Raw genomic sequence first — 57,671 nt, forward strand, 5'->3', positions numbered from 1 at the left:
GGGGGGAGGGGGGAGGGCGGGGAGTGGGGGCGGGACGCGGCGCGGGGCGGGGGTTGGGGCGGGGCGGGGTGGAGGTCAGGCAGCGAGGAGTCAGGCCACGCGAGTTCTGGTGCGCGGGATCCATTCGTAGACTCCCGCTGCGGCGTTGTGGTGCAGGGAGAGGTCGATGGCATCGAGGATTGCCTGTCGCGGCGCGGGGCGTCCGAGTTGCTTGGCGCTGATGGCCAGGCGCACCACTCCCCCGCGTCGGGCGGTGCGACCGGCGCCGAGTACGAGTGCTTTGAACCACCAGGGTTCGGCCTTGGAGCCTTCGCCTATTCCCCAGACCCGGGCGCGGATGGTGCCGTTGCGGTGGAGGTCGTGAATACCGTTGAGCGAGGCGATCATTCGGAATCCTGCATCCGGGAGCGCCTCGATGGCTCCGGGTGAGGCGATCCAGCGCGGAGCGGCGAACACTCGGGTACGCAGGCCGGTCTGTTCCATGACGCGGTCGGCGGCCATCAAGCGCAGTCGAGCTTCGTGACGCGGCAGTGCGGAGAATTCGGAGCGTCGACGCTTCGTCGCGGCCTGGTCGTAGCCGTGCAGAACGATGGCGTCGCCTCCGTCGCGTCGCGTCCGCAGCCATTCCTGTGTGGGCACGTCGGCTGCGAGACGGTATTTGTCTTTCAGCCGGGGAGCGACGAGGAGGGACAACGGGACACCCCGTCCGTCGAGTTCTCGCGCGAACTCGGCGGCATGCTCGTAGGTGTCGTTCTTGATTCCGCTCACCGACACGATCAGGCGTCCAGACATGACTCGAGCCTCGCACACCAGCGTGAACGAGGCTCGACGTCGATGCAGACAGAAGCTAAACGGCGATCGTTTCCTTCGGCAGGATCTTGTCGATCGCGGCGAGCACCTCGGGTGCGTCCGGCTCGGTGCGCGGGCGGAACCGGTTGGTGACGACGCCATCTGGGGAGATCAGGAACTTCTCGAAGTTCCACTGAACGTCTCCGGCGGTGCCGTCGGCGTCCTCGGCCTTGGTCAGTTCGGCGTAGAGCGGGTGCCGGTTGTCACCGTTGACGTCGACCTTCTCGGTCATCGCGAACGTGACGCCGTACGTGGTGGAGCAGAAAGTTTCGATTTCTTCGGCGGTGCCGGGCTCTTGGCCACCGAACTGGTTACACGGCACCCCGACGACCGACAGGCCACTGGCGGAGTACTCGTTGGCGAGCTTCTCCAGCTTTTCGTACTGCGGGGTCAGTCCGCACTTGGATGCGACATTGACCACGAGGACGGCCCGTCCGGCGTACTCGTCGAGCGAGGTGGGCGCACCACCCAGCGTGTTGATGCCGATGTTCTGAACTTCAGTCATCATCCGAACTTACCTGTGAGTACCGACAGAATGGAACCGACGCACAAAAGCAAGTACGACCCCGCTGGTGGCAGGGCCGTACTTGCGTTCTTCCGAACCGGGCGACGGGGGGATGCGCGTCGCCCGGCAGGTTCTTATGCCTTGGCGGCGTTCTTCTCGATGATGACCTGCTTGTCGGCAGGCCGGTCGTCCTCGGGGAGGTGGTCGTCGACCATGGTCTCCTCGTCGAACGGCAGGTTGCCGTCGAGCACCGTGTTGACCCGATCCTTATCGATCGTCTTGGTCCAGGTGCCGACCAGCAAGGTGGCAACGGCGTTACCCGAGAAGTTGGTGACGGCGCGGGCTTCGGACATGAAGCGGTCGATTCCGACGATGAGCTGAACACCGTCGAGCAGTTCCGGGCGGTGGCTCGACAGGCCGCCGGCGAGAGTCGCCAGGCCTGCTCCGGACACTCCGGCTGCGCCCTTGGAGGCGATGATCATGAACAGCAGCAGCGAGAACTGCTCCCCGATGGAGAGCGGCATGTTCATGGCGTCGGCGATGAAGATCGAGGCCATGGTCAGGTAGATCGCAGTGCCGTCGAGGTTGAACGAGTAACCGGTGGGGACGACGATGCCGACGGTGGTGCGCTCGACTCCGACGTGCTCCATCTTGGCGATCAGACGCGGCAGGGCCGATTCGGAGGACGACGTGGCAACGATGAGCAGGTACTCCCGGGCCAGGTACTTGACCAGCTTGAAGATCGAGAAGCCGGAGACGAACTTGAGAATCAGGCCGAGGAAGAAGAAGACGAAGATGAAGCAGGTGATGTAGAAGGCCAGCATCAGAGTGCCGAGCTGAATGACTGCGTCGAAGCCGGTCTTGCCGACGACACCGGCGATGGCACCGAAGGCACCGATCGGGGCGAGCCACAGGATCATCGTGAGGATGCGGAAGACGAGCTTCTGTACTGCGCCGATGCCCTTGAGGATGCCTTCACCCTGCTTGCCCATGGCCTGCAGGGCGAAACCGACGAGGATGGCGACGAACAGCGTCTGCAGAACAGAACCGGCCGTCAGCGACGAAAGCAGCGACGTCGGAATGATCCCGGCGATGAAGTCCATCGTCCCGCCGGCCTCGTGGGCGGTGTCGGCGAGCTTGAGTCCGGCGTCGTTCGGCGTGATGTTCAGTCCGTCACCGGGCTTGATGAGGTTGCCGACAACCATGCCGATACCGAGGGCGATGGTCGACATGCCGATGAAGTAAGCGAGCGCCAGGCCGCCGACTCGACCGACGCTGGCTGCGGCGCGTACCGATCCGATGCCGAGGACGATGGTGCAGAAGATGACCGGGCTGATCATCATCTTGATCAGGCTGACGAAGAGCGTGCCGAGGATCGACAGGTCGGACGCGAAATCCTTGGCCACCAGCCCGACGATGATGCCGGCGATGACGGCGATGATCACCGCGATGTAGAGCCAGTGCGTTCTGTCGCGCTTCTTCTTCGGCTCGGACGACGGATTGTCGTTCCGCTCAGCGTCGGTGCTGATAGTCATGGACGTTCCTTAGTGTTCCGGTGGTGCGTGAATGTGGCTGGTGGCTTCGTGATCGCCGGAGTGGAGTGAGGTGGGTCACCCCTGCTGAGAGATGATGTTGCTGCACCCAGTGACTGGAGTCACCTATACGTTCATTCTGTTCACATCGATGTTTCTTGTCTGAAAGGAATGTGTTGTCCTCGAAGCGGCCGCTGAGCGTGGCGGGCCAGGTATTGGTCCTGCAACTGGTCGTCATGGCCGTCGTCGTTCTCGCCGGCGGTATCCTGACGATCCTCAACGAGAGGTCCAACAGCGACGACGCCACCCGACGTGAGGTGACGGCTATCGCGGTGAGTATCGCCAACGAACCGTCGACGCCGCTGGCCATCGAATCCGACGACCCGACGTCTCGTCTGCAGCCGGAAACGGAGAAGATCAGGCAGGTCACCGGGGTCGATTTCATCGTCGTCATGGCTCCCGATCGCACCCGCTTCACGCACACCACCGTCGACCTGATCGGTAAACCGTTCAGCGGCAACATCGATCGCGCACTGCTCGGCGAGACGTTCACCGAGACGTACGTGGGCTCTCTCGGCCCGTCGATCAGAGCAGTCACACCCGTCACCGATACCGACGGCGAGATCGTCGGTCTCGTGTCCGCTGGAGTCACCCGACAGAAGATCAGCGATCAGTTCCTGCAAGGCCTGCCGTTGATCCTCGCAGTCGTGCTCGCGGCCTTCGTCGTGGCCGCGGCCGGTTCGACGCTGCTCAGCCGCCGGCTACGGCGTCAGACTTTGGGAATGGCTCCGGCCGAATTGCGGACGATGTACGAGCATCACGACGCCGTTCTGCATTCCATCGGCGAGGGTCTGTTGGTGTTCGGACGCAGCGACGAGGCGGAGTTGGTCAACGACGAGGCCCGACGCCTTCTCGACCTACCGGACGGGCCGGTGTCGCTGACGTCGTTGCCGGAGTCGATGCAACAGATGGACACCGGGATCGTCCGCGGTGAGCTGCACCTGACGAAAGATCGTGTACTCGTCGTCAACCAGGATCCGGTCATGTGGGAGGGCAAACGCCTGGGTAACGTCCTGACGATTCGCGATCAGACCGAGTTGCGTTCGTTGATGGGCGAATTGGATTCGGTGCGCAGTTTCGCGGAGTCACTGCGCTCGCAGGCGCACGAGGCGGCGAATCGATTGCACACGGTCATCACGATGGTCGAGCTCGGTCGGCCCGAAGAAGCCGTCGAATTCGCGACGGCCGATCTCGAACTCTCCCAGACGCTCATCGACCGGTTGATGAACGCGGTCGGCGAGCCTGCGCTCGCGGCGCTGTTGCTCGGCAAGGTCAGCCAGGCTGCCGAACAGGGCGTCGAGCTGACGATCACCGACGACACGGCGATGGAACACGAAGGGGTTCTGACTGCTCGCGAATTGGTGACGCTGGTAGGCAATCTGATAGACAATGCGATCGATGCCTCGAAAGAATCCGACCAGCCGTGGGTCGAAGTGACGGTCCGCGACGCCGACGGTGAACTCGTCGTCCGGGTGGCCGACAGTGGCCCCGGCATGCCACCGGAAACCTTGAAAGCTGCTCTCCGGCGCGGATATTCGACCAAATCCGGATCTCGCGGACTCGGCCTCGCGTTGGTGACGCAGGTGATCACGCGGCACGGTGGCACGTTGACCTCGGAAGTGACGTACGGGTCGGTGTTGGTTGCGACCATTCCGGGGGCGACGTCGTGATCCGCGTACTGATCGTCGACGACGAACCGCTCATCGCCGAGGCCCACAAGACGTACGTCGAGCGGACGCCCGGTTTCGACGTTGCCGGCGTCGCGCACACCGGCGCTGCGGCCATGCGATTCGCCAGCACCGAACCAGTCGATCTGGTGTTGCTGGACATCGGCCTGCCCGACGCCAGTGGCATCGACGTCGCCGCGGCGCTCGGCGGTCTGCGTCCGAGCCCCGACGTCATTGCCATCACCTCCGAACGTGATCTGTCGGTGGTGCGTTCGGCAGTGGCGCACGGCATCGTGCTGTATCTGCTCAAACCGTTCACGTTCGCCGCATTTCGCGACAAGCTCGAGCGCTATCGCGAATTCCACGATGCATTACCCGCCGGCGAGAACGCGTCCAGTCAGCGAGACATCGACCGTGCGATGGCGCATCTACGCACGGCCGACGAACGCGTCTCCACCCCCAAAGGCATTGCCCCGCAGACGATGGACGGCATCACCGCCAGCGTCAAGCAATCCGTCGACGGCCTCAACGCCTCCGAGGCGGCGAAGGTTGTCGGCGTATCCCGGGTGACGGCCTGGCGCTACCTCGAACGACTGGCCGACGACGGCCTGGTCACCCGGCACACCGAATACGGCAAAGCCGGGCGACCACAGGTCCGCTATGTGTGGCGTTAGAGCGACTGGCGCCGCATGTGAGTGGAAACTCGTAGCAGGCTACGAGGCAGGAGTGGAGCCTGCGGAACGACCCGAAAGTCAGCCACTCACATGGGCACCGGTCTTCTCGACGATCCAGGCGTACTCGAAGGCCGCTTCTTTCCATTTCTCGTAGCGTCCGCTGACTCCGCCGTGTCCGGCGCTCATTTCGGTCTTGAGGAGCAGGTCCGAGTCCCCCGTCTTCGTGGCACGCAGGGCCGCAACCCATTTGGCCGGTTCGACGTACAGGACGCGGGTGTCGTTGATGGACGTGATCGCGAGGATCGACGGGTAGTCCTTGGCCTCGACGTTCTCGTAGGGGCTGTACGACTTCATGTATTCGTACACTTCCTTGTCCGCCAACGGGTTTCCCCACTCGTCCCATTCGATCACCGTCAGCGGCAGCGACGGGTCGAGGATGGAGGTGAGTGGGTCGACGAACGGAACGTTGGCCAGGATGCCGTTGAACAGCTCGGGTGCGAGGTTGGCCACCGCACCCATCAGCAGACCACCTGCGCTTCCGCCGTCGGCGACCAGATGCTTCGGTGAGGTACGGCCGGTGTCGATCAGATGCTGTGCGGCAGCGATGAAGTCGGTGAAGGTGTTCTTCTTCTGCAGCGTCTTGCCCTGGTCGTACCAGTGCCTACCCATCTCACCGCCGCCGCGCACGTGTGCGACGACGAAGACGATGCCGCGGTCGAGCAGAGACAACCGCGCCACCGAGAACGACGGGTCCATCGATGCCTCGTACGATCCGTAGCCGTACAGCAGCGTGGGAGCAGGCCCCTCGGGGACGTCCTTGCGAGCGATGACCGACAGCGGAATCTGTGTTCCGTCCGGCGCGGTCGCCCACTCTCGGTGCTGCACATAGTCACCGGCATCGAACTCACCGAGAACCGGCTGCGATTTGCGGAGCAGCAGTTCGCCACTGGCGATGTCGAGGTCGTACACCTGACCGGGCGTGATGAAGGAGGTGTAGACCATCCGCAGCAGCGGCTGATCCCACTCCGGGTTCGAGCCCGCACCGACGGAGTAGAGCTCCTCGTCGAATTCGAGCTCGCGATACTCACCGTATCCCTCGTCGGTCAGCGGCCAGATCGCCATGCGGGTCAACGCTTCTCGGCGGTAGGTGAAGATCAGGTGGCTGGCGAAGGCGTCGATGTCCTCGACTCGGACGTCGCTCTGATGCGGAACCAGAATGCGCTGATCGAGTGGATCGCTGACCGGGGCCTCGGCGAGCAGGAAGTTCTCGGCCTTCTCCCCCTCGGTGCCCCAGCCGTTGACCGAGCCGTTGTGGGTGATCAGGAAGCGATCCTCACCGGCCACGACGGCGTGCTCGATGCTGTACTCGATGCCGTCCGTGCGCGGCAGCACGACGCGGAATTCGCCCTCGGGATCGGTGGATTCGAGGACGAGGCACTCGGAGGTGATCTTCGAGCCGACCCAGATCATCAGGTACTTCTCGCTACGGGTGGAACCGAATCCGACCCAGTAGCTCTCGTCGGGCTCGTGGAAGACCTTGACGTCCTCGGCCTTACCGAGCGTGTGCCGCCAGACGGTGTCGGGACGCCAGGACTCGTCGACCGTCAGGTAGAACACGTGGGTAGCGTCGGCGGTCCAGGTGGCTCCCGGCGCGACGTTCTCGATGGTGTCGGCGAGCAGTTCACCGGTGTCGAGGTTCTTGAAACGCAGCGTGTACCGCTCGTCGCCCTCGGTGTCGGTGGAGTACGCCAGCAACGTGCCGTCGAGGCTGATCGAGAATGCACCGAGCGAGAAGAAGTCGTGACCCTCGGCTTCGACGTTGGCGTCGAGCAGGATCTGCTCCCCCGGCACGTCCACATCGGACGACAGTGTCGGCGGTGTCCAGTCGTCGGGAGAGTCGACGGGGCAACGGCATTGGAGGCCGTACGACTTTCCCTCGACGGTGCGCGAGTAGTACCACCACTGGCCCATGCGCGTCGGCACGGACAGGTCGGTCTCCTGGGTGCGCGATTTGATCTCGTCGAAGATCTTGCCGCGGAGTGCTCCCAGTCCGGCCGTCTGCTGCTCGGTGTAGGCGTTCTCGGCTTCGAGGTAGGCGATCACCTCGGGGTCTTCCTTGGCGCGCAACCACTCGTAGTTGTCGATGAACGTGTCGCCGTGATGGGTGCGCCCCTGCGGCACCTTCTTGGCAATGGGAGGGGTGATCGTCATGGCGTGACCCAATCGTCGAAGTTCAGGCCCGAGATGCGCTCGTAGGCCTCGATGTAGCGGCTGCGCGTTGCGGCGACGACGTCGTCGGGCAACGGTGGCGGTGGGGTGTCGGACGCTCGGTCCCAGCCGGATTCGCCGGTCAGCCAGTCGCGAACGAACTGCTTGTCGAAACTGGGCTGAACGCGACCTTCTTCGTACGAATCGGCAGGCCAGTAGCGTGAGGAATCGGGGGTGAGCACCTCGTCGGCGAGAACGAGGTTGCCGTCGGCATCGGTCCCGAACTCGAACTTGGTGTCCGCGAGAATGATTCCGCGTTCCAGAGCGAAGTTGGCTGCACGCGAATAGATCTCGATGGTGTCTTCGCGGAGCTTGAAGGCCAGCTCGGCACCGACCAGTTCGACGGCCTGGTCGAAGGTGATGTTCTCGTCGTGCTCACCCAGTTCGGCCTTGGCGGCAGGAGTGAAGATGACCTCGTCGAGTTTGCTCGATTCGATCAGGCCGGGCGGCAGTTCGACGCCGCACACGGCACCGGTCGCGTTGTAATCCGCCAACCCGGATCCGGTGAGATAGCCGCGAGCAACGCACTCGATCGGCACCATGTTCAGCTTCTTCACCACCAGGGCGCGGCCGAGCAGTTCGGCGGGGATGCGTTCGTCGAGCGGATCACCGGCCAGGTGGTTGACGCCGCCGAGCTCCTCGAAGAAGAACACGCTCATCGCCGTCAACACCCGTCCCTTGTCCGGGATCGGGGTGTCGAGGATGTGGTCGTAGGCCGAGATTCGATCGCTCGCGACGAGCAGCAGATGCGCGTCGTCGATCGTGTACAGATCGCGGACCTTGCCGCCGGCCAGATGCTCGTAGCTACTCAGTGATGGTCGCACGAGGCTCAACACTATCTGGGCCGGTGCCGCCACGTCGGCGGGCAGGGATCACAATGACTAGCAATGGCAACGACCGAATCGACCCCGGACATCGGATTCCGCTCCGAACGCGGTCCCATCCTGATCGCGCTGATGCTCAGCTCGTCGCTGGTTGCGCTGGACGCGACGATCATCGCCACTGCGGTGCTCACCATCGTCGGCGACCTCGGCGGGTTCGCGCAGTTCCCGTGGTTGTTCTCGATCTACCTGCTGGCACAGGCTGTCTCGGTGCCGCTCTACGGCAAATTGTCCGATCTGTTCGGGCGCAAGAAGATCATGGTGTTCGGCATCGCGGTGTTCTGCCTGGGCTCGATTCTGTGCGGCCTGGCGTGGAGCATGCCTGCTCTGATTGCTTTCCGCGCGATTCAGGGACTCGGTGCGGGTGCCGTCCAGCCGATGTCCATCACGATCGCAGGCGACATCTACACGCTGCCCGAGCGCGCCAAGGTGCAGGGCTACCTGGCCAGCGTGTGGGCGATTTCCTCGGTGCTCGGCCCCGCCCTCGGTGGCGTCTTCTCCGAGTACCTGTCGTGGCGGTGGATCTTTTTCATCAACATTCCGCTGTGCGCGGTGGCGGCGTTCATGTTGCTGCGCAAGTTCGAGGAAGGCGCAGTCGAACGCGCCAAGCCGAAGATCGATTACCTCGGTGCCGCTCTGCTCACGGTCGGCGCGACGATGGTGCTCCTCGGCCTGCTCGAAGGCGGCCAGTCCTGGGCGTGGGGTTCGCCGATCAGCATCGCGATCTTCGTTGTGGGCTTCCTGCTGCTGGCGGTGTTCGCATGGGTCGAGTCCCGCGCCGAGGAGCCGATCCTGCCGCTGTGGGTGTTCACCCGGCGGGTGCTGGTGGTCAGCAGCTTCATCTCGTTGCTCGTCGGAGCGTTGATCCTGGGACTGACGTCCTACGTCCCGACCTTCGTACAAGGCGTGTTCGGCACCGGAGCCATCATCGCCGGCTTCTCGCTGTCCACGCTGACCCTCGGCTGGCCGATCGCGGCATCCCAGTCCGGGCGGGTGTACCTGCGCTTCGGCTTCCGCACGACGGCAGTGGTCGGCGGTTCGATCGGGATCGTGGGTACGGCACTGACGACTCTGCTCGACGCCGATTCGCAGATCTGGCACGTCGCGGCGATGTGCTTCGTCATCGGCCTCGGCATGGGGTTGATCGCGAGCCCCACATTGATCGCCGCACAGTCGAGCGTCGAGTGGGCCGAACGCGGCGTCGTCACCTCCACCAACATGTTCGCCCGTTCACTCGGTAGCGCCGTCGGCGTCGCGGTGTTCGGTGCCATCGTCAACGCCCGTGTGTCCGGAGATCCAGAACCCGAACAACTGTCCGACGCCATCCATCTGGTCTTCATCGGAGTGCTGGTCGCCGCCGTCCTGATGACTGTCGCTGCGGTGTTCATGCCCAAGCGCACGGCCCGATAACTCGCCCACTGCGCAGGGTTCCGCCGCGTACCGCGACCGGAACCCTGCGTCACGGCATCAACGCACCGAACGCGGAAACCAGTGCACCGGTGAGGTCACCGAGACGTTCACGGCTGTACCGGGAGCGAATCGGTCGCAGGCCCGAGCGACGACACGCAGCCGGAGCCCGGTATCGCGGTGTCGCACAGTGACCGAGCATTCGGGGCCGGTGAAAACCTCGTGTTCGACGAGAAATTCGCCATCCTCGCGCTCCGAGACCACCAACTGTTCGGGCCGGAGCAAGACCTGCCCCATACCCGTTGCCCTGGTGGTGGATTCGAGACGACCGAGAACGGTGTCGACCCAACCGTCGCGCGCGGCAGCGTCGACGTAATAGGCGTCGCCGACGAAGCTCGCCACAGCCGGCGTGGTGGGCCGCTCGTACAGTGCACGCGGCGTATCGACCTGCGCACAGCGCCCGCCCAGCAGGACCGCAACCCGATCCGCGGTGCCCAGAGCCTCGGCCCGATCGTGGGTGACGAGAATCGACGCGGTCTTGCTGGTGAGCAACAACTCTCGCACGTCCTGCCGAATCGAGGTCCGCAGACCTGCATCGAGAGCAGCGAACGGCTCGTCCATCAACACCACCGACGGAGCCGGGGCCAACGCGCGCGCCAACGCGATCCGCTGCTGCTGCCCGCCCGAGAGTTCGCTGGGTCGAACCGCACCGGCGTCGGGCAGTCCGACGAGCTCGAGCATCTCGTCGACGCGTCGGGCCCGTTCGGCTCGGCCGGACAGGTACGGCCGCACGAACCCTGTGCGCAAACCGAATTCGATGTTTCGGCGCACCGTCAGATGTGGAAACAGTCCACCTTCCTGCGGCATCAGGCCTACTCCCCGCTTCTCCGGTGGCACCTGAACACGCCTGGCGACGGAGAGGTCGCGCCCGTCGGCGGTGATGCGGCCCGCGTCGATACGGTGCAGGCCTGCGATCGATCGCAGCAGAGTCGTCTTGCCGCAGCCGGAGGGTCCGAGAACGGCGAGCATCTCACCGTCGCCGAGGTCGAGATCGATTCCGTGCAGCACCGTCGTACTGCCGTACGAGGCAACGAGATCGGACATCACCATGCTCATGACAGTGTCACTCGCTTTCGCGTCGTACGCCGCAGCGCCCGAGTCAGGACGATCGTCGGGACCACGGAGATCAGGATCAATGCGAGGGCGTAAGGGGCTGCCTCGCCGTAGCGGAATGCCTCGGTGGTGGACCACAGCGTGGTCGCGAGCGTGTCCACACCGCGGGGACGCAGCATCAACGTCGCCGGTAATTCCTTGGCGACGGTCAGGAACACCAGGGCGGCTCCGGCCGCGATGCCGGGCGCGGCGACAGGAATCGTCACCCGCAGGTCGGTGCGCACCCGCCCGGCACCGAGGGTCCGTGAAACATCCTCGAGCACAACCGGAGTGGCGTCGACGACCGATCGGGTGCTGCCGACGGCCAACGGCAGGAACAGCACCACGTACGCCACCACCAGCAGCACCGCGGTCTGATAGAACGACGGCAGAAATCTGATTCCGAGAAACACCGTCGCCAGTCCCACGGTGATACCCGGGAGACCGTGCGCAATGTACGTGGACAACTCGGCGGTGCGCGCACTGCGGGACGTGGACCGGGCGGCGAACAACGCCACCGGCAACGCAAGCACGGCGACCACCAGAGCAGCAGTCGCCGAGTACTGAACCGTCTTGGCGCTGACAGCCAGCACGTCCGCCCAGTCGACGGTGAAGCGCAGCGATCGACTGAGCCATCGCGCCAGGGCCAGAATCGGTACCAGCACCGAAACACCGAGGGCTGCAACGATAACGGCCAGAGCAGGCACGCGCCACCGGCCGAGAACCACAGGCTCGGCCATCCGGTCGGTTCCCGATCCCACCCGCGCCGTGGCCCCGCGTCGAGCACGCCGTTCGAGGAGGGTCAACACCAACGCGCCCACCACGAGGACCAACCCGAGAACAGCGGCCGCGGTGCGATCGAGCCCGCCGCGGTAGGCGCTGTAGATGCCCAGAGTGAAGGCGTCGTACCGCATCAGTGCCACCGCCCCGAAGTCACTGATGGTGTACAGCGCCACCAACAACGCGCCTGCTGCCGCAGCCGGAACGACGCGACGGCACTCGACGGTCAATGCGGTGCGTACCGCCCCGCGGCCGAGGGTGCGGGACACTTCGGCCAACGACGGGTCCGCGGTGGCGAACGCCGCGGACACCGGCAACATCACCAGCGGGAAGCACGACAACGTGAGCACCAGCGCAGCACCGGAAAATCCTGCAAGGGAGGGAAATTCGGCGATCCACAGATAACCGGACACGTACGACGGGATGGCCAGCGGTGCCGCGAGGATCATCGAGAAGATGCGTCGACCCGGTAGATCGGTTCGGACGGTCAACCAGGCGAGCAGCGTGCCCACCACGACGGAGGCGACCACCACGGTGAGCGCGAGCGTGGCCGTCCGGACAACGAGGTCGAGGGTGCGTTGCCGCAGGAGCAGCCGCAGTACCTTCTCGGTTCCGCCGTCGAACGCTCGAACGAACAGGTACACCAAGGGTGTCAGCGTCAGCGCTCCCACGCACAACGCGGCCGTCCCGAGAACGGGACGACCGCCGAAGTGGCGCCGCCGAAGCGGCTGGAGTGCGGACACGAACACCGACTAGATGATTCCGACGTCGGTGAGCAGGGTCTGGGTCTCCTCGAGGGACGAGAGTCGGCCCAGGTCGAGGTCGGTCGAACCCAGGTCCGACAGCGGCGGCAGGTCGTAGTCGGACGTGACGCCGTCGATGACGGGGTATTCGGCGGTCTCGTTGGCGAAGTACGTCTGCGATTCGGTCGAGAGCAGCTCGCGCACGAAATCGAATGCCGCTTCCTGGTTGTCCGACGCCGCCAGCACACCGGCACCGGCGACGTTGATCAATGCGCCGGGGTCGCCGGGCTCGAAGTAGTGCAGCTCGACGGGAGCGTCGGCACCGTTCTCGTCCTTGAACGGGTACCAGTAGTAGTGGTTGAGCAGACCCGTGGCGACCTGCCCGTCGTTGACGGCGGTCAGCAGCGGACCGTTGCCCTCGAACGCGACCGGCTCGTTGGCGACGAATCCTTCGAGCCAGGTGCGAGCACCCTCCTCGCCGCGCTGCACGCGCAGCGCGGTGACGAACGCCTGGAACGACGCGTTGGTCGGTGCGTAGCCGATCTGTCCGCGCCAGCGTGGGTCGAGCAGTCCGTCGATACCGGTGGGCAGGTCTGCTGCCTGCACCGAATCGGAGTTGTAGGCCAGCACGCGGGCCCGTGCGGACGTGGCGACCCAGGTGCCGTCGGTGCCGCGGTACTGCTCGGGGACGAGCGCGAGGATGTCCTCGGGCAGCGGTGCGAGCGCCCCTGCTTCGTCGAGGGCCCCCAGTGCACCTGCATCCTGGCCGTAGAAGACGTCGGCCGGCGTCGCGTCGCCCTCTTCGAGGATCTTCGCGGCCTGGGCGTTGGTGTTGCCCGAGTAGTCGACCTCGATGCCGCCGCCGATGCGTTCGATCAGGGGGTCGACGAGTTCTTCGCCGCGGCCGGAATACACCACCAGGGCGGACTCTGCGGTGGCGGACTCGGAGGTGGAGGTGGTGTCACCGGAGTCCGAAGAGCTGCAGGCGACCAAACCGAGGGCAAGGGTTGCACTGCACGAGAGCAGCGCCAGACGGCGAACGGTGAACACGGTTCTCCTGACGAAAACGGGTCAAACGGACAATTCGAGAAAGTACACCACCAAGGTGAGGCTCAGCTACTTTCCCCCCCGGATTGAACGACCGGCAGCCCGGGCATTCCCGCCCGATGACCGAACGCGTGCTCGTCACCGGTGCCAGCATCGCCGGCCCCACCGTCGCCTACTGGCTCGACAGAGCGGGATACGACGTCGTCGTCGTCGAGCGCAGTCCGCAGCTGCGTCTGGGCGGCCAGAACATCGACGTCCGCGGTAGTGGACGCGAGGTGCTGCGGCGCATGGGCCTGGAGCAGACCCTGCTGGCCAACGGCACCACCGAGAAAGGCACCAGATTCGTCGACGATTCCGACGCCACCATCGCGGCCTTTCCGGCCGGAGACGGATCACACGACGGGCCGACGGCGGAGATGGAGATTCTGCGCGGCGAGTTCGCGCGGATTCTCGTCGAATCAGCCGGTCCGCGAACCGAGTACCGGTACGGCGATCGCGTCGTCGGCGTGGCTCAGGATTCCGACGGAGTGGATGTCATGTTCGCGTCGAACGCATCGGAGAGGTTCGATCTCGTCCTGTTCGCCGACGGAGTCCGTTCCAGCAGTAGGGAACTGGTTTTTCCTGCCGAGGCGGAGACCACGCCGGTCGGCCTGTACACCGCGTACGGGGTGTTGCCGAAGGGACCGAGCGACGACGGCTGGTGGCGTTGGTGCAACGCCACCGGATCCAGAGTCGCCAATCTGCGCCCGGACAACCTCGGCACGACGCGTTTCAGCCTGTCCTGGGTGTCCGACGACGGCGGGTACGAAGGCGCGTCCACCGAACAGGTGATTGCCGCCTTGCGGACGAAGTTCGCCGACGTCGGCTGGGAAGTGCCCAGAATCCTGAATTCACTTGGACCGGATTCGGAGCTCTACGTCGACTACCTCGCGCAGGTGAAGGCCCCGCGATGGTCGAACGGCAGAATTGGCATGCTGGGCGACGCTGCGTGGTGCGCAACACCATTGAGCGGGATGGGCACCACGTTGTCGGTCACCGGGGCCTACGTGCTCGCCGGGGAACTCGCCCTAGCGCGCGATCATCGCGCCGGGTTCGAGGCCTTCGAGGCGCGCATGCGTCCGTTCGTGAATCAGGCTCAGAAGCTGCCGCCCGGCGTGCCTCGCGTCGCGCATCCGAAAACGACTGTGGGAGTAGCTGCTTTTCGCACCGTGCTGCGCCTGGCCGGATCGAAGCCGGTCCAGGCGGTCACGAGCAGATTCCTCGGTCCCGACGCGGCGACGCTGGAATTGCCCGACTACGAATTTCGGCGTTAGAGCCCGACCCGCTCGAGCAGCGCGTCGAACGCCTCGCTGGCTTCCTGCTCGGTGCGGCCGGATTCGATGACGCCGTTGTACACCGCAAGCGCCTCCTCCTGGTACTGCTTGTACTTTTCGAGCCACTTCTCCGAGTCAGCGCGCCAGTAGCCGATGATGTCGAAATACTTGTTGTCGTAACCCAAGTCCTTGCGGAAGTACTTGCGTACCCGACGCGAGGACGACGCCTCGGCGGCGAACCACACGTAGCCGCGACCCTCGGGTAGCGGGTATGCGAGCACCGCGTCGTCGAGCACGCTGGCGCTGTCTCCGTTTCCGGATCCGATACGCCAATCGAACGTCACGTCGGCGGCTGTCTCGAACGTCTGGATGTCACCGCGCTCGAGTACCTCGACGATGGCGTGTGCGCGGGTTCCTGCGGGCAACTGCTCGATCAGCCGACCCAGCGCAGGAACCCCGGTCATATCGGCCACCATCAGCAGCCAATCGACGTCGGCGGGCGGTGAGTACCACGACCGCGGACGGGTGAAGAGCACCGTCTGGCCGGGGGCGGCCTGCTGGGCCCAGGTGGCCGCGACGCCACCCTCGTGTGCGAAGAAGTCGACGGTCAACTGGCCGCGGTCGGGATCGACGCGGCGGATCGTGTAGTTCCGACCCTCCGGCGCGTTCTCGAGGCCGTGGAACCACCACAGGCCGTCGACCTCGGTCATCGGCGGCGGTGCCGACTCGCCTTCGCGCGGAAAATAGACCCCGACGCACTCGTCGGGTGCTCCGATCGTGCGATAACCGGCGACGTGCTCGCCGCCGAAGGTGACGCGCACCATGTGCACGGTGAGTTGCTCCACCGCAACGACGTCGGCGTAGTGGAAACCACGCTGCTGATCGGTCATCTTCGTCCTCGATACATCTCTCGTCCGACTGTGCGAGAACCCTCAGGCTAACTCGGCGGCAATTCTGTTCGATTCTAAACTAAGCCTTGCCTAGCCTGCCAGCGGCCACCTTGGGTATCACCAACGGAGTGTGCGATTCCGGATCGTCGATGATGCGGCACGGCAGTCCGAACACCGCCTCGACCAGTTCGGCGGTGACGATCTCCGCCGGTGGGCCCTCGGTGACCACCGCGCCGTCCTTCATCGCGATGATGTGGTCGGCATATCGACATGCGTGGTTGAGATCGTGCAACACCGCAACGAGGGTGTTGCCGTTGTCCCGATTCAACGTGGCCAGCAGGTCGAGAAGTTCGATCTGATGCGCGATGTCGAGAAACGTCGTCGGCTCGTCCAAGAGCAACAGCGGTGTCTGTTGCGCGAGAACCATTGCCACCCACACTCTTTGCCGCTGTCCACCGGACAGCTCGTCGACCGGACGGGCCGACAGCGACGTCACTCCGGTCGCAGTCATGGCCTCCACCACCGCGGCCTCGTCGGTGGCGGACCATTGCCGGATCAACTTCTGATGCGGATAGCGGCCTCGCGCAACCAGATCGGCCACCGAGATGCCGTCCGGCGCGATGGAGGTTTGCGGCAGGAGCCCGAGTCGGCGAGCGACCTCCTTCGCCGGGTACGACGAGATGGACTTGCCGTCGAGCAATACCGTCCCGCCGGTCGGCTTCAGCAGCCGCGACAACGCGCGCAACAGTGTCGATTTACCGCAGGCGTTCGGCCCGACGATCACAGTGAACTTGCCGTCGGGAATCTCGACTGTCAGCTTCTCGCTGATGATTCGTTTGTCGTATCCGACGGTGATGCCGTCCGCGTACAGGCGTGGCCTCGTCGTCATTGTTTCCGCCCTTCTCGTGCCAACAACCAGACGAAGTACGCGCCGCCCACACAGACCGTCACCACGCCGACCGGAAGTTGAGTGGGTGCGAACACTCGTTGCGCTGCAACGTCACTGACGATCAGGAGCAGAGCGCCCATACACGCCGCGGGCACCATCGCCACCGACGAGGCACCGGTCAGTCGCCGAGCCAACTGCGGCGCCGCGAGCGCAACGAACGAAATGGGCCCCGCTGCGGCCGTGACCAGTGCCGTGAGGGCGACCCCGAGAATCACCAGCATCAGACGCGTCGGCTCGACGCGGATTCCGAGCGCTCTCGCCGCGTCGTCACCCATCTCGAGTACCGGTAGCCGTGTCGACAGCGCCGCCGCCACGGGGGTGACGACAGCGAGGGCCACGAGAACGGGAACCACCTGCGGCCACCCCAGCCCGTTGAGTGTGCCCGCGCCCCAGACGGCGGCTGCGATTGCCTCGGAGACATCGGCTTTCACCACGAGCCAGGTATTGACGGACGCCAGGACGGCACTGACCGCGATACCGACGATGATCAATCGAAAGCCCTGCACGCCGCGCTTGTAGGCGAGCACGTACACCACGGCGGCGGCCACCAGTCCGCCGACGAGCGCGCCCGCTCCGGTCCGGTAGTAACCGCCGCCGAGCGTCAGGATGACGACGAGAGCGCCGGTGTACGCGCCGGTCGAGAAGCCGATGATGTCCGGGCTGCCCAACGGATTTCGCGTCAACGACTGAAAGATCGCACCCGACACCCCCAGGGCAGCTCCGAACAGGAATGCCAGCGCAACCCGGGGGAACCGCGACTGCATCACGACGATCTCGGTGATGCGCGGGGCGTCGCCGAACACCGCTGCGAGCACCTGGCCCGGTGGAACGTGGTAATCGCCGGTGCCGATCGCGAGGACGGCGACAACCGCTGTCAGCAACAGCAGGGCCGCGCAGACGAGGACCGTACGAACGTCGATTCGTGCGCCCAGCACTGTGCGAACGATCCACACCCTTCTGCCGAAGTCGATGTTCCCGGCGCGCGGTGCCCGGATCACAGCCCGCTCGCCTTCTTTCGGCGGACCAACAGGATCAGAACGGGAGCCCCGACGAAGGCGGTGACGATACCGACCTGCAACTCCCCCGGCTCGATGACGATTCGGCCGACGACGTCGGCGAACAACAGCAGTGCCGGTGCCGCGAACACGGTGTGGATCAGAATCCAACGCTGGTCCGGCCCGACGAACCAGCGCACCATGTGCGGCACCATCAGCCCCACGAACCCGACCGGTCCCGCCGCCGCAGTCGCTGCTCCGGCCAACAGGGTCACCGCAACGACCCCGACGGTCCGCGTCCGAAGCGCATTGGCTCCCAACGACCGGGCCAGCTCGTCGCCCAGTGCGATCGCATTGAGCGGACGCGCGACGAGCGCCGCAAGACACAGTCCGAGTACGACGAACGGGCCGGTCGCCGCCGCGATGTCGAGGCCTCGACCCGCCAACGAGCCTGCGCCCCAGAACCGCATCCTGGCGAAGGCGTCCGGGTCCAGCAGCAGCATCCCGGAGGTGACGCCGCCGAGCACCGCACCGAGGGCAATACCGGAGAGCGTCAAGCGAATCGGAGTGGCACCCGCTCGTCCCACCGAACCCAACGCGTACACCGCGACGGTGGCGAGAACGGCACCGACGAACGCGAACCACACATAGAACCGAACGTCGGTCACGCCCAACACCCCGACTGCGAAGGCGACGAAGAGTGCCGCTCCGGCATTGACGCCCAGAATGCCCGGGTCGGCCAACGGGTTGCGCGTCATCGCCTGGATCAGCGCGCCCGCGACGCCGAGCGCGGTACCGACGAGCACACCGAGCACGGTCCGTGGAACTCGGAGCTCGCGGACGATCACCGCGTCGGTGGAACCGTTCGAAGACCACAGTGCGTGCCACACGTCACCGACAGCGATGTTCTCGGCTCCCACAGCGATACTCACCAGGCACAGAATCGCGAGGACGACGACGACGAGAATCAGACCGGCGGTCCTGCCGGCATCGGTTCGGGCCAGACCACCGACGAGAGCCGGAACATCGCTCTGTTCCGGCTCGTCGCCCGCAGTGATACCCCGCCGTTTCACACCACCGAACGCACCCTCGCACCCACCGCGGACTTGACGATCTCACCGCTGCGCACAGCGATGTTGGACAGCAGAGAGGACGTCAGACCGTGGGTGTGCTCGGTGCCGCCCTGCAGGTAGATCGAACCCGCTGTCGATCCACGCGTGACGAGCCGGTAGTCCCGCGTCACGCGAGGACCGTGCGCATCGAATTCGACGGCGTCGAACAACGGCCCGAGGATGTCGGGCAGATCGAGGGACGTGAAGCCGGTGGCATAGACGACAGCGTCGCACAGCACGTCCTCGGCCAGTCCTGTCGGCCCGTGTTCCACCGATGCCCGCACGCCCGACGCCTCCTCCGTGACATCGGCCAGTCGGGAGGCTCCGTGCACGAACAGCCGGCGCTGTCCGCTGACCCGCTCGGCATACTCGCGCGCGTACAGCTCCTCGATCAGGGGCAAGTCGACGGCGGAGTAGTTGGTTCCGCGGTGATAGTGCAGCAGCTGATCGCGCAGAGAATGCGAGGACGAGTAGAAGTCGTCGACGGCGGTCGGATCGAAGATGCGGTTGGCGTAGGGGCTGTCGTCAGCCGGACTGTACCCGTACTTGCGCAGTACCGCATGCACGGACGCGTCCGGATAGGTCGAATGCAGGTAGTCGACCACTTCGGCTGCGCTCTGCCCGGCACCGACGACGACGAACGTGCGGTGGTTCCGCGACGGCAGCCGGTCGAGGTGGCCGAGCAGGTCGTGATTGTGGAATTGCCGCGCCGACGCGCTGACTCCGTCCGGCAGGGCCGCGGTCAGGCCGCCGGCGAGCACGATGTTGCGGCCGCGGACGGTCCCGGTGCGTCGCCCCTCGGTGCGGACGCCGTAACCGTCACCGGTGTCGACGACCGCGGACGCCCGCGTGCCGTAGTGCACCGCGGCGTCGACTTTGCCTGCGGCCCAGGACAGGTAGTCGTGAAACTCGAGCCGGCTGGGGAAGAACGTCTGCAGATTGATGAAGTGGTTGAGCCGGCCTCGTTCGGCGAGATACGACAGAAACGTGTACTCGCTGCTCGCATTACGCTGGGTGGCAAGGTCTTTGAGGAAGGAGATCTGCATCGTGGTTCCCGGCAGCAACATTCCGGGGTGCCAAGCGAACTCGTCCTTCGACTCGACGAAGCACGACGTCAGGCGCTCGGCCGGAGCACACTGTCGATTGTGTTCCTCGATCGCGATGGCCAAGCCGAGGTTGGAGGGCCCGAAGCCGACCCCGACGATGTCGTATTCGCCGTCGAGGTCGCTGCTGTAGTCGTCGCTCGGGCTCATCGGATGCTCGCCCCCGACATCTGATCGAGCGCACCGGGGACCGGTTCGGCAGGGTCCACTCCGAGGGCAACGATGCTGTTGTCCGAGTCGACGTGCACCACGGAGGGACTGTGTGTGGGCAGCTCGGCGTTCTCGACCTGACGGAACGACATGATGATCACCAGATCACCCGGAGACACCAGATGGGCCGCGGCACCGTTGATTCCGATCACGCCGGATCCCGGATGGCCTTCGATCACGTAGGTGACCAAGCGAGCGCCGTTGGTGATGTCGACGACGTGGACCTGTTCGCCCTCGATCAGATCGGCCGCCTGCATCAGAGTCGAATCGATCGTGATGGACCCGACGTAGTGCAGATCGGCGTGAGTGACAGTGGCACGGTGGATCTTTCCACCCAGCATGGTGCGGTGCATCAGGCGTCGTTCTCCTTCTTACGGACGAGATATGGGGCAACGCTGGCGAGCTTCTCGCAGGTCTCGTCGAATTCACGTTCGGGCTTGGACTGGCCGACGATGCCGGCTCCGGCACGCAGCCATGCGGAACCCTGCTGCTCGTAGACGGCGCGCAGCACGAGTGCTGCTTCGAATTCTCCCGTGGACGATGCCTTCACGACGGCACCGGAGTACAGGCCGCGCGGTGAGTCGTCGAGCCGACCGATGGCGTCGATGGCCTCCTTCTTCGGGATCCCCGACGCCGTGACGGCCGGAAACAGGGCACCGAAGGCATCCCAGCAGGACAGGTCCTCGCGCAGGCGTGCGCGCACGGTGGACGCGAGATGTTGGACACTTCCCCGTTCGCGCACGCTCATGAAGTCCGAGACGGCCGTCGACCCCGGGCTGGCGATCGATTCGAGTTCCTCGAACGAGGTACGCACGGACACAGCGTGTTCGGTGATCTCTTTCGGATCCTGTTCGAGATCGGACTTCGCTGCCGAGTCGGCATCGGAACCGAGTCCGAACGCTCTCGTTCCCGCGAGCGGCTCGGTGGTGACGATCCCGTGTGCGTCGACGGAGGCGACCAATTCCGGGCTGAAGCCTGCGGCACGCAGATCGCCGAGATGCAGCAGAAAAGAGCGGGCCGGAGTGTTCGCCGTACGCCCGGCGCGGTAGGTGCCCGGCATGTCGAGATCGAATGGGATACGCACGCTCCGGGACAGAATGACCTTGGCGTAGTCGCCCCGTCGGATTTCCGTTACGGCCTGTTCGACGCGGCCGCGGTAGTCGTCGAGATCTCCGCCGACGTCGAGAGCGTGCACGGTCGGCAGCTCGTCGCCGCCGATCGCGTCGAGCGCGGCCAGTACCGAGGCGCGGTCCTCGTCGCTGCCGGTCACCTCGACGGCATCGTGTTCGCGGCCGAAGCGGACCTCGACGCGGGGCACCACCAGGTGCGCGAGGATGTCGTCGGCGTCGCGCCCGGCGGCAGTGGACCGATCGACGTCGTGCAGGTGCTCTGCGAACCCGAAACCGACGAATCCGTAAGCGTTCCACTGTTCTCGGGTCAGGCCCGTGCACGCCTCGCTCAGGGCCGCTGCCGGGTTACCGGACCAGCTCCGCTCGGTCGGTTCTCCGGCCCCCCAGGTGGTGGTCACGAGGTGGGGCCGAAGCACGATGCGAGCGACCACGCCGCCCGCGAACACCCAGCGTCCCCGGTCCTCGTACACGACGTACTCGTCGAATAATCCGGACTCCGCCAACGCGACGACCGTACGCAGTCCCCGCTGCAGTTCGGTCCCCTCGGCCGTGTCCATCGTCGTTTCTTCGACAACGGTCATTGTGTGTGCACTCCTGACGGTGAATCGGTCCGTGACCGCGCATTGCGCGCAACGTCTGCGGTCGGCATCGGCGCGCGCCTTCGATAGGGAACGCTAACCTAACCGACTCGGCAGCACAACGGCTTCCTCGGTGTCAGCGAACACGGCGTAGATCGAGCACCGAGATACCCCAGCCGACCAGCGTCGACGCCGCGACCTCGAGGCCGGCATCGGCTGCTACGCAGGCAAATTCGGCTTTCGTTCGTACACCGCTGCCGTGCATGCAGAGCATCAGCAGATCGAATTCCGACTGGTCCTCGTTGAACGACCCGTCGTTGGACAGTCGCTCGACGACCACCAATTTTCCGTTGTCGGCCAATCCTGTTGCCGCGTTGCGCAACAGCAGTGCGAGATCGTCGTCTCGATAGTGTCCGGTGACCTCGAGCAACAGATACGCGTCGAATCCGTTCCCGTGCTCCACATGCGGCTCGGACATCACGCTCTGCGGGTGATTCACCACTCGCCCTTCGAGTTCGGGCCATTTCCCGAGGTCGCGTCGAATCAGGTCGAGTTCGCTGGGCAACCCGAGCACACCCGCCGATACTCCGTCGTACCGGGAGAGAACGGAACCGAGCACCACTCCGGATCCTGCCCCCGCCACCAACAGGGTCGAGACCCCGTCGAACGAATAGTCTTGCACCAGAGCAGGACCCAGGAACGCGGCCTCGTCGGCGATGTGGTTGTGATGCAGTTCGGCGAGCCGCGGGGACGCCTCGAGGTCTTCGGTCAACGTGTTGCCGGTCAGCAGGCTCGCGCTGGCGGTACCGGTCCGCAGGCTGTCCACCAGACCTGTGATCGACAGTTCCACCCGTGCCTCGATCCCGTCCAGGTCCAGCCAGTGCGAGATCCAGTCGTCGCCGAGCATCGCCTCACCGATATCGCCGAGAATCAGATCACCGGTGGAGTTCTCGGCGAGGACGTCGACGGCATGCAGATAGCGCACGAATTTCGCGAGGGCGCGCGCGTCCGTCTCGGTGGCTTCCGCCAGCGATTCGACGGAGCACGCCCCTCGGGACACGTGCAACGGGATACGTAACGTGTTGGCCGCCCTGAAAGCGAAGGGCGACAGTATTTCCGCACGTTCGGCGAGCCTGTCGAACGGCTCGGACTCACCGCCGCTGAGGTCGGGCACCTCGGGATCGTCGGCGCGGGTCAGAACCTCGGCGCGACGCCAGTACCCGGTTACGTCGACCATCTCCGGCGGCAGGCCGCGGTCCTCGCGCAGATACCGACGGATTCCCTTGAGAGCGGTCGCTTCCCCTGCCACCCAGGCGAACACCGTTCCGTCCCACCAGGGTGCCGCCCGCACCGCACTGTCGAGCAAGTCGCCGGTGCCGGCGGTGACGCCGTCACGGTGGACCCACGTGATCTCGGCGTCGGCGGCCGTCGGCAACGGCAACTCTCGCTCGACGTCGGCGACCTCGACGAACACCCGAATTCGCCGGCCCGGCAATGCCTCTTCGAGATACCGAGCGATAGCAGGTAACGCGGTCTCGTCGCCGACGAGCAACACCCAGTCGACATCGGCCGGAGCATGGCCCGACCGCACCGGTCCGAGCAGGGTGATGGAATCGCCGACGCGGCAACGCCGACCCCACGTCGACGCGATGCCGGTGTCGTGGGTGACGAAGTCGAGAGTCACCTGCGCGGTCTCGGGATCGACGCTGCGCACGGTGTAGTTGCGGGTCACCGGACGCGGATCACGCGGCCATTCGACGGTGCGCTCGTGCTGGGTCGGAAGCACCACCGTGCCGTCGGTCTCCGCCGGGAAGAACAACCGAACGAAGTCGTCGAATCCTTCGCTGCGCAACGCCGGGAACCGGTAGTCGCCGCGCGAGAACTCGCGCAGCTGCGGCCCACCCAACACGATTCGGCGCATACCCGAACCCAGCTGACGTGTTTCGATCACCGTTGCCGTGCGCAGGACTTCGGGAAAGACGACCTGAAGTCGATGGGACCTTGCCACGGTGGAACACGCTCCTGTCGTCGAAAGTGAATACGCCTGTGCTCGCGTCGAGTGGGCCGCCCGAGTGTTGTCAGCCCTGAACGTTCTCGGCGGCAGTGTTCAGCGCCGAGGCCACGTCGTCGAGGATGTACGGGATCGTCAGCACCGTCAGGCCACCGAACGCGAAGTTCTTGTCGGCACTGAGGGCCTCGGTGGAGGCGGTACGCCCCTGCGAAAGTACGGGCTGCGAGGCCACGGCGGGTTCGGCCAGGAACCCGGCGAGAGATTCCTTGTCGTACGCCACGACGAACAGCACGTCGGACTTCAGCAACGACGCCTGTTCGAGGCTGAGCTCGAAGTACACGGCGTCGGGGTCCTTGGCCGGGTCGGCCTGTTGGATGGTGGGCTCGTTGACGAGACCGAGCTGCTCGAGGAACTCGACTCGTACGTCGTTGTCCTTGCTGACGGCGAAAGTGCCGGGTGCGTTGGGCAGCGCGACGGTGACCGTCTTGCCTTGCAGCGCAGAGTACTTCGTCGCCGCATCGGCAATCGAGCCCTCGACTCCGGAAACCAGGTCGGCGGCCTCCTTCTCCTTGCCCAGCGCCTTGCCCGCGATGGTCAGCTGGTCCTCCCACGACGTGGTCCACTGCTTGTCCGGGTACGCGACGACGGGCGCGATGTCGGAGAGCTTGTCGAACTCCTCCTGGCTCAACCCCGAGTACGGCGCGAAGATCAGATCCGGTGCGGCGGCAGCGAACTGCTCGACCGGAACCGCTCCGGTGCCGTCACCGGAGAGCAGTGTCGGCGCGTCGCCGCCCAGGTCGGCGAGAGCCTTCGCATCCCACGGCAGAACGCCGCGTTCGTCCGCACCGTACTGGGCGCCGTCGAATGTAGGCATCGCAACGGGTACGACTCCGAGGGCGAGAATCGCGTCCTGGTTCGACCATCCCCAGGTCGCGATCCGCTTCGGTGCCTCGGGGATCGTCGCGGATCCGAGTGCCGAGTCGATCGTGACCGGAAATGCGGACTCCTGCGCAGACGTCGTGGAGTCGGCGGCAGGCGTCTCCTCGGTGTCGCTGCTGCATCCGGCGGCGAGGGCGATGGTCAGCCCTCCGGCGAGCGCGATCGACGCGGCGCTCCTCATCCACTTCGTACGAACCTTCATCGTTCTTCGGAACCTCTCGACTCGACCACGCACTGACTGCGTCCACACCCGACCGGGCGAGGCGACTGACAAGGTAGCACTAATGAGGTTACCCTTGCCTCATTAGCCCGTCCTCGGACTCCCTGTCCTCCACGATTCGACACGCGGCCGACAGGGCCTCCCGCCAGAGCCCGGCCAGTTCCTCTACACCGTCGAGCACTCCTGCCGGCCACGTGTACGTCACACCGAGTACCGACGCCCCGTCCTGTTCGTGCACGTAACTGTCGACGACCAACGCATAGCCGAAGGGCGTCTCGGTGCCGGGCGTGGTGTCGAGACTGCTACGCAGTCGGCTGGCCCCGAACGGACCGCCTGTCGCGGTGTCGAAACGGCCCAGATAATTGAATTCGATGTCGGCCGTGGGCATGTGCCGCAGCACCGCACCCGCCTCGCCGCTGCACCACCGCAGCATGCCGTACGTCGACCCGTCTCCCGGCACCGAATCCCTCGACCTAGCCGCGTCCGTCGCGATCGTACGCAGAACCGATTCTGCGGCAACAGGATCGGACCGGTGCGACATCAGGGCGCGATGGTCGGTCGCGTCAGCGGTCAGGCGGAGCGGGAACACAGCCGTGAGCCATCCGACCACGGAAGAGCCGTCCACCCGATCGGACGCGATTCCCGACCGCCCGTGCCCCTCCACGTCGACGACGAACGACTGCGAACCCGCCGCACCGCTGTCCATCCACTCGACTGTCGCGGCCGCGAACGTTCCCAACAACAGATGTTCGACGGACACCCCGAGCCGCGGGCGGGCTGCGGCGAGAATCCGCGCGCTTTCCTGAGGAGAGAGCGCGAACGTGGTGGTGCGTACGCCTGCACCGGTATCGATCGACGGATCGACCGAACGCACCATCGGAACCCGTTCCGCCCCGTCGCCGACGCGTGTCCAGTACTCCAGATCGGCGAGCACCTCGGCAGAGCCGGCGAGGCGGTGGATCTCGTGCGCCCACTGCCGCATGGAGGGCCCGATCGGGCCGCGATCCGCCGACAACCGCTGCTGCCACGCAGTCGTGATGTCCGGCAGCAGCATTCGCCAGCTGACCCCGTCGACCACGAGGTGATGCAGCGTGATCAGGAGCTCACCCGAGGAGTCGGTGTCACCGTGGTGGCGCAGCCACACCACATCGACCATCCGGCCGATCCGGGGATCGAGCCGACTACGTGCCGCGCGTGACTGGGCGGCAACACGCTCTGCGAGCAGCGATTCGGTGAGCCCGTCCACATACTCGGTACGGACCCACTCGGCCACGTCGGCAGTACCGTCCGGCAACACGGTGAACACGGACTCGGAGCCGGGACGACGCTCGAAACTCGAATGCAGGATGGGGTGCCTGGCCACCACGAGATCGAGAAGCTCGATCAGCGAGTTCTCGGTCAGATCGGCGGGAGCCTCCAGCAACACCGCCTGCGAGATCTCGTCGACGGACCCATCGAGGCTGTCCATCCAGCGGAGGATCGGTGTCAACGGGACTTCTCCGTACGGCGACAGTTCCTCGACGCCGGAGGCCATCGGTTGCGCCGACTCCGCTTGCTGAGCAAGTGCTTCCGGCGTGCGCCGAGCGACGATGTGACGGGGCGAGACCGCCATGCCCACCGTCCGCAGCCGCGCCGACAACTCCATGGCCATGATGCTGTCGCCCCCGAGATCGAAGAAGTCGTCGTCCGCGGAGACCTCCGGCACATGCAGCACAGCGGCTACTGCGCGGCATATCTCCCGCTCGACGTCGGTGCGCGGCGCGCGCCCGGAACCGAGAGTCAGGACGGGGTCGGGTAACGCGGCCGCATCGAGCTTTCCGTTCGGCAGCACAGGGAACGCATCGAGCACGGTCACCGACGATGGAACCATGTACGACGGAAGGAGTTCGCCCAGACCCGCGCGCACGGCGCTCACGTCGATCGTCCGTCCCGGCGCAGCAACGACGTATCCAGCGAGGGTCGCCTGCCCGGTAGCGATACCCGACGTATGCACCAGCACCCGCGCGTCTGCGACGGCATCGATCTCTCGCAATCGACTTTCGACTTCCCTCACTTCGACGCGATGCCCGCGGATCTTGACCTGGTCGTCCGCGCGACCGGCATACCTCAATGTGCCGGATTCGGTCCACGACACGAGATCCCCGGTCCGATAGAGCCGAGTACCGTCCGCGGCGAAGGGATCGGCAACGAAGCGGTGCGCGGTGCGCCCCGGCGCGTTGCGATACCCGCGCACCACGCCCGGCCCGGCCAAATAGAGCTCGCCGAGCGCCCCGGGAGGCGCGAGCCGAAGACAGGCGTCCAACACGTATGCCTTCAGGTTGGTCACCGGCCTACCGATCACGGGCTCGGGCGACAGATCCGTCGATGTGAACACCGCATCGACGGTGGCCTCGGTGGGTCCGTAGAAGTTGTATGCGACCACAAACTCGTTCGCGCGCAACTCGTTCCACAACTCGACCGATACCGCCTCGCCGCCGACCCCCACTGACGTGAGTGTGTCGATCGATCCCGACCGCATCATCTGTTCGAGCAACGACGGTACGACCTCGATGAAATGCACCGACAGCGTTCGCAGTCGCTCGGTGAGTTCTCTCGGATCGAGAACGACCTCGGGATCGATGAGATGCACTGTGTGCCCGCCGAACATCCACAACTGCGGTTGCCAGGATGCGTCGAAGGCCATCGACCAGGCATGCGCCACGTTCAGAGTGTCCGTGCCCGCGCGCGCCGCCGTCGGCAGATGCACGCTCTCGCGATGGGAGTGATAGAGATTCGCCAGTCCTCGGTGCGGTACCGAGACTCCCTTGGGCACACCGGTCGTACCGGAGGTGTAGATGAAGTACGCCGGGTGGTCGGGATGCAATGCGGACCGACGCTCGGAATCGGTAACGGCAATCCTGTCCGTCGACGACGGCGTCAGGGCCTCGACCGCCGATGCCGTCACCGCGATCACCGGCTGCGCATCGTCGAGAATCTGCCGCGCGCGTTCGGTGGGCCAGTTCGGGTCGATCGGGAGGTAGGCGGCCCCGGACTTCATGACCCCGAGGATCGTCGCCATCGTCGTCACGGTTCGTGGGGCCTCGACGGCCACGATATCTTCCGCGCCGACACCGAAACCGAGGAGCCATCGCGCAATTCGATTGGAGACGCGATCGAGCTCGGCGAACGTCAGAGCCGTGGCGGAGTCTGCAACAGCAACGGTGTCCGGTTGCAACGCGACGCGGTCGGCGAACAGGTCCACCATCGTCCCGTCCGGATACCGACGCTGCGAGCCGGCGTACTCGGTGCGGAGAATCCGAGTCGTCGTCTCGTCGACGAGGGACAGTGCGGCGATCGGTGGGTCGCCTTCGTCGGCGAACGCACCCAACACCGAGGTCAGTGCGGACGCCACTGCGCGGGCGCGAGCCACGGGCAACGAGTCGCTGCGGTATTCGACCACCAGCCGCATCCGTTCGCCCGGATGAACCGTCAACACCAGCGGGTAGTGCGTAACGGTGTGGAATCCGGCGACCGACACCGAGAAGTTCTCGGCATCGACACCCGAAGTGTCTGCAGCAGCGAAGTTTTCGAACACCACGAGTGTGTCGAACAGCGTTCCCCGCCCGACGGCCTTCTGAATGTCTGCCAGGCCCACGTGATGATGCGGAGCCACGGCGATCGAGAAGTCCCGCAGACCAGCGAGCACGGTCGACAGACGTGCATCGGGTCCGACGTCGACACGGACAGGAACGGTGTTGATGAACAGTCCGACCATGTCTGCGACACGATCGAGGTCGGTGGGACGCCCCGACACCGTCGAGCCGAACACGACCGACGGGGAATCCGTGAATGCCGAGAGCACCACGGCCCATGCTGCATCGACCAGTTCGCTCAGCGTCGACGATCGACGACGCGCCGACTCGATGAGCCGAGCGGTGTCCTGCGCACTCCACTCGAGGTCGATCTCGTGCGCCTCGGAACGTACCGACGACGATGCCGATGCCGATGCCGACGCTGCCACCATCGTCGGTGCCACGTCCGCGCCGAGCGCGCGACGCCACGCGTCGACGGACGAGTCGTCGCGGCCCGCGAGCCACCGCAGGTAGTCGTCGAACCGCGCAGGTTCCGGCAGTGCCAGGCCTCGGTAGAGCTTGAACAGCTCGGTGCCCACAGTGCCCATGGACCACCCGTCCACGAGAAGATGGTGGACGGTCAGCACCACCCGGTGACGATCGTTCCCGCAGTCCAGCAGCAGAATTCGGACGAGCGAGTCCTGCTCTATGTCGAACGCACGCCTGTCCTGGTCGATCAGGTCACGGGCGGTAGGCGATGTCGGATCGTCGACGACATGACGGCGGAGTACGACTCGACCCGTATCGCGGATCGCGACGGTCGCCCCGGTGCTCAACGTCAGAAAGCGCGAGCGCAGCGCTGGATGACGGTCGAGGAGCGCGTCGAGTGCGCCCTCGAGACGTCGCGGATCCAGCAGCCCGTGCACCTCGAATTCGGTGGCGATGACGTAGATTTCCTCCACTCCGTCGCCCGAGGCTACGGACTGGAATGCCAAGCCCCGCTGCAGCGGAGTGGCCGGGCGAGCTGCCTCTGGATCGATTCCATGAGAGCGCAATTCGGCTACATCGGCATCGGTCAGCAGCGCTGCCGAACTGTCGGGCCGGTCGACGATCGCAACGGCCCGGGCGCTTCGGCCCCGCTCCACCAGCCCTGCGACCGTTCGACACTCGAAGACGTCTGCGGTGGTGATCGGAAGTCCGGCGGTGCGCGCGTGATGGACGAGGGTGATGGCGGTGATGCTGTCGCCGCCGAGCGAGAAGAAGTCGTCGTCGACGCCGATGGACTGGGCGCTCTCCGCACGGGTGGTGTCTGCGAACAGCGCCGCGAGCGCTCGCTCGTCCTCGGATGCAGCCGGTCGCGATCGGCTGGGACCACCGTCGGGTATTCCGCGCTCCTGCAAAACTTTTCGATCGGCCTTGCCGTTGGGGGTTCTGGGAATACTGTCGACGGCCACCCAGAATGCGGGCACCAGATAGTCGGGAACCCGGCGACGAAGCGCCTCCCGCACCGACGCGGTGTCGACCGAGTCGGGAGTCACGTAGGCCACCAGCACACCGACGCCGTCACCGTCGGACACAGCGACCACGGCGCACTCGTCGACCGAAGGGTCACTGGCCGTCCAACTTTCGACCTCACCCAGTTCGACGCGATGGCCTCTGATCTTGACCTGACGATCGTCTCGACCCAGAAATACCAGGACGCCGTCGACGAGACGGGCACGGTCCCCGGTGCGGTACATTCGCACGCCATCGCCGCCGGGATCTGCGACGAAGCGAGTCGCGGTCTCGGCCGGTTTCCCGGCGTATCCGCGGGCGAGCTGCACGCCCGACACGTACAGGTCGGCAGGAACGGCGTTCCGAACCGGGCGTAGCCGAGAGTCGAGCAGCCGCAGTGTGGTGTTGTCCACCGAGGTTCCGATGACCGCAGGGTCGCCGTCGACCCGCTGGACGGCGACGTCGCCTGCGACTTCGGAGGATCCGTAGGAATTGTCGATCGTGGCGTCCGGCGTCACCGCTCGGATCACGTCGATCATGTGGTCGGTCAACGGTTCTCCGCTGAGTATCCAACCGGTCACCGAAGCGCAGGCCGACGGTGCCGCAGCGGCCAGCGCGGCAGCCAGAGAACCGATGGCGGTGACCTGTTCGGCACCGGACCGTCCGATGAGCGAGGCCACGGCAACCGAATCGCCGTACTGGTGATCCTGCGCGAGTACCACACGTTGGCCCGCGAGAATGCCGGTGAGCAACTCCGTCGCGCCGTCGATGAACGCCAGCGAACTCTTGGCAACTCGGCTGCCCGGTCTGCCCCACCGCGTCACCGCCCACTGCAGCCGGTTGGCCAACGCGTTCCTGGTGCCGACCACACCCTTGGGCGTTCCGGTCGAACCCGACGTGTACACGAGATAGGCCGCGCACTCACCCGGGACGCTGCGACCGAACGGCGGCGTCCAGTCCTGTTGTCGTACAACGGTATCGACGCGGACCGCAGTCTCCATATCCGTCAGTGCCGCGGGGGTCGCATCGTCGATCAACAGCAGGTCGTGCCCGGAATCGGACAGGATCAGTTCGATCCGCTCACGTGGGTAGCGAATGTCGACGGGTACGAACGCTGCGCCGACGTCGATGGTCGCCAACAGCGCCGCCACCATGTCGAGACCTCTGCCCACCGCAACAGCGACGCGGCTTTCGACACCGATGTGGTGCACACGCAGCAGTGCGGACACCTGTCCGACCCGCGTGGACAACTGCCCGAACGTGATGTGCTCGCCGCCGATCAGCAGTGCCACGTCATCGCGGGACTGCTCGAAACGCGCTGCCAGAGCGGTCTCGATCGGCACCACGGTTCGGTCCGGTCCGACGCTGCGCCCCTGGCCATGTGGGGCGGCCACCAGTCGAGTGACGTCGATGTCCGACACTGTCGTCATCCGATCGAGCATCTCGACGAACGTCTCGGCGTACATGGCGGCCTGCCGCCGGCCGACAGCGGCCTCGTCGTGCAGTACGAACGCCCACAGAGCAGGATCGGGGCCCACGATCAACGCCATCGGGAAGCTCATGTGCGCACCCAGCACCGTGATCTCGTCGACGGTCCCGCTCGTCTCGGGTATCGGTGCGGGATAGTTCTGGTACACGACTATGGTGTCGAACAGCTCTCCGCCGCCGACTGTTCCGGCGATGTCGGACAGCCCGAGGAACCGATACTCGTCCAGGTCGAGGTGGTCTGCCTGCACGCGTGCGAGCATCTCGGTCGCCGTTGCAGCCGAGTTCCACCGCAGGCGGACCGGCACGGTGTTGAGCAGCAAACCCACCATCGCCTCGGCACCATCGAGATCGAACGGCCGCAGCGACGTCGCCATCCCGAAGGCCACATCGTCGGAACCGGTTCTCGCCGACAGCATCGCCGCCCAGGCTGTCTGCACGACGACGTTCGTGGTCACGCCGGTACGACGCGCGTATTCGGACACCCGCTGGGCCAACGCATCGTCGATATCGACGTCCAGGCGCGAGCGCGTGCCCGCGCTGGACCCATTCGCTCGGTCCCCGGCAACGAGAGTCGCGGACTCGAACCCGTCGAGGTAGTCGGTCCACCACTGACGCGCAGTGACGTTGTCTTGCAACGCTGTCCACGCGAGATAGTCGCCGAAGTCGGGTGCAGGCGGCAACTGCGCCCCCTCGCCCGATTCGTAGAGAGCGATCAGCTCCCTGACGAAGATGGCCTCGGACCACCCGTCCATCAGCGCGTGATGGTAGGTGATCAGAACTCGCGGGGCGCGCGCAGAAGTGGAGTAGGAGAAGCGAATCAGCAGCTGCTCGAAGAACGCGAACCCGGCCGAGCGGTCTCGTCGGAGATGATCATCCCACTCGTCGTCGACGGCCGTGACGACCGGCGTCGACGCGCGCGGTACCACCCAGACCAGATCACCGTTACGGCGTTGCCGCAGCAGCGCTCTGATGTTCGGGTAGCGATCCAACAGCAGTTCGAGGGCACGATCGAGCCGGCCGCGATCCACCGCGGCGGACAGGTCGAGCACCGTCTGTGACAGGTACGGATCCTGCGCTCGCTCGGCGAGCGTCGATTGCAGGTACATTCCGACCTGCAGTGCGGTGAGTGGGAGTACGGCGGCGATCTTGGACTGCGACGTGGCCGCGGTGTCGGTCGTCATGTCTGCTCACATACTGCTTTCGAATTCGTCGAGCTCGTCCTGGGACAGTTCCACCGTGGCGGCGGCGTGGACAGCGGGGCGTGCGTCGGCGTCCGGTGTGAGCTCCGCCCCGAACATTCGCACCGTCCGCTTGCGCATCACCTCACGCGGTGCCAGTGGAATCGAGGCCTTTCGCGCCCGCGATGCCACGGCCAGGCAGGTGATGCTGTCGCCGCCGAGCGCGAAGAAGTCGTCGTCGATCCCCACGCGTCCGACACCCAGAACCGCCGCGACGATCTCGCACAACATCGTTTCCACCGGCGTTCGGGCCGGTACGAACGTGCCTCCGCCCACGGCGTCGACGGTCGGAAGAGCCCGCACATCGAGCTTGCCGTTGATCGTCATCGGAATGCGTTCCAGGGCAGCGAACAACGTCGGCACCATGTACTCCGGCAACGTCGCTGCCAGCCGGTCTCGAATGGAACCGAACAGCACGGACGTGTCGGTCGTACCGCCGTCGCGAGGAACGACGTACGCGGCCAGGGCGCGAGAACCCCCGATCTGCACCGTACGCACCACCGCGCCCATCACACCCTCGCATGCGGCCACGGCGCGTTCGACCTCTGCGGTCTCCACTCGATAGCCGCGAATCTTCACCTGGTCGTCCGCGCGACCGAGGTAGTCGAACAGACCGTCGGCTCGAATGCGAACCAGATCACCGGTGCGGTACATCCGTGCGCCCGGAGTCAAGGGGTCGGCCACGAATCTCGTTGCCGTGTCGCCGAATCGGTTCACATAGCCCCGCGCAAGACCGACACCGGAGAGGTACAACTCCCCCACCGAACCGATCGGGACCGGCCGTAGCCACTGGTCCAGGACGGACGCACGTGTGCCCAGAATCGGTGATCCGATGGACGGCCCGACGCTGTCCCTTGTTCCGGTACCGAGCGCGTTGATCGTGTACTCGGTAGGCCCGTACAGGTTGTAGCCGATGCCGTCGAGCCGACTCCACAGTGCATCCGGTACCGCCTCACCACCCAGCAAGACCAGGGGAATTCGATGTCCGTCGCGTTCGTCCAACAGTCCGAGATCGAGCAGATGTCCGGCATACGTGGGCGTCACGTTGACCACGTCGATTCTGTTCTGCTCGCAGTACTGCGCCAATGCCTCACCGTCGCGGCGTAATTCCTCGTCGCAGATGTGTACCTCGTGACCTTCGACGAGCCACAACAACTCCTCCCACGACATGTCGAAGGAGAACGACACCGTGTGTGCGATCCGCAGGGTGCGGTCTCCTGCCGCGGCGACGGTGGGAGCGAAGATCTCGTTCCGGTGATTGATCTGCATGTTCGTCAGACCGCGATACGGAGTGACGACGCCCTTCGGTCTTCCGGTCGAGCCGGAGGTGTAGATGACGTAGGCGGGGTGCTCGAGTCGGCCGACGGTGCCGGACGCAAAACCGACCGACGCTGTGGCCTCCTCGACTTTCGACGCGTCGATGTCGTACGCCAACTCTGTTGCGACCTCAGGGGAGTCGACGACCATCCGTGTGGCGGTGGTGGCCAATCCCCGGCTCTCCGTGTCCACCGTCGACACCAGAACGGCCGGTTGCGCGTCGGCCAACATGACGTCGAGACGCTCTGTCGGATAGTCGAGTTCGAGGGGCAGGTACGCGGCACCGGTACGCAGCACCGCGAACAGGGCCACCACCATCTCCACCGATCTCGGCAGAGCGAGGGCCACGATGCGTTCGGGAGCGGCACCCCGGCGAAGCAGCGCCAGTGCGCAGGCGTTCACCCGCCGGTCGAGGTCGCCGAAGGTCAGCCGCCGGTCTCCGAACACCAACGCGATGTCGTCGGGAACGGCCGCGGCGCGTGCGGCGAGCAATTCGGCGATCGTGTTGTCCTGCAGTCGTTCCGATCGGCCGTCGAACTCGTTCTCGACGACACTCGGCATGTCGCCCGGGGCAGACGGCCAGCGCGAGATCGGCAGATCGGGCTGCGCTGCAACGGTATCGAGTGCCGATGCGAACGAGTCGAGCAGCGATCGGGCACGCTCGTCGTCCACAGAATCGGGTAGATACGTCACCGACAGGTTCAGTTCATCGCCGGGATCCACTGCGATGGACACCGGGAACTCGGACCCATCGACGGTCGAGATGTGTCGCACGCGGCGCTCGTTCCCTGCCGACGTCGATTCTTGTCGTCCCGCAGGCCCGGCAGCGTTACGCAGGACGAGCAGGGTGTCGAACAGAGCCCCCGCACCGATGGCCTGCTGAATTCCACCGAGACCGAGGGTGTCGTGCGGCATCAGGTCGAGACGCTGATCCTGCACGCGCGCAGCCACATCGGTGGCCGAATCGAATCCACCTGCCGTCACCCGGATCGGCACCGTGCTGATGAACGCGCCGATCGCGGTGTCGGAACCGGCCACATCCATGGGCCGACCGGCGACGGCGGTACCGAACACCACATCGGACCGCCCCACCACACGCATCAACACACTCGCCCAGGCCGCTGCGAGAACCGTGAACAGAGTCGAACCGGATCGACGTGCGTGCAGATCCAGCGCGCCGGACACCGCTGCCGTCACTCTGCGTTCGATCCTGCGAGGTGAACCGTCCCCGCGGGTGGCCTCCGCGGCCACCGAGGTCGGGCTGTCGATATCGCCGAAGTACCGCTGCCACGCCTGCTCGGACTCGGCACGGTCGCGAGAAGCCAGCCAACGCAGATACTCACGGTAGCCGTGGTCCGTAGGAACGGGCGTGCCGTTCTCGTCGTGCTGCTCCAGGACTCGACCCACGAGCAGTGCCGAGGATCCGCCGTCGAAGCACCCGAACCAGTAGGTGGTCAACAGTCGGTCGACCCCTCCGGGAAGGTGCACCAGGGTGACCCGAAACAGTGGCGGCGCAGCGATGTCGAACGAGAGCGCCCGGTCGTCCGCGAGAATCCGGCTCCATCGATCGTCCACCTCGCTCGCCGGGCACGCACGGAGATCCACCACCGTCAACGGTGCCTGCACCGCAGAGAGTACGACCTGGGCCGGCGCGGTGTCGTCCGGCGTCACGAAGGCCGTCCGCATCGCCGCGGTGGTATCGACGACCGTTTGCAGAGCTCGCCTGATCCTGTCGTCGTCGAGGACGCGGTCGACCTCGACGACGGTTCGGACGGTGTACAGCTCGGTGGCATCGGCGTCGACACCTACCTGGAAGACGAGCCCGAGCTGCAGTGGTGACAGTGGCCAGACGTCGTCGATGGATCCGAATTGCTCCCTCAACGAATCGAATTCGGCGGATTCGACGTCTGCGAGTGGGCCGCGGCTCGCCTCGGGTGCGGCCGCGTCGCCTCGGGCACGCCGCAACCGCTCCTGCACCAACCTACGTCTGACGTCGTCGAGATCCATGGGTTCCTTCATCGAGTCGGCTGCTGTTGCGTGCACTGTGTGACGAGCAAGGACTTGTCCACTTTGCCGATGGCGGTGACGGGCAGCGATGTTCGTGTCACCACGCGATCGGGCAGTTTGAATCCGGCGCAGCCGGCCGCCGTCAGGAAGGCCCGCACGTCGGCGACGGTCGGACCGCTTCCGTTCGGCACCACGACTGCGCAGACACTTTCGCCCACAGCGGCATCGGGCACCCCGATCACCGCGACCCGCGCTACTGCAGGATGGGTGAGCAGCAGGTCTTCGAGCTCGTCGGCCGCGACGTTCTCGCCGTTTCGGGTGATCACGTCCTTGATGCGACCGGTGACGACGAGATGGCCGGACTCGAGCTCGCGCACCTGATCCCCACTGCGATAGAAGCCATCAGGGGTAATGGCAGTCGTATTATGTTCTGCCGCAGAATAATAGCCATTGATGGTGTAGGGGCCCCGCGTCAGCAATTCACCGACTTCCCCGGGCGATACATCGTTTCCGTCCGCATCGACGACGCGCACCTCGTCCAGATGGGACAACGGCCTGCCTTGCGTTCCGATCACCAGTTCCGCGCTGTCCTCGGCTCGGGTGTAGTTCAGTAGTCCTTCGGCCATGCCGAACACCTGCTGCAGCCGGCATCCGAGCGCGGGCTCGACCAGCTTGGCGACCTCCGGTGCCAGCTTCGCTCCCCCGACCTGCAGCAACCGCAAGCTGGACAGGTCTGCATCCTCCCATTCCGTTGCCTCGCACCACAGATGAGTCAACGTCGGAACCAGCGCCGTGATCGTCACGCGATACCTCTCGATCAGCGCGAACGCGTGGTCTGGGCTGGCACTGCCGGAGAACACCACCGTTGCCCCTACCCCGAGGGCACCGAGCAGCCCGGGGCATGCGAGCGGAAAGTTGTGTGCAGCAGGGAGAACGGCGAGATACACGTCCTCGGAACCGAGAGCGCAGACCTCCGCACTGGCCCTGGCGTTGTATTCGTAATCGTTGTGCGTACGGGCAATCAGCTTGGGCAATCCCGTCGTGCCACCGGAGACCAGCAGTAAGGCAGGATCGGTCGGCCGGGCGCGCGGAAACTGTCGGGGCACCCCGGCCACCGCGGACAGAGAGGTATGGGACCCGCCGCCGTTCGATTCGGGTCCGGAACTGTCGACGAAGACGTGCCGAACACTCGTCACCGACGCGAGAACCTCATCGGCGAGTCCGCGAAAGTCGAAGTCGCCGTCCCGACCGGAGATCACGTACGCCACCGCCGATGCGGTGGCGGCGAGATGGGTGATCTCACGTCGGCGATGTGCAGGCAGCGTCAGCACCGGAACTGCTCCGCATTCCAGCAATGCGAACAGCACGACCGCAAAGTTCACGGAGTTCGGCAATTGCACAACCACCCGATCGCCCGGTTCGATGCCGCGATCGGCGAATCCGGCTGCGACGCTCCGCACTCGTCGAAGCAGCTCGTCGTACCTCAGCTCCGTGCGATCGTCGACGACCGCCCTCGAAGGGCCGAACTGCGTCGCCCACGTTGCGAACACCTCTGGAAGGGCTTCACCTCGCCACAACCCGGCGTCGAGGTACCTGCGGGCACGCTCGTCGCCGAACGGCACGAAAGCGTCGACGTCGGCGTCCGGCTCGGCAAGTTCGGTCATGTTCTGCACCATGGATTCTCGTCCTCCGGGAATGCGAAGCGGGTCAGGAATGGTGTTCGAGCGCGGCCGACAGTTCGTCCTCCGACATCGCTTCGACCGACAGGAAGATCTCGGCGGTGGCCTCGAGGAATTCTGCGTCACCTTCTGCGCCGATCATCCGGTCCGCGAGCCCGGCCACGGTGGGTGCCGCGAACATCATGCGCACGGTGACCGACGTGATGTCGAAGGACTCGCGAATGCGGGCGACGATGGTCGTCGCCAGGACGGAATCGCCGCCGAGCGCGAAGAGCGTGTCCGTCACACCGATGCCGTCGACGCCGAGTACCTTCTGCCAGATCAGGGCAAGGGCGCTTTCGAGGTGAGTTCTGGGCGCAATCCGGGCATCGACCCGTTCGCTTTCTCCCGCTGCGCGACACAGCCGGACGACGGCAGCGGAGTCGATCTTGCCGTTGACGGTCAGCGGCAGCGCGGAGACCGTCACGATCTGCTCCGGCACCATGTGCGCTGGGAGACGCTCGGCGGCCCTGGCCCTCACGGCCGCTACCGTCTCACGGGGATCCGCGTCTCGATCGGTCGGCACCACGGCGGCCAGCAGGATCGGAGCTGCGGTGCGGTCGACAACGGCTGCGGCAGTGGCCACCTCGTGATCCGCGGTGAGTGCCGCTTCGATCTCTCCGAGTTCGATCCGAAATCCGTTGATCTTGATCTGGTTGTCCACACGGCCCACGAATTCGACCATGGAGCCGGTCTCGGCCATCGAGCCGGGGCAGTACCGAACCAGGTCTCCGGTGCGGTACCAGCGGTAGCCATCGGCCTCGACGAAGCGCTCGTTCGTACGCTCGGGATCGCCCAGATAGCCGTCGGCGAGACCGACGCCCGCGACCCACAACTCACCGGGCACCCAGTCCGGCACCTGGTTCCCACGCGCATCGACCACCCGAAGCGCCATCGACGCGAGCGGCACCCCGAACGGGACTGTGCGCCAGTTCGGATCGACGTCCACGACCTCACAGATGCTGTTGTGGATCGCGGTTTCCGTAGCGCCACCGAGTCCGGCGAACCGACATCCGGGAACCGCCGCCGTCAGCCGCCGGTAAAGGTCGATACCCACCTTGTCGCCGCCGAGCATGACGACCTCGAGCGAACCGCCCACATCGTCACCGGTGGACAGGATCATGTCCAGCAGCGGGGGCACGCAGCTGATCACCGTGACGCGGTGCGCACGAATCAGAGTGGCCCAGCGCTGCGGATCCTTGCGCTCGTGTTCCTCGATGAGCACGGCCGTACCGCCGGCCGCGAACACCGAGAACAGGTCGAACGTGCACAGGTCGAAGTCCAACTCGGACAGGCACAATGGACGGTAGCCCTCGTTCAGGTCGAAACGTTCGACCAGATCAATGATTGTGTTCATCGCGGCGCGATGCGAGACCACAACACCTTTCGGTTCACCCGTGGAGCCGGAGGTGAAGATCATGTACGCGGGCGCGGTGTCGGGGCCGAGGTGCGGGGCGGGCCGAGGCTCACTCAGGATCGCGTGGGACACCGCGAGACCGTCGTCGCCCGACCCGCCGATCGTCACCGTGAACCCCGCTTTTCGGGCGATCAGCGCAGCACGGCTCGACGGTTGGTCGACGCCGATCGGTACGTACACCCCGCCCGCGGCCAGAACACCCAGGATCGCGATCACCTGATCGGGCCCTTTGGGCAAGGTCACGCCCACCGTGTCGCCCACCCCCACGCCGCGATCGGTCAGCGCAGCAGCTACTTTCAGAGCACGATCTCGTAAGTCTCCGTACGTCATCGACTCGTACTCGCCCCACTCGAGCGCCAGCGCGTCGGGATGCTGCGACGCGCGATCGAAGAAGGCGCGGTGCAGAGTCTCGTTCCCGGCCGACTGCGACGCGTCCGTTCGGGGTACATCGGCAGCCGGAGTTCGCGACATCAGCTGACGCGGTGGAACCAGCTGACCCACAGGCTCCGCCCACACGGAGTCACCGTCGACCACGAGTGCGCGAACCAGCGTCTCGAACGCGTCGAACATCGCGTCGGGAACCCCTGGGAGGAACTCGTTCTCGCGTATGTCCCAGTTGACCAACACGCCACCGTCGAGTTCGGTGATCTGCGCGTCGAGAACCACCTGCGGCCCCTGCGACATGATCCACACCGGATCACCGAAGACCTGCCGCGCGCGAGCGTCGAACAACTCGCCCAAACCGAGCGCGCTCGTGAAGACGACGGGAGCCAGCACCGGCTCTCCTCGACGGCGGCCGAGGTCGCGTAGCACCTCGACCCCGGAATAGTCGGCGTGCGAGGCGTCTTCGTGCAGTCGGGACCGGATCCGACGGGAACGTTCGACGAACGAGAGCGGCTCGCTCAGATCGACTTCCAGCATGACCGACGACGAGAAGTCACCGATGAGATTCTCGACGTCGGGATGCGTCGGAGCGCGATCGAACATGGGCACGTTGAGCAGAAACCGTTGTTCACGAGACCAGGCACCGATCACCTCGGCGAACGCCGTGGCCACTGCCACCGCCGGGGTGACTCCGTGGGCTCTGGCGTGCGTCTGGAGATCACCGTATGCCGCGGAGTCGAGATGAAATGCCCGACGCAATGCTACCGGGACACCCGAATCATGTTCCAGCAGAGGAAGGGTGGGCGCTCCGGGCAGTGAGTCGAGGCGCTCGGACCAGTAGCGTTCGGCCTGAGCACGGGCGCTGCGTCGATCGAGCGGGCGATCGGCAAGGTACCGCGAATAGCTGTACTCGATTGCCCGGAGTGTATCGCCGTCGTAGGCCCGCGCCAGGTCTGCAACCAGAATACGAAAACTCACTGCGTCGCCGGCGATCATGTCGATGTCCAGGTGCAGACGCGTGCGACCGTTCGGCAGGAGCGACAGATCGGCCGAGAACATCTCGCCCGCTTCGATATCGAGCATCTGGTGGGTCAGACGGAGCCGCGTTTCTTCGAGGCGGTCGGTCGGGTCGGACTCGGATCGTAGGTCGTGGACCGTCAACCCGCGCCACCCCGAGGTCGGTTCGATGCGCTGCTGTCCGTTGTCCGAAATCCGGGCCCGCAACATCTCGTGCCGTTGTGCGACGGCATCGAGCGCCGCACGTAGTCGATCAGGATCCACTGCCTCGCCGTCGAATTCGGTGTAGAGATGCGGTGCGACCCCACCGAACCGCTGCTCGGCACTGCGCCCGATCCAGTAGGCGTGCTGCAACAGTGCGAGATCGAACTCCGACGTGTCCCGTTCGACCAGAGTCGATTGCCGCTCGGGGTTTCGGGAACTCGATTCGGCCGAAGCACCGATCAGTTCGGACCAGGCAGAAATGTTCGGCTGCGCGGCGAGCTCGGCAAACGTCACCGTCGACCCCTGCTTGCGGAATCTCCCGACCAACCGCATCAGAACGATCGATTCGAGACCCAGCTCGAACAGATCCGCGTCCATCGACACAGCCCCGGGTTCCGCACCGATCAGTTCTGCAACCACCGCCCGCAGTTCGTCCCGTCCGATTCCCCGCTGATCCATCCGGTGAGTCCCCTTCGATCGACTGTGTTGCGTATGCGCGCGACCAGGCGATATCCAGAGCCCGTCCATAAGGAAAGGCTACCCTCGCTTAGTCGACCCTGAGGAGGCTAGCATCTGTGGGCCACCGCGAGGAGGGTGCCCTCGGCCCCTACCTCGACACCAGGAAGAACGGCGCTCCACTCGACATCGGCCATCTCGGCCTCGACGAAAGCAGACACGTGACACCGACTTCGAGCAGATTCGGCTCCGCACCCCGCGCTCTCACCGGAGGCATCGCGGTTCTCGTGCTTCTCGCCGCTGCGGCATGCAGCAGTGGCACCACCGACACCGACGACGCCGGCACCCAGGCCGTCGACCTGAACGCGAACCCCGCCGCGTGCAGTGCGAACGACCGCGTCGATTCGGTCGACCGAGCGTCCGGACCGTTCACGTACACCGACGGCCGCGGACGGACCGTGTCCCTCGATGCACAACCGACCAGAATCATCGCCGACGAGGAATCCGCCGCTGCGCTGATGTCGTACGGAATCAAGCCGATCGCCATCTGGTCGACGACGCCGATGGGGACCAGCCCGATTCTGAGTTGCTCCGATCTGACGGGCATCGAATCGGTCGGCGAGACCTGGGGCACCTTCGATTTCGAGAAAGCCGCCAGCCTGGACCCGGATCTCGTCATCGGTGAGTTCAACCCGAGATTCGGCCAGTTCGGCAAGTTGACCACGACGGCCGATTCGTCCAAGGCCGACACGATCGATCGGATCGCTCCCACCCTGGGGGTCACCTTGGACACGACGTCGACCGCGAAGACCATCGAGAACTACGCCGGGTTGGCGTCGTCGCTCGGCGTCGACCTCGACACCCCACAGCTGGCAGACATCAAGTCCGACTACGACGCTGCTGTCACCAACTTCAAGAAGGTTGCGTCCGAACGTCAGGACCTCACCGGAGTGGGAGTCTGGCCCCTCGACGTCGCCTACGTACTCGACCCGTCGGCGGATCCCGACTTCAGCGACTACGAAAGCTGGGGCCTGAAGATGTACACACCCGACGGCACCGACGACGGTTACTGGAAGAAGGTGTCCTGGGAGAACGTATCGAGTGTCGATGCCGATGTCGCGTTCGTCTACCACGACGTTGCCAACGCATCCGACGTGAAGCTTGCCGACATCCCGAGCCGTTACCCCGGCTTCGACACCATCTCCGCCGTCGAAAAGCAACAGATGGTGCTGTGGGACTACGGCGCCAACAAGAGCTACAGCCGCTACACCAACACCATCGACGTCTACGCCGATGCAATGTCCAAGGCGCAGAAGGTCACTACCGAGTAGTCGCGTCGAAAACTACAGGCGGGCCGCGATCTCGGCCGCCAGTCGGTCGAGATCGGATCGATGCGGCGACGACGGCCGAGCACGGAGGCCGAAGCCGTCGCCGATCATGCGCGGAATGACGTGGAGATGGACGTGAAAAATCTCCTGACCTGCCACCGTGCCGTCGGCGAGGAACAGGTTCACCCCGGCGACGCGTGGATTGCTTGCTCGCACAGCGGCAGCCACCTTCTGCCCGACGACGAACAGATGCGCACCGACCTCGGGCGGCAACTCGGCCAGCGTCCGATACTGCTGCTTGGGCACCACGAGCACATGCCCGGTGGTGAGAGGCCTGATGTCCATGAACGCGATCGCGGTGTCGTCCTCGTGGACGCGCGACGCCTCGGCGGTCCCGGCAATGATCTCGGAGAAAATCGTGTAGGGGTTCACGGCATCGAGCCTAGGCGTGAGCGCAGACTGCACGAACGACACCGCGACCGCTGAAACTGCACGACTCACTCGACCCGACTACTGTTTGCCGATGAGCATCGGCGGGGTTCTCTTCGACATCGACGGCGTACTCGTCACGTCGTGGCAGGCGGTATCCGGAGCAGCCGCGACGCTGAAGTACCTGGACGACAACGACATTGCACGCGCGTTCCTGACCAACACCACCTCGAAGACGCGCGAGCAGATAGCGGCGGCATTGCGCGACGTCGGACTCGACGTCCATTCCGACGAGATCGTCACCGCCGCGTCGCTCACCGCGGATCATCTACGCGAGAACTACCCGGATGCCCGGGTGGTCATGATCAACAACGGCGAGATCGCGGCCGATATGCCGGGCATCGAATTCGTCGACGAGTCGTCCGGGGATCCGGATGTCGTGGTCGTCGGCGGTGCCGGCCCGGAATTCACGCACGAGCGGCTCAGTGGCGTCTACGACTGGCTGTGTCGCGGCATTCCCGTCGTCGCGATGCATCGATCGTTGATGTGGAGTACCGGTGGCGGGTTACGCATCGACACCGGCATGTACCTCGCCGGGATGGAGCAAGCGTCCGGACACGCCGCGAAAGCCATCGGCAAGCCCGCTCCCCTGGGCTTCCGCACGGCGTCCGAGCGGATGGGCGTCGACCCGGACGACGTCGTGATGGTCGGCGACGACCTCGACAACGACGTCCTCGCCGCCCAGGTCGTCGGCATGACCGGTGTTCTGGTGCGCACCGGAAAGTTCCGTCAGGACGTGCTCGATCGACGCATCACCGACGAATTCGCGATGGAACCCGATCACGTGATCGACTCCGTCGCAGACCTGCCGGACGTCCTGATGTGAGTGGAAACTCGTAGCCCACTACGAGTTTCCACTCACAACAGAAAACTCAGAGAATCGGCGACGGGCTGTAGGCCGCACCGGCCGGGAACTTCGCGATCAGCCGCTCCACGGCCGCAACGACCGCACTGACCTGTGCGTCCGCTGCACCGACGAAGGCCGTCTTGTCGGCCAGCGCCGCATCGAGTGCAGCGCGGTCGAGCGGCAGGCGGTCGTCGGCAGCCAGGCGATCCAGCAGGTCGGGCTCGAGTCCCTGCTCACGCATGGCCAACGCGACGGCGACGGCGTGTTCCTTGATCGCCTCGTGCGCGGTCTCGCGGCCGACGCCTGCGCGTACGGCCGCCATCAGCACCTTGGTCGTCGCGAGGAACGGCAGGTAGCGATCCAGTTCCTTGGCGATGACGGCGGGGTACGCACCGAACTCGTCGAGCACGGTCAGGAAGGTCTCGATGAGACCGTCGATGGCGAAGAACGCGTCGGGCAGCGCGACGCGACGCACGACGGAACAGAAGACGTCGCCCTCGTTCCACTGAGCTCCGGCGAGCTCGGCAGCCATCGATCCGTAGCCGCGGAGCACCACCTGCAGGCCGTTGACGCGTTCGCACGAGCGCGTGTTCATCTTGTGCGGCATCGCCGACGAACCGACCTGGCCGGGCTGGAAGCCCTCGGTGACCAGCTCGTGGCCCGCCATCAGACGGACGGTGTGTGCGAACGACGACGGCCCGGCACCCACCTGGACCAGCGCGGACACGACCTCGTGATCGAGCGAGCGGGGATACACCTGGCCGACGCTGGTGAGCGTGTGCCGGAAGCCGAGATGATCGGCGACGATGCGTTCGAGTGCGACGAGCTTCGCGGAGTCTCCGCCGAAGAGGTCGAGCATGTCCTGCGAGGTGCCCATCGGGCCCTTGATTCCGCGCAGTGGGTAACGCGCGATCAGTTCCTGCAGCCGGGACAGCGCGAGCAGAAGCTCGTCGGCGGCCGACGCGAAACGCTTGCCCAGCGTGGTGGCCTGGGCGGCGACGTTATGGCTTCGTCCGGCCATGACGAGGGCAGAGTATTCGGCGGCGCGTTCGGCCAACCGCTTCGCCACGGCGACACCGTGCGTGTGGACGTGTTCGAGCGAACGCAGAATCTGCAGCTGCTCGACGTTCTCGGTCAGGTCGCGGCTGGTGAGCCCCTTGTGGATGTGCTCGTGACCGGCGAGGGCGTTGAACTCCTCGATGCGAGCCTTCACGTCGTGCCTGGTGACGCGTTCCCGCTCGGCGATCGATGCCAGGTCGACCTGGTCGGCGACAGCTTCGTAATCGGCGATCGCCGCGTTGGGCACGTCGACTCCGAGCGAGGACTGTGCGCGCAGCACGGCAATCCACAGTTGCCGTTCGAGCGTGATCTTGTATTCCGGAGACCACAGCTCCACCAGTTCGGGGCTTGCGTAACGGGTGGCCAGGACATTCGGGATGCTCACGAGCATCCAGCTTACGTGGCCCAGTTGTCGGTCTCGGATGAGGTCGGACGCGAATTCGGCCGTCGGACCGAGCATCGCCGCAGCGTGGAATAACCGCACCGCATTCCGATGTTGCAGCCGCCGTGAGCCGAACAGTGAAGGTCGACATCTGGTCCGATATCGCGTGCCCGTGGTGCTTCGTCGGTAAGCGCCGTTTCGAGGCAGGTGCTGCGGAGTTCATCGCCGATGGCGGGACGCTCGAGGTGGAGTTCCACTCGTTCGAGCTGGCACCCGACACACCGGTCGACTTCGACGGCACCGAAGTCGACTTCCTCGTCTCCCACAAAGGCATGCCGGCCGCCCAGGTCACGCAGATGTTGGGGCAGATGACCGAGCTGGCCGCAGGCGAGGGGCTCGCGTACGACTTCGACGCCGTGCAGCACACCAACACCGTCAAGGCGCACGAACTCCTGCACTTCGCCAAGTCGAAGGGCAAGCAGGTCGAGATGAAGGAACGGCTGCTGGCGGCCTACTTCGAGGAGGGCCGCCACGTCGGACGCGTCGACGACCTCGCCGACCTGGCCGCGGAGATCGGTCTCGATCGTGACGAGGTGGTCGAGGCGCTGAAGTCCGAGGAGTTCCTGCCCGCCGTGCGCGCGGACAAGGAGCAGGCCATCGCCTACGGAATCAGTGGTGTGCCGTTCTTCGTGATCGACGGTCGCCTCGGTGTGTCGGGCGCGCAGGAACCGTCGGTGTTCGCCGACGTCCTGCAGAAGGCCGCGGCCGGCTCATGAGCGGCCCTTTGGAGATGGTCGGCGACGACCACGGACTCGTCTGCGAGGACGGTGTGTGCGAGGTGCCGCCGATCCGAGACGCAGACTCGGGCGAGAACGACTTCGGGCTGAACACGCCGGCCTGAGAGTGCCGGAGTCAATCGGCCGACACCTGTTGCGCCGGTGCCACGATGTCGATGACGGCCAACAGCATGCTCCGCGCCATTTCGCGCGGATCGGGATCCACCTCGCTGAGCGCGCCCACCACTGCACCGTCGACCACTGCCACGAGTCGTCGTAACTGCTCTTCCTGCACGGTTCGCCCCGATCGACGCAGCACATCGGTCAGCAGGTCATCGATCTGGGCACGCAGCCTCAGCTGCACCTCACGAAGTTCCGGATGCCGAGCCGACGCGATGAACCGCTCGTATCTGGCGACCAGTTGCTCATGGCCACCCTGCGGCCCGATCAGCAGATCGACGATGAGGTCGACGGTCGACTCCATCTTCTGCGAGCACTTGCCCTCGTCGTCGATACGTCCGCGCATGACGTCGATCTCGCGGGTCCCGACGACGTCGACCGCGGCGGCCACCAAGTCGCCGAGCGACTCGAAATAGTAGGTGGTCGACGCCAACGGCAGGCCGGCGCGAGCGGCAACCGACCGGTGCCGAACCGCGTCGAATCCACCCTCGACCAGCAGGTCTGCAGCCGCCGACGCCAGAGCGTGGCGGCGGCGCACTCCCTTCGGAGTCGCACCCGACACCTTGTGCTGCGACTCGGTCGGACCTGCGGACATTCCAGTCATCGTGCCAGCTCGCAGCCGTTCGTCGGACTGCTTTCGCGCTATGGAATTGTCAGTGTTCGTGGCTCATCGACCTATCGACCTTCGCTCCGACACCATCACCCGACCAGATTCGATCATGCGACAAGCAATGGCCGACGCCGAAGTGGGCGACGACGTCCTCGATCACGATCCGACGATGGCGGCGCTCGAGGAAAGAGTGGCGGATCTGCTCGGCTTCGAGGCGGCGCTGTGGGTGCCGTCCGGTTCGATGGGCAACATCATCGCGCTGATGCTCCATCTGCAGCGCGGCGATCGTTTCCTGGCCCCCGAGCACGCGCACGTCCTGGGCTCCGAGCTCGGCACCGCAGCCTGGTTGGCGGGTGGAATGCCCGAGGCACTTCCCCACGACGGTGGCCCCGGACGCCCCCTTGCGTCGACGGTGCGTGCGGCAGCCGGCGGCGGCGTCGGACCGTACTTCGCCCTGCGGACCACATTGCTCTCGCTCGAGAACACACACAATTTCGCCGGCGGCGCCGTGCTAGGACCGGACGAGTGGGCGGAACTCGTTGCTGCCGGACGTGACTCGGGATTGAGAATTCATCTCGACGGGGCTCGGCTGTGGAATGCCGCTGTGGCACTCGATGTTCCGATCGCGTCGTTGACCGCCGACGCAGACACGGTGCAGGTCTGCCTGAGCAAGGGGCTCGGCGCACCCGTCGGCTCGATGCTCGTCTCCGATGCCGCGCGAATCCACGAAGCCCGGCGTGTGCGAAAGATGTTGGGCGGCGGCGTACGTCAGGGCGGGGTTCTGGCTGCGGCAGGGCTCGTCGCCCTGGATCGAATCGGCGATCTCGCCGAGGATCACGCAAATGCCTCGACGCTGGCACGCGGCCTTCGTGAACGCGGCTGGGAGGTCGCGGAACCCCAGACGAACATCGTGCTCGCCGCCGTCGCCGATCCTGTTCGGACGGTGACCGAGCTGGCCGATCTGGGCATCGCAGCGGTGACCGTCGCGGGCAAGGTGCGTTTCGTGACGCATCGCGACGTATCCGCCGCCGACATCGACGAGGTACTGGAGCGGCTGCGCCGCATGTGAGCGCAGCGCTTTCCTGTCGTTCCGCAGGCTCCACTCCTGCCTCGTAGGCTGCTACGAGTTTCCATTCACATGCGACGTAGTCGCTCCAACGCTTCTTCGACGTCGGACGTGGTGCCCGCGAACGAGAATCGCACCGTGTGGTTCCCACGGACGGTGTCGAAGTCGACGCCGGGTGCCAACGCGACACCGGTCTCGGCCAGCACTCGGGCGCACCAACTACGCGAGTCGTCGGTGAGATGCGCGATGTCGGCGTACACGTAGAAGGCACCGTCGGCCGGAGCCAGATCGGTGATACCCAACGCAGGCAAACCGTCGAGCAGGATCCTGCAGTTGACGGCGTACCGCTCGACATGCGAATCCAGCTCTCGGCGCGACTCTTCGGTGAATGCCGCAATGGCTGCCACCTGCGAGATCGCCGGCGGGCAGACCGTCATGTTCGATGCCAAACGTTCGACGGCCCTGCGCAATCGGGCCGGTAGCAGCATCCAGCCCATGCGCCACCCCGTCATCGAGAAGTACTTGGACACAGACCCGATGGCCACGGATTCCTTCGACGTCTCCCAGGCGCTGGACGTGTGCGCATCGCCGTAGGAGATGCCGTGATAGATCTCGTCGGAGATCAACAGCGTTCCGTGCTCGTCGCACCAGCGTGCGATTGCGGCCAGCTCGTCGGGGTCGATGATCGTGCCGGTGGGATTGGCCGGACTGGCGACGATGAGCCCGGCAGGCGGCTCCGGTAGCTCGTCGAGCATCGCGACGGTGGGCTGGAACCGTGTCTCCTCCACACAATCCAGTTCGACGACGCGACAGCCCAACGCCGCCAACGTGTTTCGATACGCCGGGTACCCGGGCCTGGCCATGACGACGGTATCCCCCGCGTCGAACGCCGCGAGGAACAACAACGTGAATGCGCCCGACGACCCGGTGGTGATCACCACGTCGTCGGCCTCGACGGTGATGCCGTACCGCGTGCTGTGATACTCCGCGATCGCTTGCCGTAGCGGCAGAATGCCCAGCGTCTCGGTGTACCCGAGCAGATGCGAATCCAGCGCGTCTCGGGTGGCGCGCAACACCGGCTCGGGTGCCCTGGTCGACGGCTGACCTGCGGCGAGCGACAGCACATCACCGTGAGTACGCGCCCGCTCGGCCGCCGCGGCGAACACATCCATCACGTGGAACGGCTCGACCTTCGATCGCTGCGATTCACTGTGCATTCCATCGACACTACTGACTAGAGTGTCCACAATTCCGCGGCAGGCATGGGATCGTGCGGGCCGAACAGGTGAGCTGGGTGTCCACAATTCCACGCTAGGCACGGCATCCCGCCTCCGGCCACACATAGTGGACACTCAGCTCAGTGCCTTCCGGCGACGTCGCACGGTCTCGATGATCTGGCGCACCACGGCGTCGAGGTCGGTCATCACCAGCGCGGCCGAGTATCGCAGCACGAGCCACCCCTCGAGCTGCAGTGCGTTCTGGCGCACTCGGTCGTTGGTGAACACCCCCGGCGCGCTGTGGAATTCACGGCCGTCGATCTCGATGATCACCCGGGCTCGACGGTCCAACAGATCGGCGAAGTACTGCCCCACCGCCGCGTTGATCTCGAGAAAGTAGCCTGCCGCGGTGAGTGCGCGGGCCACCAGTCGTTCCGGTTCGGAGAGCGTGCGTGGGCAGCACTGTCGCAGCTGCTTCTTCGCTTCGGTGACTCCTGCCATTCCGGCCGACTTCGCGCATTGCGCCGCCAATCCGCGTTTGCTGACGGACCCGCTGAGCGCTGCGTCGACGAACGGTTCCAGGGCTGCCCCACCGAGTGACGCCGACACGTCGACGATGCACTGCTCGATCGTCACGACAGGGAGGGTGTCGACGAAACTCGTCTCCCGAATGGTTCGACGATACGCGCGCAGCCACGAAGGGCACCGCGCTCGCGTGCTGCGGGGCACGGTGATGTGCACCTGTTCGGGTTCGTCATCGATCAGGTTCCACCACCACGCCGCAGTCAGGTGGCTGAGCACTGCATCCGGTTGCCATAACGTCGCGGCGACGCATCGGTCGCGGAACGACGGCTCTCCTGTGCAGTAGACGCCCGGCAACAGCCGGGTCAGCGTGCCGACCCTGGCCCGATAGTCGATTGCCCCTGCGCTGACGCCACTGTCGAGTAGTTGCTGCCTCGTGAATACCCCCATGGTCGAACAGCTTTGTGCTCGAGAACTGTTCGCGGGAGCCCGATGCGAGAAATGTGGACAACGCGAATGCCTGTGGACAACTGGGCTCAGTGTCCACTTTCAGCCCCGGCCATTGGGATCCCGTGTGCTATGCCAAATAGTGGACACTCAACACACCTAGCCCCAGCAACGGGACTCAGCGTCCACTCTCAGCCCCGACGATCGGGATCCCGTGCACGACGGCAAATAGTGGACACTCAGCACACCTGCTTCGCGGGCATCGACCTACAGCGAGATACGACCCTCCACGGCGGCGAGGCCGATGTCGGTGCGGAAGTGACTGCCCGGCAATCGGATTCCGGCGATCCGGGAGTAGGCGTCATCTCGGGCGGCGGTGAGGTCGAATCCTGTGCCGACGACGCTCAGCACGCGTCCACCCGCGGAGACGACCGCGCCGTCCTTCACAGCGGTGCCGGCATGCAGGACGCCTTCGCCCTCGGAGCCGAGGATCTCGTCACCGGTGCGGGGGCGACCGGGGTAGTTCTCGGCGGCGATGACGACGGTGACCGCCGCGCCGTCCTTCCAGCGCAGAGGTGGCAGTGACGCCAGCGTGCCGGTTGCCGTCGCGTTCAGCGCCTCGCCGAGCGGCGACTCCAGCAAGGCCAGCACCGCCTGTGTCTCGGGATCACCGAAGCGACAGTTGAATTCGACGACGGCCGGGCCGTCGGCACCCATCGCGAGGCCGGCGTACAGCAGACCCGAGAACGGCACGCCACGCTTCACCATCTCGGCGGCAACGGGTTTCACCACGTCACGGACGATCTCGTCGACGGCACCTTCGGGCAACCATGGGAGTGGGGTGTACGCGCCCATGCCCCCGGTGTTGGGGCCGGTATCTCCGTCGCCGACGCGTTTGTGGTCCTGCGCGGGCAGCAGCGGAACCACGGTCTCGCCGTCGACGAGGCAGAACAGGGACACCTCGGGGCCGTCGAGGAACGACTCGAGCAGTACCGGGTGACCGTTTTCGAGGAGTTCGGCGGCGTGGTCGCGGGCGACGAGGCGGTCGGTGGTGACGACGACGCCTTTGCCTGCGGCGAGTCCGTCGTCCTTGACGACCCAGTTGGGGCCGAATCGGTCGAGGGCAGCATCGAGCAGTGCGGGCGAGTCGACTATTTCGCTGTGTGCGGTTCGCACGCCGGCCTGTGCCATGACGTCTTTGGCGAACGCCTTGGATCCTTCGATGCGTGCGGCGTCGGCCGACGGGCCGAACGTGGCGATGCCGGCCTCGCGCAGAGAATCGGCCACTCCGAGAACCAGGGGCACCTCGGGCCCGATGACGACGAGGTCCACCTCGAGCTTCCTGGCCAGTGCTGTCACCGCCTCACCGGATGCCACGTCGACGGCGTGCTGTTCGGCGAGCGTGGCCGTGCCTGCATTGCCGGGAGCGACGAACAGCTTGTCGACCGACGGGTCGGCCTTCAACGCAAGTAGAAGGGCGTGCTCACGAGCACCGGAACCTATGACGAGTACGCGCACAGTGCATCAGACTATCTGCTCGACGCCGTCGGGCCCCGCACCTGTCGTGATGCGGGGCCCGTCGGGGATAGCGAGATTACTGTGTCAGGTCGTACAGCGTGACGTTGTCGACGGTGGTCGCGGTGAAGTTCTCGGTCACCCATGCCGAGATTTCAGCCGAGGAACCCGACTCCCTGCCACCCATACCGCCGCCTCCGATGAAGTAGTGGATTCGGCCGTCGGCCACGTACTGCTGGAACTCGGCGAGGGTCGGCGACGGGTCGGTTCCGTTGAAGCCGCCGACGGGCATGACGGGATCCTCGGTGGCCAGTTGATAACCCGCCGCGGTGTTGGCACCGATGGCCGCCGCAACCCAGGTGTACGAGGCGGCGTCCTGTTCGAGCATCGAGGTGACCTCGGCGGTCGGGGTGCTGCCTTCGAGCAGTCCACCCGTACCGCCGCCCATGCCCATCTCGGCTCCGCCCGGCAGCTGGCCGGCCTGACCCGGGAGTCCCGCCGGTGGCTGCATTCCGGCCGGCATCTGTGCACCGGGAGGCAGCTGCATTCCACCCGGCAGACCACCCTGCCCGCGCCGGCCCTCACCCATGCCGCCGAATCCGCGCATACCGGTGTTCGGCCCGGCGGACACGATCGATCCGGTGTGCGGGGTGCCGATCGTGTCCACCGCGTACGCCGTCGGCCCGGCCAGTCCGGCGAACATCACCGCGAGAATCGCGACCGCGGCGGGCCGGCCGCGAGTGAGCGCCGGAATCAGCACTGCCACCACCGCCACCACACCGACGACCAGGATCGCCCACTTCAGCCACGGCACGAAGCTCGCGCTACGGCCGAGCAGCACCCACGCCAGGGTGACGGTCGACGCCACCGCGAGCGCCATCGCGATCCGGACCCACAACCGCTGTCGTTCGCGCCACAGCAGAACACTGCCGATACCGACGACCGCAGCGACGGCAGGCGAGAGTGCGACCGTGTAATACGAGTGGAAGATGCCGGCCATGAAGCTGAACGTCAGACCGGTGACGAGCAGCCATGCGCCCCACACGATCAACGACGCGCGTGGCGCATCGGTGCGAGGGGCTTTGCCTCGCAACACAAGTCCCGTTACCAGCAGCAACAATGCGGCGGGGATGAGCCAGGCGATCTGGCCGCCCTGGGAGGCGTCGAACATGCGGAGGATGCCGGTCTCGCCCCACATCGACCCGCCGCCGCCACCGACACCGCCCGGGGTGACGCTGCCGGTCTCGTTGCCACTGAGTCGGCCCAACCCGTTGTAGCCGAGAGTCAGTTCCAGAATCGAATTGTTCTGCGAGCCACCGACCCACGGCCGCGAGGATGCCGGCCAGAATTCGACGATCAGCAACCACCAACCGGCCGAGACGATCATGGCTCCGAGCGCGGCGAACAGTTGCAGCACTCGAGTGCCAAGTTTGGGCGGCCCAGCGATCAAATACGTCAAGGCCAGCGGCGGTACGACGAGCATCACCTGAAGCTGCTTGGTGAGAAAGCCGAATCCGACGAACATACCGGTGATCAACAGCCACTTGGTCTTTCCCGATTCGACGCCTCGCAACATGGACCAGACGGCGGCGATCATCAGCAGCACCAGCAACGCGTCGGGATTGTTGAACCGAAACATCAGTGCGGCAACGGGTGTCAGCGCCAGCACCAGTCCGGCGAGCAGCCCGGCGGCCGCACCGAATCGGCGGACGACGACGGCTCGTAGCAGCGCAACGGAGGCGACTCCGAGGAGCGCCTGAGGCACCAGCATCGCCCAGGTGTTCAGACCGAACACCCGCACCGACAACGACATCAGCCACAGTGACATCGGCGGCTTGTCGACGGTGATGGAGTTGGCCGCGTCGGAGGACCCGAAGAAGAACGCCTTCCACGACACCGAACCTGCTTGTATCGCTGCGGAATAGAAGGAGTTGGCCCAACCCGAGGCACCGAGTCCCCAGATGTATGCCACGCCGGTGCCGATCAGCAGAGCGGTCAACCCGAGGAGTTCCCACCGCCGGGAGGTCGCCGGCTCGGTCGGCGCGGCCGCGGACGGCCGTTCGATCGTCGTGGTCATCGGTTCTCTCCCAAAGGGTTGGACTCCGGGCGGGTGGACTCCGGACTACGGAAGACCCACCGCAGTGCGACGAATCGGCACAAGGTGGCAACGAGATTGGCGACGACGAGAACGGCCAGTTCGATGTGCCGCGACACGTCCGGAGACCAGGCGTGCAGTACCGCGAGCGAGCCGCTGGTCATCAACAGCGCGAAGCCGAAGATCGCCAGACCCTGCAGCTGGTGCTTACCCGCGCTCGCGGGCCCTCGGACGCCGAAAGTGAAGGCACGGTTGGCCGCTGTGTTCAGTACCGCGGTGATGAGCAGTCCGGCGAAGTTCGCGGCCTGTGCCCCGATCATGGGATGCAGCACCAGATACAGCAGTGCGTAGGCCACGGTGCTCGCGACACCGATGATGCCGAATCGCACCAGCTGGCCGATCATTCCGTGCGGTACACCGGCCACGAGCGGCTCCCGTCCCAGGCTTCGACGCAGTTCGGCGACGGGGAGCATTCCGGTCGCAAGGGCACGACCGACGCGCCAGCATCCCTGCAGATCCTTGACGGCGGTATCGAGGAGGTGGACGCTGCTGTCGGGATCGTCGACCCAATCGACCGGAACCTCGTGAATCCGTAGGCCGACCTTCTCGGCGATGACGAGCAGTTCGGTGTCGAAGAACCATCCGGTGTCTTCGACGAGTGGAAGCAACTGGCGAGCAACATCGGTGCGCATCGCCTTGAACCCGCATTGAGCGTCGGAGAAGCGGGCGCGCAGCGAGGTGCGCAGGATGAGATTGTAACTGCGCGAGATCAATTCACGTTTCACTCCGCGAACGACCCGTGACGACCGGTTCAGCCGAGAGCCGATGGCGAGGTCCGAGTGACCCGACAGCAGTGGAGCGACGAGCGGCATGAGGGCGTTGAGGTCGGTGGACAGATCGACATCCATGTAGGCAACGACGTCGGCGTCGGACGCGAGCCACACCGCTTTGAGCGCCCGCCCACGTCCCTTCTCGTCGAGGTGATGAACCCGAACTCCGTCGATCTCGTCGGCGAGCCGATGCGCCACCGCGAGGGTGCCGTCGGTACTTGCGTTGTCGGCGATGGTGATCCGCGACCGAAACGGGATCCTTTCCTCGAGATGCTCGTGCAGTCGACGAATGCACTGCTCGAGATCCGCCTCTTCGTTGTACACCGGGATGACCACCTCGAGCGTGGCCGTTGCGTTCGAGCCGGGCCGGTGGCCTGCTGCTCGGGCGAGGTAGTTCGTTGTCATGAGGCAACACTCGTGTGTGCAGCTGGACCCACGCTGCGACGAACCTGGCAATCACCTGGGAGGACAGGAGCGCAGCCTGCGGAGTGACCATGGAGGACAGGAGCGCAGCCTGCGGAGTGACCATGGAGGACAGGAGCGCAGCCTGCGGAGTGACCAAGAGGCACAGCTCATAAGGCATTCTGTTCCCATGGCTTCTATTTTCAGCAAGATCATCGCAGGTGAGATTCCCGGACGGTTCGTCTGGCAGGACGACGACGTCGTGGCGTTTCTGACGATTGCCCCCGTCACTCAGGGTCACACGTTGGTGGTTCCGCGTGCGGAGATCGATCAGTGGCAGGACGTCGACGGTGCCGTGTTCGCCAAGATCACTGCCGTCGCGCAGATCATCGGTCAGGCTGTCAGGACGGCGTTCGACGCGCCCAGGGCCGGCCTGTTGATCGCCGGCCTCGAGGTGCCGCACCTGCATCTGCACGTGTTTCCGGCGTACGACATGGGCAATTTCGATATCTCCGGTGCGGATCCGAACCCGTCCGCGGAGTCACAGGACGAGGCTGCCGACAAGCTTCGAGCAGCGCTACGCCACCTCGGGCACGAGGCTCACGTCCCCAACTGATGCGGCTCGCTCAGCGCAGGGGTGCCAGTAGCCGTCGGCGCGTTCGTAGCTGCGTCGATACCGCGTCGGATCGGTTGTCCGGGTCGTAACCCGGTCCGATGTCGGTGTCGATGTCGTGCGGTCCCGGCGCGACGGCGCATTCGGGGCACATTCCGAGCGGTCCGAGGTCGGTTCCGCAGGGTGCATGGAGAAATCGTCGACGCCTCCCCGCGGGTTTCGCGTTCTGTTCCTCACCCCAGTAGCTCAGGGCGTAGACGGCCGGCCACAGTCCTTCGAGGGCGTGCGTCGGGACGTAGTCGTCGTGGCCGCCGCCGTGGGCTCGGGCTTGCCGGTCGAGCAATCCGGCGTCGACCAGGGTGCCGAGCCGTTGAGCCAGAACTGCCTTGGAAATGTCGAGGTGGACCTGGAAGTCGCCGAAGCGTCGGACCCCGAAGAAGCTGTCGCGCACGATGAGCATGGTCCAGCGCTCGCCGACGAGTTCGAGCGCGCGGGCCAAGGGGCAGTCCTGGCGGGCGTAGTCGGTTCCGAGTGCCATGCCTCGATCGTACAGTCTGTTGACCGAACCAAGATGGCCGTTTACAGTTCGATCACCAGACCAGAGAGACGACGATGACCGACACTGCACCCACGCCCGCCGGCACCACGAACGGCACCCGCGCACTGGCCGTCGCCGCATCGGGCACCTTGTTGACGCTGATGGCGTTCACCGCTCCGCTCGCGACGATCAACAGCACCGCGCTCGACTTGATGTCGGACGCAGCGGGTCGGACCTGGATTCTGAGCTCGATGAGCATCGGCCTCGCCGCCGCGTTGCTCACCACCGGCACCGTCGCAGACGACTTCGGCCGTCGCCGCACCTTCGTACTCGGAGCAGCCGTTCTGGCCGTCGGCGCAATCGTTTGTGCCGTCTCTCCCAACACCCTGATCTTCGTCCTCGCCCGCATCCTGCAAGGCCTCGGCGGTGCCGCGGTCGTCGCATCGAGCCTCGGCATCATCGCGCACACGCACCCGGCCGGGCCGGTGCGCGCCAAGGCCAGCGGAGTTTGGGGTGCCAGCGTGGGGGCCGGTATCGCGCTCGGCCCGCTGCTCGCCGCGCTCCTCGACCGGTGGGCCAGCTGGCGTGAGGCGTACGTGGTCCTCGCGATCGCCACTCTCGTGCTCGCCGTCGTCGCGCAGCTGCGCGTCGAAGAATCCATGTCCGACGCCCCGCGCGGCCTCGATCCGGTCGGCGCGGTGCTGTTGGCCACGGGCATCGGCGCGCTACTGGCCGCGCTGGTCGAGGGGCGGCAGGGGTGGACCGCCATGACTCCCATCGTGTTGTTCGTTCTCGCCGTCCTCCTGCTGCTGGCCTTCGTCGCGCTCGAATTGCGCAGTGCGAGCCCGATGCTCGATCTCACGTTGTTTCGGCATCCACCGTTTCTCGCCGCCACGGTCGCCGCTCTGGCCACAGGCGGCGGAATCATCGCACTGATGTCGTACATGGCCGGGTTCGTGGGCACCGCGCTCGGCATCGATGCCCTCGGGGCAGCAATTCTGCTGTTCGCGTGGTCTGCGACCTCGGTCGTCACCGCCCTGCTGGCTCGGCGAATCCCGGCCGCCGTCAGCGGCCGCACCCAGCTCGCCGCCGGCCTGATCGGAGTGGCATTGGGCATGCTGATGTTGACGGGCCTCGCTGCGGACGCCGGCTGGCCTCGGCTGCTGCCGGGACTGCTCGTGGCGGGCGTCGCCAGTGGCGTCCTCAACGCCGCGCTGGGACGCGAGGCCGTGGCCAGCGTCCCGCCCGGACGCGGCGGAATGGGCAGCGGGGCCAACAACACCGCGCGCTACGTCGGATCCGCGGTCGGCGTCACCGTGGTTGCGGTGGTTGCCGTGCCTGCCGGCGATCATGCCGCGGCCGCTCTGGTTACGGGGTGGAACACCGCGGCTCTGCTCACCGCGGCCATTTCGCTCGTCGGAGCTGCGGTCGTGGCGATGTCACGCACCC

Annotated in this window: 41 protein-coding genes and 2 pseudogenes (2 of these 43 only partly in view); 11 read left to right on the forward strand and 32 right to left on the reverse strand. The window is 65.6% G+C overall.

Features of this window, described 5'->3' with window-relative positions; all coding sequences use genetic code 11:
• Window positions 1–90 precede the first annotated feature (90 nt).
• The 3 genes from CH268_RS04495 to CH268_RS04505 form a co-directional block, all read right to left on the reverse strand.
• Window positions 91–792 (reverse strand): DUF2334 domain-containing protein, encoded by a 702-nt coding sequence (locus tag CH268_RS04495; RefSeq protein ID WP_094662713.1) that lies wholly within the window; start codon window positions 790–792, stop codon window positions 91–93.
• A 55-nt stretch (window positions 793–847) separates the two neighbouring features.
• Window positions 848–1,357, reverse strand: coding sequence for a glutathione peroxidase (locus tag CH268_RS04500; protein WP_303396371.1), 510 nt, complete (start codon window positions 1,355–1,357; stop codon window positions 848–850).
• Window positions 1,358–1,488: 131 nt separating this feature from the next.
• A complete protein-coding gene (locus CH268_RS04505; RefSeq protein ID WP_094662614.1) occupies window positions 1,489–2,889 on the reverse strand; it encodes a cation:dicarboxylate symporter family transporter in 1,401 nt (466 codons plus the stop codon).
• 233 nt (window positions 2,890–3,122) lie between these two features.
• On the opposite strand from CH268_RS04505, the gene CH268_RS04510 reads away from it, so the two are divergent.
• Window positions 3,123–4,616, forward strand: a complete 1,494-nt coding sequence (locus tag CH268_RS04510; protein ID WP_228139393.1) for a sensor histidine kinase — start codon at window positions 3,123–3,125, stop codon at window positions 4,614–4,616.
• The gene (locus tag CH268_RS04515) at window positions 4,613–5,287 is read left to right on the forward strand and encodes a response regulator (RefSeq protein ID WP_027495830.1); all 675 of its coding nucleotides are present in this window, start codon (window positions 4,613–4,615) and stop codon (window positions 5,285–5,287) included. Before CH268_RS04510 ends, CH268_RS04515 begins: the two co-directional genes overlap by 4 nt.
• A 78-nt stretch (window positions 5,288–5,365) precedes the next feature.
• Here the strand turns inward: CH268_RS04515 and CH268_RS04520 are convergent, their stop codons facing one another.
• Together CH268_RS04520 and CH268_RS04525 are read right to left on the reverse strand one after the other, a co-directional pair.
• Window positions 5,366–7,498, reverse strand: coding sequence for a S9 family peptidase (locus tag CH268_RS04520; protein ID WP_094662616.1), 2,133 nt, complete (start codon window positions 7,496–7,498; stop codon window positions 5,366–5,368).
• On the reverse strand, window positions 7,495–8,379 hold the full coding sequence (locus CH268_RS04525) for a phosphoribosylaminoimidazolesuccinocarboxamide synthase (RefSeq protein WP_032374034.1): 885 nt from the start codon (window positions 8,377–8,379) through the stop codon (window positions 7,495–7,497). The genes CH268_RS04520 and CH268_RS04525 overlap by 4 nt, the downstream gene beginning before the upstream one ends.
• A gap of 63 nt (window positions 8,380–8,442) precedes the next feature.
• Here CH268_RS04525 and CH268_RS04530 point away from each other — a divergent pair, with 63 nt between their 5' ends.
• Complete coding sequence (locus CH268_RS04530; protein ID WP_032371345.1) at window positions 8,443–9,846, forward strand: MDR family MFS transporter; 1,404 nt, start codon at window positions 8,443–8,445, stop codon at window positions 9,844–9,846.
• 57 nt (window positions 9,847–9,903) lie between these two features.
• Here the strand turns inward: CH268_RS04530 and CH268_RS04535 are convergent, their stop codons facing one another.
• Genes CH268_RS04535 through CH268_RS04545 form a run of 3 tightly spaced genes read right to left on the reverse strand, consistent with a single transcriptional unit; the run spans window position 9,904 to window position 13,568 of the window.
• Window positions 9,904–10,953, reverse strand: a complete 1,050-nt coding sequence (locus tag CH268_RS04535; protein WP_255182290.1) for an ABC transporter ATP-binding protein — start codon at window positions 10,951–10,953, stop codon at window positions 9,904–9,906.
• Window positions 10,954–10,955: 2 nt separating this feature from the next.
• A complete protein-coding gene (locus CH268_RS04540) occupies window positions 10,956–12,518 on the reverse strand; it encodes an ABC transporter permease (RefSeq protein ID WP_255182291.1) in 1,563 nt (520 codons plus the stop codon).
• Between the two features lie 9 nt (window positions 12,519–12,527).
• On the reverse strand, window positions 12,528–13,568 hold the full coding sequence (locus CH268_RS04545) for an iron ABC transporter substrate-binding protein (RefSeq protein ID WP_052061438.1): 1,041 nt from the start codon (window positions 13,566–13,568) through the stop codon (window positions 12,528–12,530).
• A 116-nt stretch (window positions 13,569–13,684) separates the two neighbouring features.
• Here CH268_RS04545 and CH268_RS04550 point away from each other — a divergent pair, with 116 nt between their 5' ends.
• A complete protein-coding gene (locus CH268_RS04550; protein ID WP_094662620.1) occupies window positions 13,685–14,878 on the forward strand; it encodes an FAD-dependent monooxygenase in 1,194 nt (397 codons plus the stop codon).
• On the opposite strand, the gene CH268_RS04555 is transcribed toward CH268_RS04550, so the two are convergent.
• From CH268_RS04555 to CH268_RS04615, 14 genes and pseudogenes are all read right to left on the reverse strand, one after another.
• Window positions 14,875–15,768 (reverse strand): siderophore-interacting protein, encoded by an 894-nt coding sequence (locus CH268_RS04555; protein WP_094662622.1) that lies wholly within the window; start codon window positions 15,766–15,768, stop codon window positions 14,875–14,877. The two genes, CH268_RS04550 and CH268_RS04555, sit on opposite strands and share 4 nt — an antisense overlap.
• A gap of 79 nt (window positions 15,769–15,847) precedes the next feature.
• On the reverse strand, window positions 15,848–16,657 hold the full coding sequence (locus tag CH268_RS04560; RefSeq protein WP_094662624.1) for an ABC transporter ATP-binding protein: 810 nt from the start codon (window positions 16,655–16,657) through the stop codon (window positions 15,848–15,850).
• Entirely contained in the window at window positions 16,654–17,715 is a 1,062-nt protein-coding gene (locus CH268_RS04565; protein ID WP_371828166.1) for a FecCD family ABC transporter permease, read from the reverse strand. Before CH268_RS04565 ends, CH268_RS04560 begins: the two co-directional genes overlap by 4 nt.
• Window positions 17,712–18,770, reverse strand: coding sequence for a FecCD family ABC transporter permease (locus CH268_RS04570; protein WP_032367936.1), 1,059 nt, complete (start codon window positions 18,768–18,770; stop codon window positions 17,712–17,714). Before CH268_RS04570 ends, CH268_RS04565 begins: the two co-directional genes overlap by 4 nt.
• A gap of 11 nt (window positions 18,771–18,781) precedes the next feature.
• A complete protein-coding gene (locus CH268_RS04575) occupies window positions 18,782–20,077 on the reverse strand; it encodes a lysine N(6)-hydroxylase/L-ornithine N(5)-oxygenase family protein (RefSeq protein WP_094662626.1) in 1,296 nt (431 codons plus the stop codon).
• Window positions 20,074–20,490 carry an aspartate 1-decarboxylase gene (gene panD / locus CH268_RS04580; RefSeq protein WP_027495817.1) on the reverse strand — a complete coding sequence of 139 codons (417 nt, stop codon included), beginning with the start codon at window positions 20,488–20,490 and terminating at the stop codon, window positions 20,074–20,076. The genes CH268_RS04575 and panD overlap by 4 nt, the downstream gene beginning before the upstream one ends.
• A complete protein-coding gene (locus tag CH268_RS04585) occupies window positions 20,490–21,848 on the reverse strand; it encodes a salicylate synthase (protein ID WP_027495816.1) in 1,359 nt (452 codons plus the stop codon). Before CH268_RS04585 ends, panD begins: the two co-directional genes overlap by 1 nt.
• Window positions 21,849–21,981: 133 nt before the next feature.
• Complete coding sequence (locus CH268_RS04590; RefSeq protein WP_094662628.1) at window positions 21,982–23,853, reverse strand: siderophore-interacting protein; 1,872 nt, start codon at window positions 23,851–23,853, stop codon at window positions 21,982–21,984.
• Window positions 23,854–23,923: 70 nt separating this feature from the next.
• A complete protein-coding gene (locus CH268_RS04595; protein ID WP_027495815.1) occupies window positions 23,924–24,997 on the reverse strand; it encodes an ABC transporter substrate-binding protein in 1,074 nt (357 codons plus the stop codon).
• A gap of 88 nt (window positions 24,998–25,085) precedes the next feature.
• Window positions 25,086–32,729 (reverse strand): non-ribosomal peptide synthetase, encoded by a 7,644-nt coding sequence (locus CH268_RS04600; RefSeq protein WP_094662630.1) that lies wholly within the window; start codon window positions 32,727–32,729, stop codon window positions 25,086–25,088.
• A 120-nt stretch (window positions 32,730–32,849) separates the two neighbouring features.
• Window positions 32,850–34,619 (reverse strand): annotated as a pseudogene (locus CH268_RS28505) (non-ribosomal peptide synthetase); the annotation flags it as partial.
• 78 nt (window positions 34,620–34,697) lie between these two features.
• Window positions 34,698–36,122: pseudogene (locus CH268_RS28510) on the reverse strand (condensation domain-containing protein); the annotation flags it as partial.
• Window positions 36,119–37,774 carry a (2,3-dihydroxybenzoyl)adenylate synthase gene (locus CH268_RS04610; RefSeq protein ID WP_094662717.1) on the reverse strand — a complete coding sequence of 552 codons (1,656 nt, stop codon included), beginning with the start codon at window positions 37,772–37,774 and terminating at the stop codon, window positions 36,119–36,121. The pseudogene CH268_RS28510 and the gene CH268_RS04610, both read right to left, overlap by 4 nt.
• A gap of 43 nt (window positions 37,775–37,817) precedes the next feature.
• Window positions 37,818–41,309: a non-ribosomal peptide synthetase gene (locus CH268_RS04615; RefSeq protein WP_094662634.1), complete on the reverse strand. Its 3,492-nt coding sequence runs from the start codon at window positions 41,307–41,309 to the stop codon at window positions 37,818–37,820.
• Between the two features lie 116 nt (window positions 41,310–41,425).
• Here CH268_RS04615 and CH268_RS04620 point away from each other — a divergent pair, with 116 nt between their 5' ends.
• On the forward strand, window positions 41,426–42,637 hold the full coding sequence (locus CH268_RS04620; protein ID WP_094662636.1) for an ABC transporter substrate-binding protein: 1,212 nt from the start codon (window positions 41,426–41,428) through the stop codon (window positions 42,635–42,637).
• 12 nt (window positions 42,638–42,649) lie between these two features.
• Here the strand turns inward: CH268_RS04620 and CH268_RS04625 are convergent, their stop codons facing one another.
• A complete protein-coding gene (locus CH268_RS04625; protein ID WP_094662638.1) occupies window positions 42,650–43,066 on the reverse strand; it encodes an HIT family protein in 417 nt (138 codons plus the stop codon).
• Window positions 43,067–43,157: 91 nt separating this feature from the next.
• On the opposite strand from CH268_RS04625, the gene CH268_RS04630 reads away from it, so the two are divergent.
• Entirely contained in the window at window positions 43,158–43,949 is a 792-nt protein-coding gene (locus CH268_RS04630) for an HAD-IIA family hydrolase (protein WP_094662719.1), read from the forward strand.
• Window positions 43,950–43,995: 46 nt separating this feature from the next.
• Here the strand turns inward: CH268_RS04630 and purB are convergent, their stop codons facing one another.
• Window positions 43,996–45,420, reverse strand: coding sequence for an adenylosuccinate lyase (gene purB, locus CH268_RS04635; RefSeq protein WP_094662721.1), 1,425 nt, complete (start codon window positions 45,418–45,420; stop codon window positions 43,996–43,998).
• A gap of 116 nt (window positions 45,421–45,536) precedes the next feature.
• Here purB and CH268_RS04640 point away from each other — a divergent pair, with 116 nt between their 5' ends.
• Window positions 45,537–46,187, forward strand: coding sequence for a DsbA family oxidoreductase (locus CH268_RS04640; RefSeq protein ID WP_094662640.1), 651 nt, complete (start codon window positions 45,537–45,539; stop codon window positions 46,185–46,187).
• Entirely contained in the window at window positions 46,184–46,312 is a 129-nt protein-coding gene (locus tag CH268_RS28140; RefSeq protein ID WP_255182292.1) for a hypothetical protein, read from the forward strand. Before CH268_RS04640 ends, CH268_RS28140 begins: the two co-directional genes overlap by 4 nt.
• 11 nt (window positions 46,313–46,323) lie before the next feature.
• On the opposite strand, the gene CH268_RS04645 is transcribed toward CH268_RS28140, so the two are convergent.
• Window positions 46,324–46,971 carry a TetR/AcrR family transcriptional regulator gene (locus CH268_RS04645; protein ID WP_094662642.1) on the reverse strand — a complete coding sequence of 216 codons (648 nt, stop codon included), beginning with the start codon at window positions 46,969–46,971 and terminating at the stop codon, window positions 46,324–46,326.
• Between the two features lie 58 nt (window positions 46,972–47,029).
• On the opposite strand from CH268_RS04645, the gene CH268_RS04650 reads away from it, so the two are divergent.
• The gene (locus CH268_RS04650) at window positions 47,030–48,046 is read left to right on the forward strand and encodes a GntG family PLP-dependent aldolase (protein ID WP_255182293.1); all 1,017 of its coding nucleotides are present in this window, start codon (window positions 47,030–47,032) and stop codon (window positions 48,044–48,046) included.
• 65 nt (window positions 48,047–48,111) lie between these two features.
• On the opposite strand, the gene CH268_RS04655 is transcribed toward CH268_RS04650, so the two are convergent.
• From CH268_RS04655 to CH268_RS04675, 5 genes are all read right to left on the reverse strand, one after another.
• Entirely contained in the window at window positions 48,112–49,260 is a 1,149-nt protein-coding gene (locus CH268_RS04655) for a pyridoxal phosphate-dependent aminotransferase (RefSeq protein ID WP_094662646.1), read from the reverse strand.
• A 135-nt stretch (window positions 49,261–49,395) separates the two neighbouring features.
• Window positions 49,396–50,232 carry a DUF559 domain-containing protein gene (locus tag CH268_RS04660; RefSeq protein WP_032374226.1) on the reverse strand — a complete coding sequence of 279 codons (837 nt, stop codon included), beginning with the start codon at window positions 50,230–50,232 and terminating at the stop codon, window positions 49,396–49,398.
• 264 nt (window positions 50,233–50,496) lie between these two features.
• Window positions 50,497–51,747: a phosphoribosylamine--glycine ligase gene (purD, locus tag CH268_RS04665; protein WP_094662648.1), complete on the reverse strand. Its 1,251-nt coding sequence runs from the start codon at window positions 51,745–51,747 to the stop codon at window positions 50,497–50,499.
• A 76-nt stretch (window positions 51,748–51,823) separates the two neighbouring features.
• A complete protein-coding gene (locus CH268_RS04670; RefSeq protein ID WP_094662650.1) occupies window positions 51,824–53,821 on the reverse strand; it encodes a glycosyltransferase family 39 protein in 1,998 nt (665 codons plus the stop codon).
• Window positions 53,818–55,074 carry a bifunctional glycosyltransferase family 2/GtrA family protein gene (locus CH268_RS04675; RefSeq protein ID WP_094662652.1) on the reverse strand — a complete coding sequence of 419 codons (1,257 nt, stop codon included), beginning with the start codon at window positions 55,072–55,074 and terminating at the stop codon, window positions 53,818–53,820. Before CH268_RS04675 ends, CH268_RS04670 begins: the two co-directional genes overlap by 4 nt.
• Before the next feature lie 187 nt (window positions 55,075–55,261).
• Between CH268_RS04675 and CH268_RS04680 the strand changes: the two genes are divergently transcribed.
• Window positions 55,262–55,687 (forward strand): HIT family protein, encoded by a 426-nt coding sequence (locus tag CH268_RS04680; RefSeq protein WP_027495798.1) that lies wholly within the window; start codon window positions 55,262–55,264, stop codon window positions 55,685–55,687.
• Window positions 55,688–55,697: 10 nt separating this feature from the next.
• On the opposite strand, the gene CH268_RS04685 is transcribed toward CH268_RS04680, so the two are convergent.
• Window positions 55,698–56,222, reverse strand: a complete 525-nt coding sequence (locus tag CH268_RS04685) for a winged helix-turn-helix transcriptional regulator (protein ID WP_032371363.1) — start codon at window positions 56,220–56,222, stop codon at window positions 55,698–55,700.
• 74 nt (window positions 56,223–56,296) lie between these two features.
• On the opposite strand from CH268_RS04685, the gene CH268_RS04690 reads away from it, so the two are divergent.
• Window positions 56,297–57,671, forward strand: the 5' portion of a protein-coding gene (locus tag CH268_RS04690) for an MFS transporter (RefSeq protein ID WP_094662654.1). Its footprint extends 8 nt past the window's final position; 1,375 of the gene's 1,383 nt are visible here — the first part of the coding sequence; the start codon lies at window positions 56,297–56,299; the stop codon falls past the right edge of the window.
• Window positions 57,662–57,671 carry the 3' portion of a response regulator gene (locus CH268_RS04695; RefSeq protein ID WP_094662656.1) on the reverse strand. The gene runs 647 nt beyond the window's last position, so the window shows 10 of its 657 coding nt (coding positions 648–657); its start codon lies off the right edge, out of view; its stop codon occupies window positions 57,662–57,664. The genes CH268_RS04690 and CH268_RS04695 overlap by 18 nt on opposite strands.

It is taken from the genome of Rhodococcus sp. 06-1460-1B, assembly GCF_002258475.1.
In the GTDB taxonomy this organism is placed as follows: Bacteria; Actinomycetota; Actinomycetes; order Mycobacteriales; family Mycobacteriaceae; genus Rhodococcoides; species Rhodococcoides fascians.

Excerpts from the sequence above, each read along its gene's own strand:
- CH268_RS04495 (WP_094662713.1), bottom strand. The coding sequence starts at position 792 with ATGTCTGGACGCCTGATCGTGTCGGTGAGCGGAATCAAGAACGACACC.
- CH268_RS04500 (WP_303396371.1), bottom strand. The coding sequence starts at position 1,357 with ATGATGACTGAAGTTCAGAACATCGGCATCAACACGCTGGGTGGTGCG.
- CH268_RS04505 (WP_094662614.1), bottom strand. The coding sequence starts at position 2,889 with ATGACTATCAGCACCGACGCTGAGCGGAACGACAATCCGTCGTCCGAG.
- CH268_RS04510 (WP_228139393.1), top strand. The coding sequence starts at position 3,123 with ATGGCCGTCGTCGTTCTCGCCGGCGGTATCCTGACGATCCTCAACGAG.
- CH268_RS04520 (WP_094662616.1), bottom strand. The coding sequence starts at position 7,498 with ATGACGATCACCCCTCCCATTGCCAAGAAGGTGCCGCAGGGGCGCACC.
- CH268_RS04530 (WP_032371345.1), top strand. The coding sequence starts at position 8,443 with ATGGCAACGACCGAATCGACCCCGGACATCGGATTCCGCTCCGAACGC.
- CH268_RS04535 (WP_255182290.1), bottom strand. The coding sequence starts at position 10,953 with ATGGTGATGTCCGATCTCGTTGCCTCGTACGGCAGTACGACGGTGCTG.
- CH268_RS04550 (WP_094662620.1), top strand. The coding sequence starts at position 13,685 with ATGACCGAACGCGTGCTCGTCACCGGTGCCAGCATCGCCGGCCCCACC.
- CH268_RS04555 (WP_094662622.1), bottom strand. The coding sequence starts at position 15,768 with ATGACCGATCAGCAGCGTGGTTTCCACTACGCCGACGTCGTTGCGGTG.
- CH268_RS04560 (WP_094662624.1), bottom strand. The coding sequence starts at position 16,657 with ATGACGACGAGGCCACGCCTGTACGCGGACGGCATCACCGTCGGATAC.
- CH268_RS04575 (WP_094662626.1), bottom strand. The coding sequence starts at position 20,077 with ATGAGCCCGAGCGACGACTACAGCAGCGACCTCGACGGCGAATACGAC.
- panD (WP_027495817.1), bottom strand. The coding sequence starts at position 20,490 with ATGCACCGCACCATGCTGGGTGGAAAGATCCACCGTGCCACTGTCACT.
- CH268_RS04585 (WP_027495816.1), bottom strand. The coding sequence starts at position 21,848 with ATGACCGTTGTCGAAGAAACGACGATGGACACGGCCGAGGGGACCGAA.
- CH268_RS04595 (WP_027495815.1), bottom strand. The coding sequence starts at position 24,997 with ATGAAGGTTCGTACGAAGTGGATGAGGAGCGCCGCGTCGATCGCGCTC.
- CH268_RS04600 (WP_094662630.1), bottom strand. The coding sequence starts at position 32,729 with ATGACGACCGACACCGCGGCCACGTCGCAGTCCAAGATCGCCGCCGTA.
- CH268_RS04610 (WP_094662717.1), bottom strand. The coding sequence starts at position 37,774 with ATGACCGAACTTGCCGAGCCGGACGCCGACGTCGACGCTTTCGTGCCG.
- CH268_RS04615 (WP_094662634.1), bottom strand. The coding sequence starts at position 41,309 with ATGGATCAGCGGGGAATCGGACGGGACGAACTGCGGGCGGTGGTTGCA.
- CH268_RS04630 (WP_094662719.1), top strand. The coding sequence starts at position 43,158 with ATGAGCATCGGCGGGGTTCTCTTCGACATCGACGGCGTACTCGTCACG.
- purB (WP_094662721.1), bottom strand. The coding sequence starts at position 45,420 with ATGCTCGTGAGCATCCCGAATGTCCTGGCCACCCGTTACGCAAGCCCC.
- CH268_RS28140 (WP_255182292.1), top strand. The coding sequence starts at position 46,184 with ATGAGCGGCCCTTTGGAGATGGTCGGCGACGACCACGGACTCGTCTGC.
- CH268_RS04645 (WP_094662642.1), bottom strand. The coding sequence starts at position 46,971 with ATGACTGGAATGTCCGCAGGTCCGACCGAGTCGCAGCACAAGGTGTCG.
- CH268_RS04655 (WP_094662646.1), bottom strand. The coding sequence starts at position 49,260 with ATGCACAGTGAATCGCAGCGATCGAAGGTCGAGCCGTTCCACGTGATG.
- CH268_RS04660 (WP_032374226.1), bottom strand. The coding sequence starts at position 50,232 with ATGGGGGTATTCACGAGGCAGCAACTACTCGACAGTGGCGTCAGCGCA.
- CH268_RS04670 (WP_094662650.1), bottom strand. The coding sequence starts at position 53,821 with ATGACCACGACGATCGAACGGCCGTCCGCGGCCGCGCCGACCGAGCCG.
- CH268_RS04675 (WP_094662652.1), bottom strand. The coding sequence starts at position 55,074 with ATGACAACGAACTACCTCGCCCGAGCAGCAGGCCACCGGCCCGGCTCG.
- CH268_RS04680 (WP_027495798.1), top strand. The coding sequence starts at position 55,262 with ATGGCTTCTATTTTCAGCAAGATCATCGCAGGTGAGATTCCCGGACGG.
- CH268_RS04685 (WP_032371363.1), bottom strand. The coding sequence starts at position 56,222 with ATGGCACTCGGAACCGACTACGCCCGCCAGGACTGCCCCTTGGCCCGC.